The sequence below is a fragment of the Coprococcus sp. RTP21204st1_G4_RTP21204_210225 genome (assembly GCF_040915385.1).
GTDB lineage: Bacteria > Bacillota > Clostridia > Lachnospirales > Lachnospiraceae > Allocoprococcus > Allocoprococcus comes.
Genome location: NZ_JBCPDP010000006.1, coordinates 1 through 56,339, shown reverse-complemented (window position 1 = coordinate 56,339; position 56,339 = coordinate 1). Strand labels below are relative to the sequence as shown.

The window sequence follows — 56,339 nt, the reverse complement described above, 5'->3', positions numbered from 1 at the left end:
AAAAAAGAGGAATGCATCTGCTTCGGGGACCAACAGAATGATATCGAGATGCTGAAAGCTGCGGGAACAGCGTATGTCATGGCAACCGGCCACCCTCTCGCCAAGAAAGCGGCAGATTACGTTGTGGAATCACCTTTGCCGGTGATGCAGGGGTTGTTGTAGAGTGAAAATGGGGACGCTGCAGCTAAATAATTTTCTGAAACGAACAGCGCAGCTGAATGTTTCCGTCTTGACGGCATTTGAGACTTTTAGGGAATCTTAGGTTTTGAGAAGATGCGTTAGGGGAAGAAATCCACACTGTCTGAGCGACAGCGAGTTTGTGGATTTCTTCCCCTGCTTTTAGCATCTTTTCAAAATTTTAGAGTTCCTTAATGCCTCAAGCCTGTCCGGCAAGATGGAAACATTCAGCTGCGCGTCCCTTTTGAACCAGCAAGCCTATATAACTCCCCCTATGCGTTCTCCCATCTTCACAATGGTTTCTGCTCCCTGCAACGTGTTCCGGATCAGATCACTGTCTGGAAAGACTTTATCTGGTTCCAGGAGCAGCACAACCGTTGAACCTCCGAATTCAAATCTTCCTTTTTCTTCGCCGCGTTTTACCTGGCAGCGTTCTTTTTTATAATTCCAGATCTTTCCGACCATCAGTGCACCGACTTCCATCATCAGGACGGTGCCGAGTTTTTCATTTTTTACAAGACAGTATTCTCTGCTGTTCATTTTGTAGATCGGGCAGATATCATTTGCAATCGGATTTACAGTGTGAAAAATTCCCGGAATCCTTCTCTGATAGGTCTTTTCTCCATCTGCCACGTAACAGTATCTATGGTAATCGTCTACTGTAAGACGGATCACTACCGCCCAGCCTCCCATATAATGTCTGGCAAGCTTTGCATCGCGAATGAGGCTGTGTGTTGTATATGGAGTATGTTTAATGAAGAATTGTCCGTTTTCGTGAATTGGATAGACACTCACTTTCCCGTCACATGGACTGATCAGTACGGTACCTTCCCTGTTAACCGGGCGTTCCTCAGCTTTTATTTTTCTGGTAAAGAAATCATTATAGGAATCAAATTTCTGTTTTTCATATTTGTTCAGATCGATCCCGTGGGTTCTGGCAAATAATCCGGCAAAAACAGCGGACACTTTTGTATTCAACAGCTTCCCTCCCAGTCTGGATACTGCCGGTAAAAGAAGCGGGCGCATCAGTACTCTGGTTGCTGTATGGGTATACACAAATTTTAAAAACTTATCCTGACTGGTTGTCTTTTTTATCCGATGACCTTCTCTGTCCATGTAATACATTTTTCTATCTCCTGTCCGCCTTATCCATGCCTGATAATATAGCTGTCAGGCAGATCTCTGCCCTTCACTTTGCTGCCTGCTCATAACCTGGTTTCATTACATCATGCTCATATAACGCATATAGTGCCGAACCAGAATAGCGATCACTGCCATTGCCACAACAGCTACAATCGCACCCATGGTCACATTTTTCGGCTTTTTCAGTTTGAAATTGGTGATAAACAGAATGCCGACCACCAGCATGACCACATGAAGCGCAAGCATAAATTCACAACCTAAAAATGGTTTTAATACAACCACAAGCGGAAGTGCGATTGCCATGGATGTAATCGGGAGCCCCTGATAACATTCTCTTTTCTCTGCTGTTTCTTCCTGACGCTGTTCTTCCATCACATTGAACCACGCAAGACGGATCAGACCTGCAAGTACATAAAACATCAGGATTGCCACACCGATCACACCGCGCATTCCGAAACAGTAACAAAGAACAGCCGGCGCAACTCCGAAGCAAACAATATCGCTTAACGAATCAATCTGGATTCCGAAACGCTTTTCCACTTCTGTCCGGTTCTTTTTTGTTCTTGCAATCTTTCCATCAAACATATCACAAAGACCGGAGATTGCAAGACACATCACGCCCAGATGCAGATGCCCGTTTACTGCAAACATCATTCCTCCAATTGATACCATCAAACTGACATATGTAAGTACTACCGTATAATCATAAACCCCTAACATTCTATCTCCCTCTTTCTTCCAATTGTAAAATTTGCTACGATCGTAAGCAAGGCGCTCAGCCCCAGCTCTGTATAATATCCAATCCCACGGCTCAGGATCATTCCCGGCAAAAGAAGCCGTTTTCCGAATACCGGAATAAAAATCATGGCAAATAATTTTTCACTGATTCCCATACCTCCCGGCAGAGGAAGCATATCTACCGATACCGCAATGACCGCCTGCAGTGTAATGACTGCGACTGCTTTTGCACCTCCAAGCCCAAATGCCTTATATACAAACCATGTAGCTGTAAACAGCGCAAACCGCTGGAACATGGTGATCGCAAATACATTCACGATCACCTGCTTGTGTTCCTTCAGAAAAACTGCTGTATCCCGGTACTGATCCATGGATGCATTCAGCTTTTCAATACGCGCCTCCTTATGGTGTAGAAAGTGCAGCTTTTCAAGCAGTGCCATTCCTTTTACCAGAATTTCTCTTGCAAGCCGCGGATGGAACACCAGCACCAGCATCGCTGTCACGCAGAAAACATTCAGAGCTGTCCCCAGATAAAAGATATGCCGGATACTCCAGAGATATTTATGGATAAATCCTTGTCCGAACAGTACCAGCCACAATCCGACAACCACCAGTACCAGTTTATAAGTGATCGTAACGATCATCAGCACCAGCGTCGAAACCGGTATTGGTATCTTTTCTTTTTTCATATAATAAATCTGTGCCGGCTGTCCTCCAGATGCCGAAGGTGTGATACAGCTGAAGAAGAATCCAACCGATGAAAACAGAAAACATGTCCATTTTTTCAGCCGGATTTTCAGTGTCCGCATCATATAATAGATAATGATCGATTCTCCCCAGATAAAAACCACAACACAGATCACTCCCGGAATCAGCCATAATACATTGACCTGTTCCAGGATCTTCACAATCTCACCAATATCTTCCCCATGAAATACGCCATACATTGTACCGGTAAATACCACCAGCAAAAATATGACATTGAAGATCGTCTTCTTTTTATTTTCCATCTCTCCTCATTCCTATCCGGTTTCCAAGTTTATTTGCTATTTTTTCTGTCAGACGCCGATAAATCTGCCATCCATTTGTCCGTCTGCTGATCTGCCAGGTTACTTCTGCAAGAAGAATTCCTGCTGCTGCATCCTGCCATACATGCTGCCTAAGCGCCAGTGTCGATATCACGACCAGTACCGTCATCAGGACAGAAAAAGCTTTATACCAGTTGGAAATCTTCCGGTTCTTCCTGACCGCAATACAGCTGAACCAGCTTGCCATGCAGTGAATGGACGGAAACAGGTTGATTGGCTTATCAACTGTATACAAAAACCGTACTGCCTGCATCCAGATATCCGTCCCTGTCAGAATCGGCCTCGTATTCGTGGTCGGATAAAAAATAAAGCACAGCATACATACCAGCCGCGCATAAAAATCCGCAGTAAAAAATTGGTATTTCACCTTCTCCTCCCGCATCGATGCCATGAAATAGTTCACTACCCAGAAAAGATAACACCCAAAATAAATAATAATAAACTGTGGCATAAAAGGAATCACTTCATCCGCCGGACCAGAAAGATTATGAGTCTTGATTCCCGTCCGTAATAGCGGCACTCCCCAATATACCACAGCATTCATACAAAATGTAATAATAAGTGGAATTATAGTTTTTATTTTCTTCATACAATCTATACTATACATAAATAAAAAAATAGCAATAGTCTTTCGCAATTCTTAAAGAAAAAAGTTCTGTCTCTTAAGAAAACAGAACTTTTTTCTTTTATATTTCTTTATTTTTACAGAACCTTTGACAGGAATTCCTTTAAACGCTCATCCTTAGGATTTGCAAAGAACTCTTCCGGAGTTCCCTGCTCTTTTACTCTTCCTTCATCCACAAACATGACACGGTCAGCAACCTCTCTTGCAAATCCCATTTCATGTGTAACAACAACCATGGTCATGCCTTCCTGGGCAAGCTGTTTCATCAGCTCCAGAACCTCTCCAACCATCTCCGGGTCCAGTGCGGATGTCGGCTCATCAAAGAGCATTACATCCGGGTTCATGGCAAGGGAACGCACGATCGCGATCCGCTGCTTCTGTCCACCGGAAAGCTGTGACGGATAAGAATCTGCCTTCTCTTCCAGTCCAACCCTCTTAAGAAGTACTCTTGCTTCTTTTTCTGCCTCTGCTTTATCCTTTTTCAGGAGCTTGATCGGAGCCAGTGTGATATTTTCAAGAATCGTCTTATGTGGGAAAAGATTAAAGTGCTGGAACACCATTCCCATCTTCTGACGATGTTTGTCGATATCTACCTTTGCATCTGTAATATCCACACCTTCAAAATAAATATGACCTCCGGTCGGTACCTCCAGAAGGTTCAGGGAACGGAGGAATGTAGATTTTCCGGATCCTGACGGTCCGATGATTACCACAACTTCTCCTTTGTGGATCTCTTCTGTAATTCCATTCAGTGCATGAAAATCGCCAAATGCTTTCTGCAGATTTTCTACACGGATCAATACATCTCCATTAGTGGTCACTGTTCCTTAACCTCCTTTCCAGCATACTTACCAGTTTACTGAAGATCATAACCATAACCAGGTAAATGATCGCAACTGCCATCAGCGGCATAAGCGCATCGTAGGTTCTGCTTCGGATGATATCTCCGCCCTTTGTCAGATCCTGAAGGGCAATATATCCGGCAACAGAAGTCTCTTTTAAGAGAACGATAAATTCGTTTCCAAGTGCCGGAAGGACATTTTTAAACGCCTGCGGCATGATAATATAGATCATTGTCTGACGATAATTAAATCCAAGGCTTCGTCCTGCCTCAAACTGTCCGTTATCAACTGCCATAATACCGGAACGGAAAATCTCAGCAACATAAGCACTGGAGTTCATACCAAATGCCAGAATCGCTACGATCGTCTTACTGACATCCACACTTGCAAAAATTACAAAGTAAATGATAAGCAGCTGTACAACAACCGGTGTACCACGGATGACCGTGATGTAAATCTGGCAGATCAGATTCAGGAGCTTCAGCTTGCCGGTCTTATCATATGTGGAACGGACAATTGCCAGAAGGAATCCGAGAACTACACCGATCAGGACAGCACAAAAGGTTACAATTAATGTAACCTTAAGTCCGTCTGCAATGTAGTGCCATCTGTCATCTTTTATAAAATTCATTATAAATCTTGCTTTAAAATCACTCATAAGACACCACCAGTCTGTACCCGATTAGTCTGTAATATATTTTGCAACGATTTTATCAAATGTTCCATCTTCTTTTAACTCTTTGATCGCATCATTGACTTTCTTAACCAGATCATCATTACCTTTTTTGATTGCCAGTGCATAATCTTCTTCTACATAAGAAGTCTCCAGGATCTTCAGACCTTCATTTTCTTCTACGAATGTCTTAGCCGGCTGGTTATCAATGATCACTGCATCGATCTTGCCCTGCTGCAGAGCCTGTACAGCTTCCATACCTTTGTTGAAACGCTCTACATTATCATCACCGAAATCATCTGTAGAATAAATATCCCCTGTTGTTCCCTGCTGAACACCAATCTTCTTTCCTTTCAGATCATCCGGTTCTGTAATATCACTGTCATCTGTTACAATGATAACCTGAACTCCTGTATAATAGCTGTCAGAAAAATCAACCTGTGTAGCACGGTCTTCTGTTACAGTCATACCTGCTGCTCCGATATCTGCTTTTCCGCTCTGAACAGCCGGGATAATAGAGTCAAATGCCATATCTTCGATCTTCAGATCCATTCCAAGCTTGTCAGCGATTGCTGCTGCGAATTCTGCATCGATTCCGACAACTTCATCTCCGTCATAGTATTCAAATGGTGGGAATTCTGCGTTTGTAGCCATAACAAGCTTTTCTTTCTTGTCTGATTTTGCAGAGTCACTCTTTGATGAATCACTCTTTGATCCACATGCTGCAAAACTGAACACACATGCACATGCAAGTACAACACTGATTACTTTTTTCATTTTCATAATACCAACCTCCAAATTTTATCCATTTCCCCTATTCTATCATGTTATAAAGAAAAAACAAAGTGGGTTTTTATACATTTTTCTGCATAAATTCCCACCTTTTTTCGTGATTATTCTCTTTTAGCCGAAAATCAGGAAATAAAGAAGTACCAGAACTCCAAGTACAATACGGTAATAGCCGAATGCCTTAAAGTCATGCTTCTTGATATATCCCATCAAAAACTTGATCGCAAATACGGATACGAAGAACGCTACCAGGCATCCCACAAGCAAAATGACCACTTCGATCGCGGTATAATGGAATCCGAATTTGATAACCTTTAAGATACTTGCTCCGAACATAACCGGGATCGCAAGGTAGAAGGTAAATTCTGTTGCCACATAGCGGGAAGTTCCGATGAGCAGTGCTCCAAGGATGGTTGCTCCTGAACGTGAAGTACCCGGGATCAGTGCCAGGACCTGGAAGCCTCCGATGATCAGTGCCATCTGATAGGTAAGCTCTGTCAGCTTTGTAACCTGCGGTCTGGTGTGTTCATTCTTTTTCTCGATCAGAATGAAGAAGATACCATAAATGATCAGCATCAGTGCAACAACTACATAATTGTAAAGATACTTGTCAAGGATATCATCAAATAACAGCCCGATCACAGCTGCCGGCAGACAAGCCACAACGATTTTGCACCACAGGTTGATTGTATTTCTCTTCTGCTTCGCTGATTTTCTCTTTGAAAACGGATTCAGCTTATTGAAATACAGAACAACGACCGCCATAATTGCACCGAGCTGGATCACAACACGGAACATACTGTTGAATTCATGACTTGTACTCATATGTAAGAACTGCTCTACCAGAATCATATGCCCTGTACTACTGATTGGAAGCCATTCTGTGATACCTTCCACGATACCCAGAATGACAGCAATTAAAACATCTAACATTTTGACCTCTTTCTATCCCCTCTCGGGATTCAATACAAATTTTTCAATGGCAGCCGCCACGCCATCCTCCTCATTGGACAATGTGATATAATCTGCCACCTCTTTTACTTCATCTGCTCCGTTTGCCATCGCAACACCAAATCCGACTTCTTTTAACATCATCAGGTCATTGTTGCCATCCCCGCATGCCATGATCTCTTCTCGTTCAATTCCAAGAAGCCTGCCAAGCTGAATCAGTCCCATTCCTTTGTTGACTCCCGGTGCATTGATCTCCAGGTTCGTTCCCATCGAATCACTGATGCTTAAATCCCCAAGCTCCATGATCCGCTGCTTTGCTTCCAGCCGTTCGTCCTGGCTCTTAAAAAGTGCATGGATCTTATCCATCTCATGCCCATTCATCTCTTCCATCTTCTCCCAGAGACTCGTAATGCCTTTGCGGGTGGTTCGGATATAATCTGCCATCGCAGGATTCCGCAGATACTCTCCGACTTTCAAAAGTTCATCTGCCTGTACGAAACCTCTTCCATCAAAATAGATCTCCTTGAACGTATCATAATCTCCAAAAATCTTAAGGATCGCTGCTCCCATCTCATAAGAGAGCATATTGGCATAAAGTACTTTGTCTTCCTGTAAATCCAGGATCCTTCCGCCGTTCGATGTCAGTGCGTACCTCATCCCCGGGAAATTCCGGAGCACTTCCGGGATCCCTGTCACCGGACGCCCTGTTGCAACCAGCACTGTTACCCCCTGGTCGATCGCACGTGTAAGTATTTCTCTTGTATGACTGGTCAGTTCTTTCTTATCATTCAGTAAAGTACCATCCAGATCAAGCCCTATCATTTTTATCTTTTTCATGAATAATTCCCTCATTTATGGTAAAGCTAAAAATACATTTCAAATCTTAGTATAACACGATTCCCCGTGTATGTATAACAAAATTTGCGGATTCAGGCATTTTGTAGTATACTGATAAAGGCTCAATTTTGAAGAAAGGAAGAATTATGAAGAAAAGGTTAAAAGCATTTTCAAGGACAACCATCGCACTCCTTACCGCTGCCCTGGTCTGTTCCCCGTTTACAAAAGCTTACGCCGATGACACTGTAGACTCTCTTGAAAAGCAGACAAACGGTCTTCAGAACCAGCTCGACTCTCTGAATCAGGACCTTACTAGTCTCAGCGCTGAGATCACAGATCTTGCATCAAAAATTGAGGATACGGATGCTTCCGTACAGAAAGCAGAACTGGATCTTGCCGCCGCAAAACTGGACGAGCAGTTACAGTATGATGCTATGAAGAAAAGAATCAAATATATGTACGAAACAGGAAATACGTCACTCTTGCAGATCATCTTTTCTTCTGAAAGCATGGGAGATTTCTTAAACAAAGCAGAATTTGTCAAGAACATTACAGAATACGACAGAAATATGCTGGATGAATTACAGAAGGTTCACGAGCTTGTCGCTAAAAAGGACTCTGATCTGAAAGCAGAGCAGGCTTCTCTGGCAGAGATGAAAACAAATCTCGACCAACAGGAACAGGAACTGAATGATAAGATTTCCTCTACTTCCGGTGAACTTCAGGCTTCATCCGAAGCACTGGCAAAAGCAAAAGAAGCACAGGCAGCCGCTGCTGCCGCACTTAAGAAAAAACAGGAAGAAGAAGCTGCAGAACAACAACGACAGGCAGAAGCTGCACAGACTGCTGCCAATAATACTTCAAGCAGTTCCGGGAACACGGATTCCGGTAGTTCCGGCGGCAATACGACGATTACAGTTCCGGATACTCCTGCCGAGACCACAGATCTGGTTCTCTTTGCTGCAATTCTGCAGTGTGAAGCTGGCGGTTACAATTATGACGGTATTCTTGCCGTTGCTACAGTCATCATGAACCGTGTAGCGAGTCCGCTGTATCCGAATACAATCAGCGGTGTCGTCTACCAGAGCGGTCAGTTTGCTCCAACCTGGGACGGAAGCTTAAGCCGCGTCTTGCAAAGAGGACCTGTATCCTTATGCTATCAGGTCGCTCAGGAAGCACTCGGCGGAGCACGGCTTGCATCTGTAAGCGGATGTTACCAGTTCCGAAGCGCAAGTACCGGAATGTCCGGGATCAACGTTGGGGGAAATGTATTTTTCTAAATCCTGTCCCAGTGGATGTGCGTTCGATTCATTTACAGGACAGAATGCAAAAAAACGGTATTTACTCATCTTCACGAGTAAATACCGTTTTTTATTTTCTACGCATTATAGTTTGCAAGAAACTGTGCTATCAATTCCACACAACCTTCCACATCTTTTTCATCTGCTACCTCTGCAGGCATGTGCATATAACGAAGCGGGATTGATACCAATACCATCGGTACGCCCTGATTTGAAAAATGAATCTTATCTCCATCCGTATAACTAAGCCTGCTTGCAGCTTCTCTCTGAACTGGAATTCCTACTTTTTTTGCACATTCTTCCATTTTGGCATTTAAAGTTTTTACCACGATCGGACTGTTGCAAAGAACCGGTCCACCCCCCAGAAGAACCGTTCCCATCTCAGCCGGATTCATTCCACTGCAGTCGCTTGTGTAAGTCACATCCACAACAATCGCAAGTGTCGGATTAATCCGTGTACTTGTCCAGAAAGCTCCGGTTTTCGTTGTCTCCTCTCCAGTTGTAGAAGCTCCATAGACACCAACTTTACATCCAAGCTCTTTCGCTCTCTTGATTGCTTCCATAATGATATAAACACCAAGTCTGTCATCCAATGCTCTGGCTGTAAATTTACCATTTGTCATCTTACGAATATGTGTATCCGGAACAATCGGATCTCCCAGACTTACATTCTTTAAAGCATCTTCTCTATCTTTCGCCCCAATATCGATCAGAAAATGCTTTGTTCCCAGATTTTCTTCTTTGAACAAATCACGATATGCTTCGACAACACCGTAAACCTCTCCGTTTTTTGTCTTGATACGCACCTGACGTCCCGGATAAGTTGCCGGAACAATTCCGCCTCTGTCAATCACCTGCAGTCTTCCATCTTCCCGGATGTTCGAAATCATAAGTCCGATTTCATCTGCATGTGCCGAAAGCATGATACGTACATCGTTTTCCGGATTCAGAATACATGTTAGATTTTGCATCTCATCACGGCAAATCTCATCTGTATATTCTTTCATTTCTTCTGTTACAATATCCTGCACCTGCTCCTCATAACCCGATACCGAAATACTGTTAAGAAGGTTATTTAAAAATTTTTCATTCATTCTAGTCATCTTCTTTCTTACTTAGCCGTAACTTTCAGAAGATCTGCAAATGCAGACAGATTATAGGTTCCAAGTCCGCTTGCAACTGCATCCCCGATAGCAGCACAATCCATTCCCCCTGCGATTGCTGCCTGCAGTCCTGCTTTTGCGTCTTCTACAACCAAACACTTATCAACCTGTTCGTCTACATACTCTGCTGCTTTCACAAATACTTCCGGATCCGGCTTTGATTTTGAAATATTATTTCCGTCTGAAATTGCATCGAAATACTCTCCAAGTCCCAACTGCCCGAGAATAAATCTTGCGTTTTTACTGGATGATCCAATCGCCAGTTTATATCCATTCGCACGAAGATCATCCAATGTTTCCTTTACTTCTGCAGACAGATCTGCAGGACTCATATTTTTCAGAAGTTCTTTATAGATATCATTTTTCTTTGTTGTCCAGCATTCTTTCTCTTCTTCGCTCATTTCTCCTTCATAGCGTTCCAGAATAATTTCAAAACTTTCCATACGGCTCACCCCTCTGAGTCGATTATTGATTTCTTCATCAAAATAGATTCCCAGTTCATCTGCAACTGCTTTCCATGCTTGATAATGATATTTATCTGTATGACAGATTACCCCATCCAAATCAAAAATTACTGCATTGTATTTCTTCATCTTTTGCTTCTCCTTCTGTTTCAGACAAGTTAGAAATGATGACAGCGGCTAGGATGATCGCACATCCGATCACCATGCGAAGTGTAATCACTTCATGCAGAATGATGATAGAAAAAATCGTTCCAAATACAGATTCCATTGAAAGTACAATCGCTGCTTTTGTCTCATCTACATACTTCTGGCATGCGGTCTGGAGCAGATAACATACAGTCGTACTGATTACTCCCAGATACAAAACACTTAACCATCCCTGTGTTGTAACCTGAAAATCGTTCTCTCCAAAAATCACAAGACTGACTGCCGATAATACAAATGCTGTGATCATCTGCACCATGTTCAGTACAGATGCCGGATATTTTTTCACAAATTCTCCGGTAAAAAAGATTTGGAACGCAAATCCTACCGCACAGAGAAGTGTAAGACCATCTCCCAGACTCAGTGTAAGATTTCCATTCAAAGAAAGCAGTGCTACTCCAATAACGGACATGATTGCTCCAATGATTCCTTTCATGCCTACTTTCTTCTTCAAAATTATAAATGCAATGAACGGCACTATAACTACATTCAGTGCTGTAAGGAATGCATTTTTGGAAGGTGTTGTATATTGCAGACCGATAATCTGAAGTGCAAATCCTGCAAAAAGTGCAATTCCCATCAGAATACCTGCTTTTATTGCACCTGCACGCTTCTCAAGTTTCCCTTCTTTTTTATGCTGTCCCATGCTGATCATCCCCATCAGCACAGATGCCAACAAAAATCTTACCATCATAATCTGGAAAGGCTTCATGCTTCCCAGTGCCATATCACTTGCGACAAAGCCGCCTCCCCATATGACCGTAACCAGTATAAGTCCTCCGATTGCCAGCCATTTTTTCATCATATATCCTCCCGTCTCTTTTTTAGATTGTTGTTACTTTTCCATTTATTTCAGCTTCTACAGGTTCTCCTGCAAGACGAATGACCTTTGCCTGATTACTTCCATCTGCCGTAATTTCAAGCCATGCCCCTCTATAATGCAGACGGAATGTTAATCCCTGCCATTCCTTTGGCATATTCGGATGAACTTTCAACATACCATCTTCTCTTTGCGCTACACCTGCAAACCCAAATACAATTGTCTGCCATACTCCACCAGTATTTGCCGCATGGATTCCTTCTCTTGTATTTCCCTGCATATTCAACAGGTCAATAAAGGCTGCGCGGCGAAGATACCGATATGCTTTTGAATCATCCCCTACTTTAAGCCCCATAACAGAGAAAATACTCGGACTCAATGAAGAACCATGAAGTGTACGCTTTTCGTAATAAGCGTAGTTTTCTTTAATCGTTTCTTCATCAAATTCATTTCCCATAAGGTGTAACAGCATAACAACATCTGCCTGCTTATTGATCTGTGTCTCTCTTGCTCTTTTTGTCTTAAGTGCATCCGGACGTACTGGCCAGTCATTCTCATCATATTTTTCGATTGTTACATTATCAAGCTCGAAATATCCTTCAAACTGTTCCAGAAGTCTTGTGCCTTCTTTTCTTGGCAGATACATCTTTTCCTGCACTTCTTTCCAGTGTGCAGTTTCCGCCTCTGTAAGTCCTGTCTTTTCGATCAGGATATCATACGCTTCCTGATTCTCTTTCTTGATTGATGCAAGCAGTGAAAGAACATATCCGAGATTCCATCTCGCCAGATAATTGGTATAGAGGTTATTATTAACCGGTTCATGCCATTCATCCGGTCCCGTTACCTGATTGATTTCATAACGATCCTGCTCTTTGTTGTACTCACAACGGCTTGCCCAAAATCTTGCTGTCTCTGTCAGAATCTCCGCTCCTTTGCTGTAAAGGAAATCCATATCCTGCGTGATCTTAACATAATTATAGATTCCATAAGCAACTGCTGCTGTTACATGATGCTCATATACCGCAACATAACATCTATAACAGGTTCCATCCGGCTCAATGGTCCAGTCCGGACACTGCTCTGTACCATCATCTGCTGACTCCCACGGATACTGTGCTCCTTTATATCCATTCTTATGTGCATTTGCACGCGCTGCATCCAGAAGATGGTATCTGTAATTTTCCAGATTCTGTGCAGTCTTCGGAAATACCCATGAGAAAAACGGAAGCATAAAAAGTTCGGTATCCCAGAAAGCATGTCCACCATATTCTTCTCCTGTTAAAAGCTTTGCCCCAACATTCACATGGTCATCATGTTCGTTTCCCGTACTCATCAGATGGAAGATGTTAAAACGGACTGCACGGTTCAATTCATCATCCCCTGTAATCTGAATATCTGCATTTTCCCACATCTTCTTATAAACATCTTCATGCGCTTTCAGTTCCTGATCAAATCCCGTTTCAACAAATCCTTCAATTTCTTTTTCGATTGTTGTATGAAGAGCATAAGCCGGACATTCTCTTTCTGTATACATCGAAACATATTTTACGATTTCTACTTCTTTTCCTTCTTCTACATGGATATCACCAAATTCCACACTCTGCTCACCAAATCTGCTTATCATTCTGTTTCCAAGAATCTGTTTTCCATCTGCATAAGCTTCGATACGGCATCCACAACCTACATGCAGATGATTTTCTCTGGTTGCAACTTCCACATAACATCCATCTGCTGCCAGCTTTTCATTCGCTGTCATATAAGTATGTTTTACCTTAAAGCGTGGTGCATCATAAAAATTAATGATCGTACCATCAATAATACTTTCTACTTCAATAATTCCACTGTAGTTGAGCGGTGTCACATAAAGCCGGATTCCCATCCTGTGTACATTGTTTCTGCTCACAAACCGGATTCCTTCGATCAAAGTCTCTCTTCCTTTTGAGTCCTTCAGACGAACTCTCTTTCCAAGAAAAGCTCCTTTCATATCAAGCACTCTTGAAAATTCCAAAATTTCACAGTCTTCAATTCCAATCAATTCTTTTTCTACATAAAGTCTGATTCCAAGCCAGTTCGGAAGTGTGGAAAGTTCACGCATAAATGTCTCTGACTTGTCAAACACTCCATTGATATAAAGATATGGAAGTGTAATCTTTGTTCCTTCCTCATGACTTCCCCGGATTCCGAGGTAGCCATTGGAAAGTGCAAACAAACTCTCATATTTGAGATTCTCTTTTGCCTCATACTGATCCTGCCAGATGAGCCATTCATCGCTATGTAATCTGTTTCTCAGATTTCCTGAAAACATTTCTCTGCTCATATATGATTGTCTCCTTTATTCTTAATCGATATACTGTTTTCTTGCCTTCCGGATTTCGGTTCCGCATTCTGCTGCCTGCACAGTAAATGCCATTGCAAAATCCTGAAGTTTTACTTTATTTTCTTCCAACTGTTCTTCTCCACAGCTGTTGCTTCCAAGTCCTGACTGGCGATAATCCAGATGGATAATCACATCATCCGCTTTTTCAATTTCAAATGGATGCTGTGCTTTTTCCAGACTTTCATCGGTATAATTAGCAAGGTTCAGACCAAGCTTCTCCTCCATCTTGCATAACAGACCATCTTTTCCATCTCCAATACGGAACCATTTCACCTGTTCATGATGTCCGTTTTCCTGTGGGAATACATAATCTGTCATCATTCCGTCAACTGTATTTTCGTAAATTCCCATAATAGATGCAGCCTTACTGTCTACATAACTCTCACCAGGTCCCATACCATACCACATCGTCTTCTGAAAGTTTTTATTTCCTTTCATAATGACTCCGATACGTGGTAAGAACGCTGGTTCCAGTTTTCCTCTCTGAACAGCTTTTCCCTGAATTTCCACCTTCATCTGTCCACAAGAATAAACCGTATAAGTGTAATCACATTCAAATCCCCAGGACTGGTTATAGCAACTGAAGAATGTTCCGATCCGGACGATCACCTTATCGTCTTCTTTCAGACAGCTGACATATTCTGTCTCTTCTACCGGTTTCTGAATAAAATATTTATTCATCCAGTCCTCTTTCTTGTACATGTCGTTATCGATTGTTGCACGGTATACATTCATTCTCGGTCCTTCAGTCAGATACTCTTTTCCATCTTTTCCAAAAGAAATCAATTTTCCAAATACAGTACTGAATTTTGCTGTCACACGGCTGTTTTCTACAGTAAGCCCCCCCTGTTCTTCTGTTACCTGAAGCTTATCAGCTGTTTCTCTTACCGAAAATCCATCTTTTCGGATCTGCATCGGAATCTGGACTTTCTTGATTTCATACCCTGCTGGTGCATAGTTTCTTTCTTCTTTCTGACATACAGTCAGATTCAGATAATAGTCTGTATTTTCCTGTAATTCAAATGCTGTAATTGGTAGGGCAATGATCTTGCCTTCATGCGGAGCAACCGAAAGTCCTTCAACGATTCCGTCCTGTATCATCTGATCTTCCGCTTTTACTTCCCAATAAAGTGTTGTCGTATCCAGATTCAGGAAATCATAATAATTCCGGATCTGAATCTTGTTCATGCTTCCTTCAACAGCTGTAATTTCTACTGGTGCAATGATCTGTTTGTATTCTTCCATTCCCGGAGACGGTGTTCTGTCCGGCATCAGAATCCCATCGATGCAGAAGTTCCCGTTTGTTGGAAAATCTCCATAATTTCCACCATATTTATAATATTTCTTATCCTTTTCTTCAGTGTAAATTCCATGATCATACCACTCCCAGAGAAATCCACCCTGAAGACGTTTGTACTTGCGATACATATCCTGGTATGCTTTTAATCCTCCAGGACCATTTCCCATCGCATGTCCATATTCACACATTACGTGTGGCTTATCCCCTTTGATCTGATATTCTGCAATCTCTTTGAGACCTTTCAGTCTGGTATACATCGTAGAATATACGTCTGTCACTTCTGCCTCAAAATCTCCCTCGTAATGAACCAGTCTGGTATCATCCAACTCACGGATTGCTTCTGCTGCACTACGGAAATTGCATCCGAATGCGGATTCATTTCCCATAGACCACATAATAATCGATGGATGATTTCTATCTCTCTTTACCATACGGACACTACGATCTACGTAAGCATCTTTCCAGGTCTCATCATCTGTGATCCATGTGTAATTTTCTACCCATTCAAATCCATGGCATTCCAGGTCTGCTTCATCGATCACATAAAGTCCATATTCGTCACACAGATCATAAAAATATTCATTTGCCGGATAATGCGAGCAACGAACAGCATTGATATTGTACTGTTTCATCAGACGAATATCTGATTCCATCTGCTCTCTTGTCACTCTTCTTCCTTCTCTTGGATTATAATCATGATGATTGACTCCGTTCAGAAGGATTACCTGATTATTGACACGGAAGTTCTTATCTTTGATCTCGATTTTGCGGAATCCACATCTGACTGTTACTTCCTGGTTTTCTGTCATTACTGTAAATTCATATAACTCAGGTGTCTCGGCTGTCCATGTATGAACTTCCGGGATCTCAGCCTCAATACATATATCTTTTCCTTCCGAAACAAGCTCACCTTCAAGAACAGTCTTTCCTTTATAAGAAAGCTTCCAGCCAAGATTTGTACCAGCCTGTTTCATTGTAATTCCAGCTGTAAAAAAACCATTTTTGTAGCTGTCATCCAATGTCCCATTTACACGAAGATCCAGAACTGCATTCTTTTCCTCATTGATCAGTTCTACATCCCTGTAGATTCCTGATAACCACCACATATCCTGATCTTCCAGATAAGTACCGTCTGACCACTTGTATACACGAACGGTAATGTCATTTTCACCTGTTTTTACAAACCCGGTAATGTCAAATTCTGAAGGCAGTCTGCTGACTTTTCCAAATCCAACATGGTTTCCATTTACCCATACATCAAATGCACTGTCAACACCATGGAATTTCAGAACCGTGTCTTTTTCCATCCACTGTTCATCTAATACAACTGTCTTTTTATAAATTCCAGTTGGATTTTCATCTGGTACATGCGGTGGGTTTACCGGAAATGGATATAACACATCTGTGTAATGCATCTTGTCATACCCTCTAAGCTGCCATACGGACGGAACATCAATCTTATCCCATCCTTCACATGCCCCCGACTGTTCAAATCCTTCCGGCGATAATTCCGGTGCATCAACATATTTAAAAGCCCATTCTCCATTTAAACTGATTTTCTTTTGCGAATCTTTATAAAAAGCCGTTCGTGCTTCTCTTCTCCCAATTCCGGTAATCCGATGGTCTTCCCATCTTTTTACTTTTTTTCTTGCCATAATTTTCTCCTCTCAAGTGGTATCCCATATAAGACAGCAACAGCGGTCAGACAGATACAGTCTGCCTGACCGCTCCATACGCCTGTCTATTTGATAGAACCACTGGTTCCTTCAACAATATATTTCTGCGCGATAATGAAAATAATGATCGGCGGAATAATCATAATAATCGTAATACAAAGCATCGGAATAATCTGTGTACTGTGAACTCCTTTAAATGAAGCAAGTCCAAGTGCCAATGTATATTTGCTTCTGTCCTGTAAGAAAATGAGTGGTCCAAGATAGTCATTCCATACAGTCAGCATATTAAGTACACCGACAAGAATCAATGAAGGTTTCATGATCGGCATGAAAATCTTCCAGTAAATCTGGAACTGATTTGCGCCGTCAATTCGTGCTGCTTCCTCAAAATCCTTCGGGATTCCCATAAGGAACTGTCTCATCAGGAATACATAATAGGCAGATCCGAACCATGCCGGCACGATCAGCGGCTTCAGTGTATTGATCCATCCGAATAAGTTGAATTCCATGTACTGCGGAATCATGGTAACATCCCATGGAATCATCATTGTTGAAAGCAGGATCATAAAGAGGATATTTTTTCCTTTAAAGTTAAATCTTGCAAATCCATAAGCAACCAGTGAACATGAAAGAACCTGTCCGACTGTTGTCAGAACTGTTACAAGAATTGAATTCCAAAGATATGTTCCAAACGGCTGTGATTTCCATGCATTAATAAAGTTCTCAAAATGCCATTCTGCCGGCAGAAGTTTCGGCGGATATGCAATTGCTTCTCCTTCTGTCTTAAATGCAGAAAACAGCATGTAAATAAACGGTGCAAGAAAGTAAATGGCTACCAGTCCGAGTAATATGTAAATTACAATTTTTGATTTTTTAGACATCTTCATTACTTTCTACCCCCTTTTTTCTTTTTTGTTTTCTTTGCTCCGCTGTTTTTAGCTTCTGTCTCATAGAATACCCATGCGGATGATGACTTGAATACCACGGCAGTCAGCAGCAGAATGATGATAAACATTACCCATGCGTTTGCACTGGCATATCCAAGTTTGTGATGTTTGAATGCGTTATTGTATGTATACAGTCCATAGAAGTAGGTAGATTTAAGCGGTCCACCTCCGGTAAGAAGCATAACCAATGTTACCTGTTGGAAAGAACTGATAATTGACGTAATCAGGTTAAATAAAATTGTAGGTGTAATAATCGGAAGCGTAATACTGAAAAATTTTCTTGCAGGACCTGCTCCATCAATAGATGCAGCTTCGTATACATCAACCGGAATATTTTTGATATCTGTGTAGAAGATAAGCATCATCGTTCCAACACCAAACGCACTTGCAATTATAACTGCAAGGAGTGCCCATGCCGGATCAACCAGCCACTTCGGTCCTTTGATTCCCAGAAGAGATAACAGATAATTCAGTACGCCATAATCTCCGTTGAGGATCCATCCCCAGATGATAGAAACCGCTACACCTGAGATAACTGCCGGAATATAGAAAATTGTACGGAATACTTTTACTCCTTTAACCGGCTGTGTGATCAGCATTGCAAGGAACAATGCAATAATCATGTTAAGCGGTACGAAAATTGCCGCATATTTCAAACTGATTATAAGGGATTTCCAGAACTGTTTGTCCTTTGTAAACATATCAATATAGTTTCCAAGTCCCCTGAATGTTGGCGCTGTAGTAAGCGGCCACTCAAAAAAGCTCATGATCAAAGACAGAATCAGGGGACCGATTGTAAATACAAGGAACCCGATAATCCACGGCATAATAAACAAATACGGTGTGGCCGTCTTCAGGAATTTTCTCTGCTTCATTTTTCTTCTCTCCTATTTATCGGCGCCGGAATCATAAATTGTTCCGGCGCCGGTTTGTTTGTATGCTATTACTGTGCGTCTGCTGCTTCTTTTAAAACATCTTTTACATCCATGTATGAGCTTGGATTGAAAATCTGTTCAAATGATAAGCTGAGGTTTTCTGAAATTTCTGACCAGTCTTCAATCAGGAAGCTTGCCGGAGTATGTCCATCACTCTGCTCAAGCATCTCATAGAATGGTGCATATTCTGGTTCATCCATGATACCTTCAGATTCTACAACACTGTTAAGTACCGGAAGTTCCATACCGATTCTTGCTTTGTTGCATTCTTCGCCTGTCCAGTATTTTACAAATTCCCATGCAGCATCTTTATTCTTGCTGTCCTTTGAAATAGAAAGTCCTGAAGAGCTCAGAATACTTACAGAGGTCTTTCCGTCAAAAGAAGGAATTTTTGCCACACCATAATTCATTCCATCCTCATTAAGAGAAGCAATTGACCATGATCCATATACATACATTGCTACTGTACCGGCACGGAATTCATCAGTTCCGTTCTTTTCTGTTGCAATTGCATATCCGTCTTTTTCCATATCCTGGAACATTTTAAATACTTCCTGAGATTCTTTTGAATCAATCTGACCTGCCATCTGTCCGTCTTCGTCACAATAAGCAGTTCCATTGCTCCACAGATACATTTCAAAATCATACGGATCTGGTTTCATCTGGAATGCAAAACCTTTCTGACCTGTCTTTTCTTCAATTGTCTTGGCAGCTGCCTGAAGATCCGACCATGTCCAGTCATCTGTAGGTTCTTCTACACCAGCCTGTGCAAAAAGATCTTTGTTATAGAAAAGTGAATGTGTTGTAAATCCCACTGGAATACCATATGTTGTTCCGTCTAATGAGTTGTAATTCCACAGTGTGCTGTAGAAATCATTCTTATAGTCATCGCCTTCTTTGTCGATATACTCATCCAGAGGTTCAAGACCATCTGCATATGCCGGGTAGTTCCACATATACATAACATCCGGTGTATCTCCAGATCCCATACCTGCACTGATCTTTGTATCAAAATCACTTCCGTATGCTTCCAGTGTTACTTCAATGTCATCATGTTCCTCATTAAATTTATCTACAAGTTTCTGCTGAGCATCTACATCATCAGCTACATCCCATGTTGCAAAACGTATTGCTGTCTTTCCGTCACTTGTCTTTCCATTATTACTGTCTTTCTTGTTTCCACAAGCAGTCAGCATCATTGTTCCTGTAAGTGCAAGTACGCACATTACTGCAATTTTCCTCTTCATAAATCATTTCCTCCTTTGATTCACTTATTTTATTTGATAAAACCACTATACTATTTTACCGGTTAAATGTAAATACTTTTTACCCTATAAGTATTTTTTCTCTATTTTACCTATTATTTACACCATATTTTTATATACTTTTCACAATTTTTATCTTGGTAAAACTATATTTTTATTTTAAATAAAGTTGTCTGTTTTTACTTGATTGATTTTAACTCTTTATTTTTAGCTAAAAAATCATAACAAAACAATCTGTCATCACTCGATCTGTATACATAAAGAGACTATAGGACATTCTCCGTTCCATAGCCTCTTACTTTTTTACCTTATTAAAATTTTTTAACACTGTCACGTATATAAAGTTTAGTCGGGATTGAAACTTTTACACAAATCTCTCTTCCATGTATAATTCGCTCTTCCAGAAGTTTTACTGCATATTCTCCCATGAACTCCATGTACAATCTCACCGTAGTAAGTGGAGGAACCATGTATTTCGCAGTTGGGATATCATTAAAGCCAATAATACTGATATCATCCGGTATTTTAAGCCCAAGTTCATATGCAGCCCGATAACTTCCTGCTGCCATCGAATCATTCGCAACAAACAAGGCAGTCGGCAGATTCCCTTCCTCGTAAAACTCTTTCAGAAGTTTGTATCCATATTTTGCATAATAAGCACCAAACTTTGTATATTCCGGGTGATACAGTCCCCGTTTTTTCAAAGCGTTCTGAAAATGCTGTATTCTCGTATCCAGTACTTCATCCCCCTCCTTATCAACTTCTCGACAGCCGATCATCCCTATTTTCGTATGTCCACACCCTACCAGATAGGAAACAATCTCTTCTACTGCCCGTCTATAGTCTACCACAATTGAATCGAATCTCTTTGGGTTTGGATCTGCATCAATAAATATAACCGGGCATTCCCATATCTCTATTGCTTCTACCATTTTTTTTGTGAATGTACCGGTACAGATTACACCATCTAATCCGTTGATCATCTCCGGCGAATCATCCAGTTTCACAATCACCTTTGTATATCCTTCTTCTTCCAGTTTTTTTTCTATAGCAAGCCTGATACAAAGATAATAAGGATCCTGAAGTTCTTCTTCAGGAGAATAAGAATAAAATACACCTATCTTCAGTTTTCGCCTGCGTTTTTTCTGTGCGCGTACTTCGTATTCTAATTCCTCTGCAATTTCAAAAATTCTTTTTTTTGTCTCTTCCTGCGCATTCAAAGTTTCATCATGATTCAACACTCTGGATACTGTCGCTATGGAAACCCCCGCTTTTGCCGCAATGTCCTTAATCGTCGCCATGTCCTTCCCCCATTATTTCTCTTTCTTTTTATTTTCTTTCAATATTGCCTTAATGCATTTTCCCTTGATGACTTTCCTTTGCAATTTATTCAATTCATTATAGCACACATTTCGGAGAAATAAATAGCTTTAGTAAAATTTAACTTTTTTACTGCTCTGTTTTTCAACTTTTACTTTTACCTAGAACTTTATACGTTGCAAAAAACCAGGCAGTTCACTTTTAAATGTGATTCTGCCCGGTTGTTTATTTCTTAGAATTCATCTGCTACTATTTATTTTCTATACGCAGCTTCATTCCATCTTAATTCATTTTTGAAATCTCTGATCTTTGTATCTTTATCGATATAAACAGCTTCGATTCCCATTTCTTCTGCCCAGTCACCCATCTGTTCCGGTGTCAGGTCATAAGAGAATGCTGTATGGTGAGCTCCACCTGCCAAGATCCAAGCTTCTGCACCTGTTCTGAGGTCTGGCTGTGGTGTCCAGAATGCAGTTGCAACCGGAAGCTTCGGCATCGGTTTTTCTGTCTTCTTGCAGTCTACACTGTTGATGATCAGGCGGAATCTGTCGCCAAGATCAACAAGTGATGTTGCGACAGCCGGTCCTTCTTTGGCTGTAAATACAAGACGTGTAGGATCTTCTCTGTCACCCATGCTAAGCGGCTGGCACTTGATGCTGATCGGTCCATCTGCGATTGTCGGGCAAACTTCCAGCATATGAGCTTCCAGGATACCTTCTTTTCCAGGTACAAGGTTGTATGTGTAGTCTTCCATGAAGGAAGTTCCCTTTGCATCTTTCTTGCCCTGTGTCATGATCTTCATTACACGAACCATAGCTGCTGTCTTCCAGTCACCTTCCGCACCGAAACCATATCCTTTTTCCATCAGTCTCTGCATTGCAAGTCCCGGAAGCTGCTGAAGTGATCCAAGATCTCCGAAGTGTGTAACAATTGCCTGATAATTGTTTGCTTCAAGGAATCTTTCAAATCCAAGTTCGATCTGAGCCTGAACTGCCACATGTTTTCTGAATTCAGCTTCATCTCTTCCTTCCAGAAGGATCTGATATTTGTCATAGTATTCTTCAACAAGTGCATTTACATCACCCTGTCCAACCTGAGCTACTGCGTCAGCAACTTCATTTACCGGGTAAGCATCAACTTCCCATCCGAATTTGATCTGAGCCTCTACTTTGTCACCTTCTGTTACGGCAACGTTTCTCATGTTGTCAGCTACACGCATAACACGTACATGACTGCTTTCGATAACACCAACTGCTGTACGCATCCAGTCACCGATTCTTTCCTGTGTTTCTTTGTCTTCCCAGTAACCCATGATGACTTTACGGTTCTTATGAAGGCGTGTGAAAATATGTCCGAATTCACGGTCACCATGAGCTGCCTGATTCTCATTCATGAAGTCCATATCGATGGTGTCGTATGGGATTTCACGGTTGAACTGTGTATGAAGGTGAAGTAATGGTTTTCTCAGTTCTTTTAATCCGAGAATCCATGATTTTGCCGGTGAGAATGTATGGCACCATGTAATAACACCTGCACAGTTTTCATCTGTATTTGCTTCGTTGAAGGTTCTTCTGATTACTTCATTCGTGATCAGGGTTGGTTTCCAGACTACTTCGTATGGAAGAATTCCTGATTCATTGAGGGCTTTTACGATGATCTGTGAATGTTCTGCTACATGTGCGAGACATTCATCTCCGTATAAATCCTGTGATCCTGTGCAAAACCAAAATTTGTAATCTTTCTGTACTAACATGTTTTTATTCTCCTTTTTGTTTAATTGATTTACTCTATCTTCCCAATACAAGTTCGGTCTTACTAAGCTCGCAGTCGCATACGCTCCCGCTCGCTAAGTGCGCCGAACAGGCAACGCACTAAATTCATGTGTCGAATGATTTACTACACTATGTGGCCCATCTCACGAGCACAGCTCGTTCGATGCTCATTAGCATTCGCATGAAACCCGTAAGATAGCTAACTGTCAGCAAGCTGACTGTGTTGTCTGATTGATTTACTCTATCTTCCCAATACAAGTTCGGTCTTACTAAGCTCGCAGTCGCACATGCTCCCGCTCGCTAAGTGCGCCGAACAGGCAACGCACTAAATTCATGTGTCGCCTACGGCTCGCATTCATTAAGTGCTTTAGCCTTGTCCATAGTACGCGTCTTTACCGTGTTTTCTGTAGTAGTGTTTATCCTGTAATTCCTGTGGGGCAGGTTTTACGTCTGGATTGATCATTTCGCAACGAGCTGCCATTTTAGCTACTTCTTCGAGTACGACTGCATTATGTACTGCATTGTGTGGATCGGTTCCCCAGGTGAATGGTCCGTGGTTCTTGCAGAGTACTGCAGGCATTGCCATGTATTCTGTACCTTTGAAATGTTCCACAATGAGAACTCCTGTATTCTTCTCATATGCTTCGTCGATTTCTTCTTTTGTCAGATTGCGGACACATGGAATCTCACCGTACATATAGTCGGCATGTGTGGTTCCGTAGCAAGGGATTCCTCTTCCTGCCTGTGCCCAACTGGTTGCCCATGGGGAATGTGTATGGACGATACCACCCATATCCGGGAACGCTTTGTAGAGTTCCAGATGTGTTGCCGTATCAGAAGACGGATTTAAGTTGCCTTCCACGCGGTTTCCTTCCAGGTCTACAACAACCATGTCATCTGCTGTCATTTTGTCATAATCCACACCGCTCGGTTTGATCACAACAAGCCCGCTTTCACGGTCGATTCCGCTGACATTGCCCCAGGTAAATGTGACAAGTCCATACTTAGGCAGAAGCATATTGGCTTCATAAACCTCTTTTTTCAGTTCTTCTAACATTGCTTTAGCCTCCTACTGTGTTTATGTAAAATATTTCGGGTTCTATTTCATAGTCTCTGTTGCAGCTTTCATGATCGGAAGCGTCTTCTTGAAGCGTTCGATAAATGTATTGTATCCTTCTACATCCTTCGGATCCGGATCCATCTTTGTACCCTTCTGTCCTGCAAATACTTTTGCATCCAGATAATCATCCAGGGCTTCGTCTTCTGCCTTGTTGTTCATGTAAGATGCAAGAAGTGCGATTCCCCATGCTCCGCCTTCTCCGGCTGTCTCCATAACAGATACCGGTGTGTCAAGTGCTGCTGCCAGGATGCTCTGTCCAACGCCTTTTGTCTTAAAGAGTCCACCGTGTCCGAGAATCTCATCAACGGCTACCTTCTCTTCTTTCAGAAGAATGTCCATTCCGACTTTCAGGACTTCCAGAGATGCATATAAGTTTGCTCTCATGAAGTTTGCAAGATTGAATTTGCTGTCTGGCATACGAACAAATAACGGACGTCCTTCATCAAGTCCAACAACCGGTTCTCCTGCGAAGAAGTTATAAGACATCAGACCGCCACAGTCTACATCACCTTCCAGAGCTTTGTTGTAAAGAGTTCCGAACAGATCGTTCATTTCGACTTTCATACCGAATGCTTCTGCAAATTCTTTGAAAATATTTACCCATGCATTCAGATCTGAAGTACAGTTGTTGCAGTGAACCATTGCCACGGCATCTCCTGCAGGTGTTGTTACCATATCGATCTCTTCATGTACTTTCTCAAGTGCTTTTTCAAGAACAACCATTGCAAATACACTGGTTCCTGCTGATACATTACCGGTGCGGACTCTGACGCTATTCGTAGCTGCCATACCGGTTCCTGCATCACCTTCCGGAGGGCATACCGGAATGCCTGCCTGAAGCTTTCCTGTTGGGTCCAGAAGCTTTGCACCTTCTTCGGTAAGTGTTCCTGCCTTTTCACCTGCAACCAAAACTTTCGGAAGGATATCTTCTACTTTCCAAGGATATCCTTTCGGTGCAACCAGTTCATCGAACTTGGCAAGCATCTCTTTATTCCAGTTACGTGTTGTGCTGTCGATCGGGAACATTCCGGATGCGTCACCAACGCCAAGGACTTTCTCTCCTGTCAGTTTCCAGTGTACATAACCCGCAAGCGTTGTAATAAAATCAATATCCTTTACATGCTCTTCTTTGTTCAGGATTGCCTGATACAGATGTGCTCCGCTCCATCTCTGTGGCATATTGAAACGGAATAATTCTGTCAGTTCTTTTGCTGCCTGCTCTGTCATTGTATTTCTCCATGTACGGAACGGTACAAGCTGTTCTCCTGCTTTGTCAAATACCATATATCCATGCATCATGGCACTGAATCCAAGTGCTCCGACAGTAGTAAGCTCTACGTCATACTGCTTCTTCACATCTACGGCAAGATCTCTGTAGCAGTCCTGAAGGCCAGTCCAGATATCCTCTAACGTGTAAGTCCAGACACCGTTGTCAAGACGGTTCTCCCATTCATGGCTTCCCGAAGCAATCGGTGCATTATCTTCTCCTACCAGAACTGCTTTGATTCGTGTGGAACCAAACTCGATTCCAAGAGAAGTCTTTCCTGCTTCGATCATACTTTTTACATCACTCATTTTTTCTTTACCTTTCCTTTCATAAAATATATTTGATTTGATAAATATTTTTATTTAATGATTTTTACAGAACTCCGGTTGATAATCTCCGGTTTCAGTTCCACACTGTCCGGCACTTCTTTCTCCTGCATAAGATCAAGGATCTCTTCTGCTGCCTTCTTCGCTAGCTCCCGGATCGGATTCTTCACAGAAGCAAGCGGTACTTCGCAATAATTTGCCAGATCAGAATCATCGATTCCAATGATCGACATCTTGTCCGGCACTTTGATCTTCTGTTCCAGACATGTCGCCGCAAGGTTGCTCGCAACCTCATCGTTGTAGCATACACATGCCGTACATCCCTGAATCCTTCTTAAAATCCAGCTGCTTTCCTCACGCATATTGCGATTACGCACATCTTCGGTATCAATCCAGACAATCCGTTTATCTTCGATCCTGATATCTGCTTCCATTAAAGCTTCGATATAACCGGCATACCTTCTGTGTCCCTGCCCGTCATCTGCCTTGAAAATCGCTGCGATCTCACGGTGTCCGCACTGGATCAGATATTTCGTCGCCATCTTCCCTGCTATCTTGTCATCAAGACTTACATGCGGCGCTTTCAGTTCCGGATAATAGCTGTTGATAAAGATCACCGGGATTCCCTGCTCCATGATCTGCCTGTACAGATCGAGATTTGGATTAGGAAGGCCACTCTTTGTCGGTTCCGCTATAATTCCATCCACTCTTTTCTTATCCAGAATGCTTTTCAATATAAAACGTTCTTTGTCTACAGAATTGTTGGTGATGGAAATCTGGATTCCATATCCGGCGCGTGACATCTTGTTCTCGATTTCCTGAATAATACCAGAAAAAATATATTCCTGAACAAAAGTTGTCATCACTGCGATCTGCATCGTTTTTTTTCGTCTGACCCCGATGATGCCACTTTCCTTTATATAAGTCCCACTTCCACGGCGTTTCTCGATCATACCTTCTTTTTCCAGAACAGCGATCGCATGTCTGACAGTCTGACGGCTTACCCCAAACCGGTCACAAAGCTGGTATTCCGACTCTATCCGCTCTCCCGGCTGCAGTTCTTCCGCTTCAATCTGTTCTCGGATCCATCTTACAATTCCTTCATATTTTGCTGATGTTTCTTTCACTTTTTTCTTTTTTTCCCTCTGATTTACGTACAAATCCCCTGCTCTCCTTACCTCTAATATACCTTAAGAAACACCTGATTTTCAACCCGTAATATGTTACAAATTATCGTACAACTTTTGTATATTTTTGCTAAGTTGTATTTATTATATGTGTACAACTTGAATACATATTCGTTTTTCATCGAGGCCCTAACTTGTATTCTTCTTTTTGTACCTTTTGTGCACTTCTTATAAAACATCAAATAATATGGTATTGTTTTTTGATGCCACCAAAACAAGTATAACAAGCTTTTTTCGATTCACGTACTTCTGTAACCTCTTCCCCTCACCAAATGCAGAACCTTGTGCAGGCGCCAATCTGTACTTAGCTCACCGTATACACAACAAGAGCAGATAAAAGCTTTTTTCATTGCCTTTATCTGCTCTTGTTGTTTTTCATCCGCGCTATTGATTTTCTTCGATCGCCATAATCATATCTACACGATCCTGGTGACGTCCCCCAAGGAATTCTGCACCAAGAAATGTATCAAGGATCATCTTTGCCATCTCGATTCCAATTACTCTTGCACCGAACGCAATCACATTTGCATTATTATGTTCTCTTGCCATCTTTGCCGTATATGGTTCAGAACACACCGCTGCGCGGACACCGTGAACCTTATTGGCTGCCATGGAAATTCCAAGACCGGTTCCACAGATTGCAACTCCGAGATCCACTTCTCCGTCTGCAACTGCTTTTCCAATCTTTTCCCCATATTTCGGATAAGGACAGCTCTCATAAGAATCAGTTCCGTAATTGACAACTTCATATCCTTTTTCCACAAGATACTCTACCACCTGCTTTTTCATATCCACTGCAGAATGGTCATTCGCAATCCCTATTTTCATATCTCATCTTCCTCCTTCCCATTTATACTCAATACTTACAAAAAGAACACCGGATGTACGATATGAACATCCGGTGTTTAAATCCTACTTTTTTATTATAGGCAATTAAAAAGTTTCCGTCAATACCCGTCGTTTTCTCTTTTCGCCTGTAATATTTCAAGTACTGTTCTTTCTTTAGTTTTTCTTCTTCAGGCTTGCAAATACAGACTGCAGAACGATGAAGAAGCAGAGGAGTGCGGAAAGTACGATTCGTACCCACCAGCTTGAAAGTGTTCCCTGTGTAGTGATCAGACTGGAAATCGTTCCTTTGATCAGTACACCGAACAGGGTTCCGAATGGAGTTCCGACACCACCACTAAGTAGTGTACCCCCGATAACGGCTGCTGAAATCGCATCCATCTCAAGACCTTTTGCCTGTTCTACGAATCCGGCACAGCTGTTCATACAGAAAAGGAATCCGCCGAGTCCTGCAAGAAAGCCGTCCAGAAGGTATGCAGCCATTTTTGTTCTCTTAACATTCAGTCCCATCATAAGTGCACTCTGTTCATTTCCACCGATCGCATATACAGAACGTCCGAATTTTGTATACTTCATAACGATTATGATTACGATCAGAACGATGATTGCAATGATAACTGTCGGATAAATATATGCCGGGAGGAATTTTCCCCTCTTACTGTAAGAACCAAACGGCATGTAAATTTTGTATTTAGCCCATGCCATGAAAGTTGCATTTTTGATAGAAATCATATCTGTACTGATGATTGATGTCATACCACGTCCAAAGAACATACCTGCCAGTGTTACAATGAATGGCTGGATCTCCAGATAAGATACCAGGAATCCCTGAACCAGACCAAAGAGAAGTCCGATCACCAGTGCCATAAGAAGTGCGGTATAAGCGCTTGCGCCGTGATTTTCCATCTGGTTTGCAGCAACCATACATACAAGTGCTGTAACAGAACCAACTGAGATATCGATTCCAGCTGTGATCATAACGATCGTTTCGCCCATCGCGATAACCAGAAGACCTGCATTGGAAATGAACAGATTCAGGAACATCTGCGGTTTTGCAAAACCTTTGTCGTTAAATACGATCATACCTGCTGCGTACATTACAACAAACAGTAAAATTGTAATCATAAGGAGGAATGTCGTTCCGTTAATTTTCTTTTTTGTTCCGGATACTTTTGCTTTCATTAGTTAGCTCCTCCTTTCACTGCAGCCTTTGATGTTCTTTTTTCTTTCTGCACTGCAATAAATTTCTTGAATACCGGGCTCTGAAGGACAACGATGACTACAACAACGATTGCCTTGTAGACCGGAAGCTGATCGGCTGATACATTCAATCCGTAAAGAACGGTTGTAAGTGCCTGGATTGTATAAGCTCCGATCACAGATCCCATCAGGCTGAACTTACCACCACCAAGGGCATTTCCACCAAGGGCAACTGCAAGGATGGCATCCATTTCAAGGTTCAGACCAATGTTGTTGGCATCTGCTGAGTAGATACGGCTGGAAGCCACAAATCCTGCAACACCTGCAAGTACACCACAGATCAGGTAAGTAAGGAACTTGATCATGGTTGAATTAAGTCCGACCAGTCTGGATGCGGTTCCATTAATACCAACGCTCTCGATATAAAGTCCAAGAGCTGTCTTTTTCAAAATAACATATGCAATGATAACTACGATAATTGCAATTACAACTGGCATCGGAATCGGGAATTTTCCGACATAGCTTCCGAATACCTGATAAGATTTCACACGGATATATGTAATCTGTCCGTCTGTGATCAGCTGGGCGATACCACGTCCTGCTGTATAAAGGATCAATGTCGCAACCATCGGCTGAATATTCAGCTTTGCAACCAGAAATCCGTTAAATGCACCACAGATTCCTGAAGCAACCAGTGCTGCAAGGAATGCAACGATAATCGGTGCTGACAGAGAGTTTACAGATACTTCCCCACCGGAAAGGATCTGGCAGCATACGGCTGCTGCGACTGCCATAACAGCTCCGACACTGATGTCCTGTCCTCCGGAAGCTGCTGTAACAAGTGTCATACCAACTGACAAAATAACCAGCTCGGATGCACGGTTGATCACATCGACCGGATATCCGTATGGAACTCCATTCTTAAGAGACATGCTTAAGAAGCCCGGAATTGTAATTGTAGCTACGATAATGATTGCAAGCAGACACACCAGTGGCATGAAAAGCCTCATAGAGGTAAGCTTTTTCCATGTTGATTTATTTGTGCTCATTACTCTTCACCTCCTGCGATTGCTTTCATGATACCTTCCTGTGATAATTCATCACCGGAAATTTCTCCAACCTTCTTACCGTCTCGCATAACTGCCATACGTGAACAGGTACGGAGCATTTCTTCTACTTCTGAAGAAATAAATGCAACCGACATTCCCTGATCTGCAAGATCAAGTACCAGTTTCTGGATCTCTGTCTTGGTTCCGATATCAATACCTCTTGTAGGTTCATCCAGGATCAGGAAATCCGGATTGGTAAGAAGCCATCTACCAATGATAACCTTCTGCTGGTTACCACCTGACAGACTCTTGATCGGAGTTTCACGGCTTGCTGTCTTAATCTGAAGCATCTTAATATATTTATCTGCTGCTTCATCCATTTCTTTTCTGCTCATTGGATGGAACATACCTTTTTTCGCCTGAAGTGCGATAATAATATTTTCACGGACAGACAGATCTGCGATGATACCATCTTTCTTTCTGTCTTCCGGAAGATATGCCATACCAAGCTTCATTGCATCGATCGGAGCATGAATCTTCACTTCTTTTCCGTTAACTTTCAGTTTACCGGAATCCGCTTTATCAGCTCCATAAATTGCACGGACAAGTTCCGAACGTCCGGATCCAAGAAGTCCTGTAAATCCGACAACCTCACCTTTGTTGATCGTCATATCAAACGGTTTGATCGTTCCTTTATGGCCAAGTCCTTCTGCCTCGATAACCGGGATGAATTCTTTGAGTTCTGCATGATCTCCCTTGATATCTGCAAGATCATCAAAGTCTTTACCCATCATCTTGGCAACAAGCATAACTCTTGGCAAATCTTTGACTTCGTATTCGCCAACCAGTTCCCCATTTCGTAAAACTGTGATTCTGTCACAGACCTCATATACCTGTTCCAGGAAGTGTGTTACGAAAATAATACCTACACCTTCATCTTTCAGTCTGTTCATCAGTTTGAACAGCTTTGCAACCTCATCATCGTCCAGAGATGAAGTTGGCTCATCAAGGATCAGAACCTTACATTTCATATCAACTGCACGTGCGATTGCGATCATCTGCTGTCTTGCCAGAGAAACCTCTTCCAGCTTCTGGGTAGCTGAAGCATCAATTTCAAGACTCTTAAGCAATTCTGTTGCACGTTTATTCATTGTACGCCAGTCAATAAATCCTGCTTTTCTTGGTTCGCGTCCAATAAACAGATTTTCTGCCACCGTCAGGTTCGGACAAAGGTTAACTTCCTGATATACAGTACTGATACCATTGTTCTGTGCGTCCTGAGGTGATTTATTAATAATCGGACCGTCTTTTCCATCCAGACGGATCTCGCCATTTTCAAATTCATGTACACCGGTAAGAACCTTGATCAGTGTAGATTTACCTGCACCGTTCTCACCCATCAGAGCGTGAATTTCGCCCTTGCGAAGTGTAAAATCAACATGCTGCAATGCTTTTACACCGGGAAATGTCTTGGAAATATCCCGCATTGTAAGTACAACATTACCCTCCATACTCTTCCACCTGCTTTCCTTTTTTTCAATAAAGAGGGCGTAGTATAAATATCCGGCACATTCCGATTATTATCTACCACGCCTCTCTATTCAACCACCCTTATGTGTCTGTCAAATTATATATCCGACTTTCCTAATGCATTTTAGTATGCACGTTTGTCAAGAATATCCTGTGTAAGTGGTGTTACATCAAAATCTTTTTCTTCGTCTAAGCTGTTTGTAGCTTTTACAGATTTAACTGTGTCATCATGAGCAAAGATTTCTTCATCTACATAGTTCTGTTTATCAACGTCTTCGCCAGCTTCAAGTTTTTTGATAAGTTCTTCAGCACGTGGTCCGTGAAGTGGGTTACACTCTACATCGCATTCGATCTTTCCATCAAGAACATCCTGAAGTCCTGCATGTGTTGTATCGAAAGAAATTACCATGATTTCGCCGTTAGCGATATCAGATCCAACTGTCTTACCTGCTGCTTCGATTGCATCGATTGCTCCGAATGCTTCGTTATCGTTCTCGCAGTATACTACGTTGATGTTGTCATACTGTTTCAGCATAGACTCCATAACTTCCTGACCTTTAGCCTGTGTAAATTCACCTGTCTGCTGAGCCACAAGATCCCATCCGTATTTATCAACGCCTTCTTCAAGACCTTTTGTACGTCCGATCTGAGCTGTAGATCCGATTGTTCCCTGGATATCAGCGATATGGATATCAGATGCTGCGATTCCTTTTGCTTCTGCAAATCCGTTCAGCCATTCAGCTGCTTTACGACCTTCACAAAGAGCATCGGTTCCGATCCATGTTGTGTAAAGGCTGTCATCAGATACATCAACCATACGGTCAACGATGATTACCGGGATGTCTGCATCTTTTGCTTCCTGAAGAACTGTATCCCATCCTGTCTCTGTAACAGGTGCAAGAAGAATGTAATCAACCTCCTGCTGGATGAAGTTACGGATTGCTGTGATCTGGTTTTCCTGTTTCTGCTGAGCATCATCAAAGATCAGGTCATATCCGTTTTCTTTGCTGAATGTGTCTTTCATTGACTGAGAGTTTGCTGTACGCCAGTCAGATTCTGCACCTACCTGTGAGAAACCTACTGTGATCACATCATCGGATGAGCTTGATGAATCACTGCTCTTGTCGCTGCTGTCAGATCCTTTGCTTCCACCGCATCCAACTGCTAAAGCTGCTGTCATCGCTGCACATAACAATACTGCTAACACTTTTCTTTTTTTCATTTTACATGTTCCTCCTTCATTGGGTTTTCTTAACCTCTTGATGTACTTATAATAATAAAATTTTCATACTTTTAAAACAGAAAATCTTCCTCTTTTGGTAGAATATTTTCTGCTTTTCCATGAAAAAGTTAGTTTTTTTATGATAGAAGTTGAATATTTTTAGCCGCTATGATGATCGTCGCATTTGTGCCTTCATTTTCCTTGCTTTCAAAGAACACTCCGTATTCTCCCCCGTAATAATACTTGATTCTCTGGTTCACATTCGATACACCAAAGCCCTTCGCTTCATCTCCTGTATCCGTCCCTGCCATCTTTTTCCGGAGACTGTTCAGTTCTTCCTCTGTCATACCTTTTCCATTGTCAATGACCTGGAAAATGATTTTATCTCCCTGCTTTTTACCGGTAATCAGGATTTTACCTTTCCCCCGCTTATTCTTAATTCCATGATAAAGCGCATTTTCGACAAGAGGCTGCAGTGTAAGCTTCGGTATAATGTAGCCGTAGATCTTCTCATCCATCTGGATCTCATAGTCCAGGATATCCTGATAGCGGAACTGCTGGATCTCCAGATAGCTCTCAATATGCGTCCGCTCTTCTTTTACTGTAATATAATCATGTCCTTTGCTTAAGGTTGTGCGGAAAAAATCAGAGAGCGAGGTTACCATTTTCACAACCTCTGCACTTTTCTTTTCCTCAGCAAGCCAGACAATGGCATCAAGAGTATTGTAAAGGAAATGTGGATTGATCTGTTCCTGCAGAAGTCGGTTCTCAATAATTCTAAGATTTTCCTGTTTTTTCCGGATATCATCTACCAGAATCCCGATTTCCTCTGTCATATCGTTAAAGCTCCGCGTGAGCACCGCAATCTCGTCCCCCGCTTCGACCTGTGTTTTTACAGAGAAATCACCGCCGGCAACCTTCTCTGTCAGATCACACAGATCGCGGATCGGTCTTGTCACACTTCTTGCTGCTCGTCCACTGAGCAGCAGGGAAATACTCATCGCAACAATTGCTACTCCGACCGCCAAAATGGTCGAATTACGGTTATTCCGGTTCAGTTCCGTCTGTACAGTCACAAAATTGGAAGTTTCCAGATAGACATAGTCCTGGATTCCGGTCTCTACCAGTGTCGTCAGATCTTTGACATTACTGTTAAAATATTCCATTCTCTCATCATAAGAAGTCCGTTCTTTAATCTGTTTATCCAGATCCTGTACACAAAAACGGAGTGAAGACAGTGAATTTTTAATACGTCCCGCCTGTGACTGGGTGAGCGGAACCGTCGCATTTTGCGTCATTTTATCACACGCCTCTTCCATCTCCGTAATATAGTCGTATGGATTCACCGTCACTACTCCATTTACCGTTGTAACTCCATCTCCGACCTCCTTAAGCTGCTTATTACTTACCACAGCAAGATACACACTATAGTCCAGCCGACTTTTAAAGTCTTTCACATAACGGTTGGCATAGGCAATACTTTTTGTAATCTCAGAATAAGCTGATGCCGCATTATTTAAAGACACGATCAAATAGGCGGCCAGAATTACCATTGGCAGAAATGCTGACAGCGAAATGGAAAGCAGTTTCTTATTGATCGACCAGTTCTTATATTTCACCTTCATATTTTATCCCCTTCCTCTTGAACGGAATTCCTTCGGCGAACATCCCTGTGTCTTTTTGAATATATAGCTGAAATAATGGGAATCTTTGTATCCCACCTCATATCCGATGTCCGATGTCCTCTTATCCGAACACATCAGAAGCTCTTTTGCTTTTTCCATACGAACACCCGTCAGATATTCTACAAAGGTTGAGCCAACCTCCTGACTAAACAAAGAGCTGAAATAGCTCGGACTGATGTTGACGCTCGAAGCCACCAGGTTCAGTGAAATATTCTCTGACATATAATTTTGTCCGATATAATCTCTCGCTTTTTCAATAATTTCTGAATAGCGTCTGCCCGATGCCTGCTCTCTTAACCGGATCATTCGTCTGACTATATTTTCCAGGTACTTCCTCGTTGCCTCCAGTTCCTGCACATACTGCGATACCTCCTGCACATCGCCAAGCTCTCTTTCAATATCTTCTTTTTCAATGTTCAAACTATCTCCCAGACTTTGGGCGCTGATAAAAGTATCCATTACAATATACTGTCTCAACATCATCGACTGCAGGTTCTGCTCACCAATTGCATCAAAATATGCATCCATAAAGCTTTTTACTTCATTTTCCGTTCCTGTCTTCAGGAAACGCTCCAGCATTTTCCGGTTCTCCGCCATGGTTCCGAGTCTGTGCATCTCAACGTCATTCTGAACCCCCATTTGATGAACCTCTGAATAACTCACAAACTGTCTCAAACTTCTTGAAAAACGCTCTGCAAAGGCTCTGTTTGCATCATTGTAGGATCTTTTAATCTCACTGAACCTCCCCACCTGACTTCCAATTCCTCCAAAATATTCCAGATTTTTATATTTTTCCAGAACTTTTTCCAGATCTTCCCTAAATGTCTGAGTTCTCGCAGTCAGTTCTTCACCAACAGCTCCCTGTGCAATAAATCCCCATCCTTCTACACCTCTCCGGAACCACAGGAGCTTTTCTGTCTACTCACTCAGATTTTCTATATTTTCAGTTGCACTTACAATATCCTCGTTATAATCCATCGGATGATCGATCATAATGATCTTAAAGAGGATCACACAATATCCCTCTGCACTGATTTCAATTCCCAGCTGCTTTCCCTGCTCCAGACATTCTCCAAATGGCATACTTCCTGCAAACACCTGATTGAAAAACTGAAACTTTTCACTTTCTTTGTTTTCCTGCATTTCACGGGCATATTGATTCATCTGCTCTTTTTCACTTTGCTCTTTCCGGATTTCTTCTGCTACTTTGTTAACTGCATCCAACAATTTTTCTGAAGAAATTGGCTTCAGAAGGTAATCGGTTACACCGATCTTAATCGCCATCTTTGCATAATCAAACTCATTATATCCACTCAGAATCATGATTTTCGTAGCCGGAAGTACTTTTTTAACCTGCTCACTGAGTTCCAGTCCATCCATAAAAGGCATCTTAATATCCGTGATCAGGATGTCTGGTTTCTTTTCAAGAATCATCGGTAACGCAAGTTCTCCATCACTTGCCTCTCCGACAAAGTCATATCCATGCATTTCCCAATTAATACTGTTCTTGATCCCATTTCTGATAATAATTTCATCTTCAACCAAAAATACTTTTATCATTCTTCTTCCTGCCTTTAATATGTTCTGTTTTCTATAATTTCATCCAAATCCATAGTTCCGTCAAAATATGTTTCTTCCACGTATTGTTCCTTATCAATGGAAATATCCGATTCCAGTCTCTGGATCAGTTCTGCCGCTTTCGGTCCCTGGCCAGGATTGCATTCAAAGGTTACATTCAATTTACCTTCTTTTACAGCTTCGATCCCCGCTTTGCTTCCACCAAATGAAATCACAATAATATCTCCGTCCTCTCCACAGGTCTTTCCTGATTTCTCGATCGCATCGATGGCTCCCAGTGCCATCTCGTCACTCTCAGCAAACACTACCCGTAAATCCGGTTCCTGCTCAAGAAATAGTTTCATGACTTTCTCTGCCTCTTCTCTGGAATTGTCACCGGTCTGTTGTGCCACCATCTCCCAGTCCGAATACCTTTCCAGCATAGTCTGATATCCCTGCGCTCTCATCAGCTGCTCCTCCGAGCCGATGGATTCCTGAATCGCGGCGATCTTGATGGTAATGTCTTCTTCTGTCTGCTCCTCCTCTGTCGAATCCGTCTCATCCTTCGCCGTTGAACTGCTTTTCATAATTTTATCAAAAATGGATGCACTGCTATCTGTCGCTTTTGAACTGTCTGTATTTACTTCCGTATCTTCACTGTCCGTCTGTTCCGATTCTTCCTGAGTCGGTGCCTCAGAAGCCGCCTTTTCTTTCTCTGCCTTTTTCTCGTCCTCTTCTTTCAGATATTCATCCAACCATTTTCCTGCCTTTTTCATCTGTTTTCCGTAATCACTTCCAAGCATGCACGAATACAGACTGCTGTCATCCGTATCTACACCGTTATTCACAAGGATTATAGGAATATGTGCCTTTTTTGCATCTTCCAGCACATCATCCCAGCCAATTTCAGAAATCGGATTAAGAATGATATAGTCCACACCCTGTTTTATAAATCCTTTCACATCTTCAATCTGTTTTTCCTGATCGCTACCTGCATCTGCATACACCGCTTCATAACCGTTTGATTTGACAAATGTATCCATAAAAGACGCTGTATTTGCATCCTTCCATGAGCTTTCTTCTCCACTCTGTGAAATTCCCACTGTGATCAGATAATCGAACTCGCTTTGCAGATTATCCGCATTTCTTGTCTCTCCTGTAAATAAAGAAAGTGCAAATGTACCCGCCGATACAATCAATATCAATACTGCCGCAACCTTTAAAATAAATCGCCCTACACGTCCCATGTCGTTCCTCCTTCACGTCTGTTAAAGGACATTCTTTTCAGATGTTTTCTATTATACACTGACTTTTATCAGAAAGAAAGGTAGAAATCGAGCAGACCAACTCACTATATACACAAAAAAACCACAGGCATAAATGCCTGTGGCTTTCGATCTCATTTGATTATACAAGCTCAAGAATAACTTCCATTGCAGCGTCACCTTTACGCTGTCCAATTTTGATGATTCTTGTATATCCGCCGTTGCGGTCTGCATACTTCGGAGCGATCTCTGTAAACAGTTTGTCTACCAGATCAACTTCTTTTGTATTTTTCTTCTTTCCAGCTGCAGCAGTCGGAACTTCTGTTACAGGGTAAAGTACTTTCAGCATCTGACGTCTTGCATGAAGTCTTGACGGATTGTCTTTTTTGATTGTCTTTTCAACTTCTTCGTATACAGTAACTTTCTTACCATCTACTACTTCTTTAACTCTCTTGCCTTCTGCATCTTTCTTAGCAACTTTAGCTTTGATTGTAACTTCTTCGAAGTTATCTTTTTCTTTTACAGCTGAAGCGATAAGACCTTCTGCGATCTTACGGATTTCTTTAGCTTTAGCTTCTGTTGTTCTGATTTTTCCGTGCTGAAGAAGCATTGTTACCTGATTTCTCAGTAATGCTTTTCTCTGACTTGCTGTTCTTCCAAGTTTTCTATACTTTGCCATTTTTTTATCCTCCATTATTCGGGACATACCGGCATGCACCTTCGGTCTTACTGCGGATATGCCATCTGGTTATGCTTTCATCGGGCTTACTAGCCAGATCGTGTGTCAGTGTTTCTGCCTGTATTCACATGCGAAACAGGAACTCCTTATTCGTCTCCCTGGCTGAGTTCAAGACCAAGTTCTTTTAATTTAGCAAGAACTTCTTCAAGAGATTTACGTCCAAGGTTACGAACTTTCATCATATCTTCTGATGTTCTGTTTGTAAGTTCTTCTACAGTATTGATTCCTGCTCTCTTCAGACAGTTATATGAACGAACAGAAAGTTCAAGTTCATCAATACTCATTTCAAGAACTTTTTCTTTTTCATCGTCTTCCTTTTCAATCATAACTTCCGCTGACTGAGCAACTTCAGAAAGATCAATAAAGAGCTTGAGATGTTCATTTAATACTTTTGCAGCAAGGCTGACTGCTTCATCCGGTGCAAGAGTACCATTTGTATAAACATCAAGTGTGAGTTTATCATAATCGGTAATCTGTCCGACACGAGTATTCTGAACTGTAAGATTTACACGCTCAACCGGTGTATAGATAGAGTCGATCGGAATCACACCAATCGGCATATCTTCTGTCTTATTCTTATCAGAACCTACATATCCTCTTCCCTTTGTGATAGTCAGTTCCATATAAAGCTTGCTGTCTGCACCGCCGTTAAGTGTAGCGATTACAGTTTCCGGATTCATGATTTCAATATCAGAATCTGCCTGAATATCAGCAGCTGTAACTACGCCCTCTCCCTCAAATTCGATGTAAGCTGTTTTCGGCTCATCTGTCTCGGAAGAATTCTTAATTGCGAGTGTTTTTAAGTTCATGATAATTTCAGTTACGTCTTCCTTTACGCCCGGAATAGAACTGAACTCATGCAATACTCCGTCGATTTTAATCTGGCTGATTGCAGCTCCCGGCAGAGAAGAAAGCATAATTCTTCTCAGAGAGTTTCCAAGTGTTGTACCATATCCTCTTTCAAGTGGTTCTACAACAAATCTGCCATACTTCTTATCATCTGAAATTTCTGCAATTTCAATATTAGGTTTATTAAAATCAAACACTATTTTGGTCCCTCCTTATGGGTTTTTGTATGTTGAGGGTGTCAGTTTTTGTCCTGTTTTCGATAAAAAACAGGATATTTCCTAACAGAACCTTAACGAACCCAGGAATCAGGTTCGTTAAGTATTGCATTTTATATGAATGCGTTCTATTTAGAATATAACTCGACGATCATCATTTCGTCAACTGGAACATCGATTGCTTCACGAGTAGGAAGTTCTTTAACTGTTCCTTTCAGGTTTTCGATATCTGATTCAAGCCATTCTGGAACAAGACGTCCACCTGTAACTTCTACGATATCTTTGTATCTCTGTGAAGATTTTTTACCTTCTTTAATCTCGATCACATCACCTGCTTTAATGAGGTAAGAAGGGATGTTAACCTGTTTTCCGTTAACAAGAACCTGTTTGTGATCAACGATCTGTCTTGCTTCACGTCTTGTTCTTGCAAATCCAAGACGGAATACTACGTTATCCAGTCTTGATTCAAGAAGAACCATCAGGTTTTCACCTGTCATTCCGCTCATCTGATCTGCTTTCTTGAAGTAGTTCAGGAACGGTTTTTCTAATACACCATAGATGAATTTAGCTTTCTGCTTTTCACGCAACTGAAGACCATACTCGCTCATTTTTCTATTGGATCTCTTTAACTGTCTGTTAGACTTTTTATCAATTCCAAGATATACCGGATCCATTCCAAGGGAACGGCATCTTTTAAGAACCGGGACTCTATTTACTGCCATGTTCGTATCCTCCTATAATAATTCGACTAGACTCTTCTTCTCTTCGGCGGGCGGCATCCATTGTGTGGTACCGGTGTTACGTCTCTGATGCTTGTTACATCAATTCCGCATGCCTGAAGAGCACGGATTGCTGCTTCTCTTCCTGAACCTGGTCCTTTTACGAATACGTCTACTGATTTAAGACCATGCGGCAGAGCTGCTTTAGCTGCTGTTTCAGCTGCCATCTGAGCTGCGTATGGAGTAGATTTTCTTGAACCTCTAAAACCAAGACCACCAGCACTTGCCCATGATAAAGCATTTCCCTGTGCATCTGTCAAAGTAACGATTGTATTATTGAAAGATGACTGGATATGTGCCTGTCCGCGTTCAACGTTTTTCTTGACACGTTTTTTTGTCACTTTTTTTGTAACTTTCTTAGCCATTTAAACTAACCTACACTTTCCTTTTTATTATTTGTCGAAATTATTTCTTCTTGTTTGCTACTGTTCTCTTAGGACCTTTTCTTGTTCTTGCATTGGTCTTTGTCTTCTGACCACGAACCGGAAGTCCTTTTCTGTGACGGATTCCTCTATAGCATCCGATTTCCTGAAGTCTCTTGATGTTAAGAGCGATCTCTCTTCTAAGATCACCTTCAACTGTCTGAGTTTCATCGATCACTGCACTGATCTTTTTAACTTCGTCATCTGTAAGATCTCTACAGCGAGTATCAGGATTAACTCCTGCTTCTGCGAGAATACGGGTTGCACTTGTTCTTCCGATTCCATAGATATAAGTCAATCCGATTTCTACACGTTTGTCTCTTGGTAAATCTACACCTGCAATACGAGCCATTTGTGATTTCCTCCATTTTCTTTCTTTTTTTGGTTTCACATTGTCCTATAATGAGGCTGCGGGCATCCCGTTATCAAAAAGAGCCCTACCGGACTTTTCAAAATGTATCCAATGCCTCAGACACGTCCGATATCCCAGCCCAGATGCGGTTCGGTATCCGCATCCTTTCCGGCAACCGATCTCTCGGCTAATGACCGCCGGTTTTTAAGCAATATACTAGAAACCACTTGCCCGTGGTGTTCATGTATATTAAATAGTGGATAACGCTCTACACACACCCTGGCGTATCCTCTATCAGCCGCCTAATTAAGTTTACATAAATCTGTCCATTCATATGCTCCGTGCGCCTAAGTTCCTCTGTCGCTCTTACGAGCTCATCGTCATTAAGGCTTGGGAGCGGTCTTCTCACTAAATTCAAGCTGCGCCTGTGGCTTGCTTTCATTAAGTGTTCAGAACCTATCCCTGACGCTGTTTATGTTTCGGATTCTCGCAGATAATTCTGACGCTTCCTTTTCTCTTGATAACTTTGCATTTTTCGCAAATCGGTTTTACTGATGATCTAACCTTCACGTCAAATCCTCCTTTCATACCTTGCCTGGTCTGCATTTTCCCCCTGTGCGCAGAAAAAGTCCTTCGCACAGTTCGCATAAAATTATATCACCTGGTTTTTGGTTTTGTCAAGTAATATTTTATTTATCTCTCCAGATAATTCTTCCTTTAGATAAATCGTATGGTGACAGTTCCAGAGTAACTTTGTCACCCGGTAAAATTTTGATAAAGTTCATACGCAGCTTTCCGCTGATATGTGCAAGTACCTGATGTCCATTTTCCAGTTCTACCTGAAACATGGCATTCGGAAGTTTTTCTACTACTGTTCCTTCGATTTCAATTACATCTGCTTTAGACATTTATTTGTCCTCCTTCTTTTCTGACATCTTATATTCTTTTAATATCCGTTTCAGCTTTACATCATCCGCTTCGGAAATCTCATGCTGTTCTCTAATGAGCTGTACATGTTTCTTTTTCTTTTTCTTTGGACTCTGAAGCGTTTTCCTCTCCCCGTCTGCAAGATATGTAAACTGTTCATCCAGTCCGACGATCACATATACCTTATCTTTATCATGACCGGCCAGAGATTTCGCAAGCATTCCTGTTTCCCATCTATCCATTTTCTGTTCCTCTGTTCTGTTATACATTTCCATCTGCAATCGACAGGATCTTCGGTTCGTCTTTTGTGATCAGAATTGTATTTTCATAATGTGCTGATTCTTTTCTGTCTGCCGTCACCACCGTCCAGTTATCACTCATCCAGCGAATCCGCTCTGTTCCGAGATTGACCATCGGCTCAATTGCCAGTGTCATTCCGGCTTTCAGCTTCGGTCCTCTTCTTCGCATCTGGAAATTCGGAATCTCCGGTGATTCATGAAGACTGGTCCCGATTCCATGTCCGCACAGTTCCCTGACAACACCGTATCCAAAGCTTTCCGCATAATCACCGATTGCTCGGGATATATCATATAGATGATTGCCTTCTTTTGCGAACTTTATTCCTTCGAAGAAGCTTTCCCTCGTTACATCGATCAGTTTCTGAAGATCCAGTCTGATCTCACCGACAGCATGTGTCCTTGCAGCATCGGAATGATAACCTTTGTAGATCACTCCTGCGTCCAGGCTCACAATATCACCTTCTTTTATGAGGTGCTTTGCTGATGGAATCCCATGAACGATTTCATCATTTACAGAAACACAGATAGACGCCGGATATCCATTGTAATTCAGAAAAGAAGGTTCGCAGCCATAGCTGCGAATAACTTCTTCACCTAATGCATCGATATCCAGTGTACTCATTCCTGGTTTTAATGCCTTCTCCAGTTCCTTATGTACGATCCCCAGAATCCTTCCGGCTTCTGTCATCAGTTCAATTTCTCTTTCTGATTTAATCGTAATCGGCATCTGTTACTCTCCTAATATAGAAACAATGGCTCCGAATACATCTTCCATATCCACTGTTCCATCAACGCTTTTCAGAATTCCCGCTTTTGTATAATAATCGATCAGCGGCTGTGTCTGATCATGATATACATGCAGCCTCTTTTCAACTGTCTCCGGTTTGTCATCATCACGAAGGATCAGTTCTCCTCCGCAGACATCACAGATTCCGTCTTTCTTCGGTGCAGCATATACAAGATGGTAAGTTGCGCCACATCCTACGCATGCGCGTCTTCCACCCATACGCTTTACAATATTCTCGTCCGGAACATCTACATCGATTGCATAGTCCATCTTCTGTCCCTTCGCTTCCAGTGCCTTATCAAGCGCCTCAGCCTGTGGAATTGTACGTGGGAAACCGTCCAGTACATATCCCTTCGTACAGTCATCCTGACTCACACGGTCTACTACAAGATCTACGACCAGTTCATCCGGAACAAGAAGTCCCTGATCCATATAAGTCTTCGCTTTCTTTCCAAGTTCAGTTCCGTTCTTAATATTTGCGCGGAAAATATCTCCTGTTGAAATATGAGGAATTCCGTACTTAGCGGCAATTTTTTTTGCCTGTGTACCTTTTCCTGCACCAGGAGCACCTAACATAATGATTTTCATTTTACTATTCCTCCTTCAAATGTCATAATGGCAAAAGAGCCCGTTGTCTTTGATTATACTCTAAAAGACAACGGGCTACAATTGTTTTAATATCCAAGAAAACTATTTTTCATAGATTTTCCTTTGACATTCAAAAATCCTGTGTAATTACGAACGAGCATCTGAGACTCAATCTGTTTGAGTGTCTCAAGAACAACACCGATGATAATGATCAGAGAAGTTCCCCCGAATGATACATTCGCTCCAAACACACCATTGAACACAAACGGAATTACCTGTACAATTACAAGTCCGCATGCACCAATAAAGATAATATAATTTAATATCTTATTTAAGTAGTCCACAGTAGGTTTTCCAGGTCTGATACCTGGGATAAATCCACCGCTTTTTTTCATATTATTTGCAATTTCCAACGGGTTAAAAGTAATGCTCGTATAGAAATATGCAAAGAAAATCGTAAGTACGATATATACTATAAGTCCCCAGGAATAGTAAATCTTATTCGGATTACACCAGTTTCCTGAACTTAAGCCTCTGAGGATTTCACTTCCGATGCCTTTTCCGTTGCCCTTGCCCATAAATGAAGCAATTACAACCGGGAACTGCATAATAGATGAAGCGAAAATAACCGGAATTACTCCGGCGGTATTAACCTTCAGCGGAATGTTCGTTGACTGTCCACCTACTGATTTTCTCCCCTGTACTTTCTGCGAATACTGAACCGGAATTCGTCTCTCCGCATCCTGAAGTATTACCGTAAATACTACAAGTACGAGAATGATTGCAATGATGATGATTGCTGCAAGTCCTCCACTGGCAAGACCTTTGCCGCTGATGAACTTCTCATACAGTGAGGTCATATCACTTGGAATGCGTGATAAAATGTTAATGAGCAGGACAATAGAAATACCATTTCCCACTCCTTTTTCTGTAATTCGTTCCCCGATCCACATAAGGAATGCAGATCCTGCAGTTAATGTAAGAACTACAATTGCAGCATTTACAAAATTGAACTTTTCCAAAAGTCCCTGACGTCCAAATCCAACAGCCATAGCTGTAGATTCAATCAGAGCAAGCACAACTGTCACATAACGAGTTAATGCGGTAAGCTTCTTTCTTCCATCTTCCCCTTCTTTCTGCATTTCCTCAAGCTTTGGAATTGCAATTGTAAGAAGCTGGATGATAATGGAAGATGTGATATACGGGGTAATACTCAATGCAAAGATGGACATCGTCTCAAACGAACCGCCGGTGAAAGCGTTAAAAAAGTTAAACGAATCACCGGTCTGGTTCGCAAAGAAATTCTGAATATAGGTCGGATCAACTCCCGGCGTCGGAAGCTGAGATCCGAGTCTTACTACAAACAGCATTGCAAGGGTATACAATATTTTTCTCCGTATGTCTTCAATCTGAAATGCTTTACGGAATGTTTGTAGCATTAGATCACCTCTGCTTTTCCACCAACAGCTTCAATCTTTTCTACAGCACCTGCGCTGAATGCATTTGCCTGAACAGTAAGCTTTTTGGTTAACTCTCCATTTCCAAGAATTTTAACACCATCTCTGGCATGTTTTACGATTCCTGCTTCAATCAGAGTTTCAACAGAAACTACTGCATCGTTGTCAAATACTTCAAGAGCACTGACATTGATTCCAACGATTTCCTTAGAGTTTCTGCAAGTGAAACCTCTCTTAGGAATACGTCTGTATAATGGCATCTGTCCACCTTCGAAACCTGGTCTCGGAGCTCCAGAACGAGCTTTCTGACCTTTGTGTCCCTTACCAGCAGTCTTACCATTTCCTGAGCCGTGTCCACGACCTCTTCTGAAATTATCGCTATGTTTTGATCCGTCAGCCGGTCTTAAATTAGATAAGTCCATTGTGACACCTCCTATCTAAGATTTATGCTTCTTCTTCTACTTTTACCAGATGTCTTACCTGCTGAACCATTCCTCTGGTTGCAGCGTTATCCGGAAGGACAACTGTCTTATTAACCTTCTTAAGGCCTAATGCTTCTACTGTTCTTCTGTGTTTCGGAACAGCACCGATTGTTGATTTTACTAATGTGATTTTTAAATTTGCCATTGTAATCTCCTCCCTAGCCTAAGATCTCTTCTACAGTTTTACCGCGAAGTTTAGCTACGTCTTCTGGAGCTTTCAGCTGACTTAAACCTTCGATAGTAGCAAGTACTACGTTCTGTTTGTTGTTAGATCCGAGAGATTTTGTACGGATGTTCTTGATACCTGCAAGTTCGATTACGGCACGAGCCGGTCCACCTGCGATAACACCAGTACCTTCCGGAGCTTTTTTCAGAAGTACAGAAGCACTTCCGAATTTTCCAATATAATCATGTGTAATACTGTCGTTTTCATCTAAAGTAACTTTGATAAGTTTCTTCATAGCATCTTCTTTTCCTTTGCGGATTGCTTCCGGAATTTCAGCTGCTTTTCCTAAACCTGCACCAACATGGCCGTTTCCGTCGCCAACAACTACTAAAGCTGTGAATCTCATGTTACGACCACCCTTAACAACTTTGGTAACACGTTTGATTGATACTACTTTTTCGGTAAGTTCTAACTGATTAGCATCAATACGTTCCTGTTTCATGTGTCCGTCCTCCTTCTAGAAATTCAAACCAGCTTCTCTTGCTGCGTCTGCTAATGCTTTGATTTTTCCGTGATAGATAAATCCTCCTCTGTCAAATACAACAGAAGTGATACCTTTCTCGATTGCTTTTTTTGCAATTACTGTTCCAAGGTATGCTGCTGCTTCAACGTTGTTGGTTTTTTCCAGTTCTGCTTTCACATCTTTCTGAAGAGTGGAAGCGGAAACCAGAGTGTTTCCAACTGTATCGTCAATAATCTGAGCATACATATGATTATTACTTCTAAACACAGCGAGACGCGGTCTTTCAGCTGTACCACTGAAACGGTTACGCAGTTTTCTATGTTTATTTACACGAACTTCGCTTCTTGATTTCTTACTAACCATTTGTTCACACTCTCCTTACTTATTTTTTACCAGTTTTACCAACTTTACGTCTGATAACTTCATCAGCATATTTGATTCCCTTGCCCTTATAAGGTTCCGGTCTTCTCTTATCTCTGATTTCAGCTGCGTACTGGCCAACTTTTTCTTTACTGATTCCCTTAACGATGATTTTGTTCTGTCCGTCAAGAACAGTTTCGATTCCTTCCGGATCTTCCATCTCAACCGGGTGAGAGTATCCCAAATTCAATGTTAATTTGTTTCCTGATTTGGAAGCTCTGTAACCTACACCGTTTACTTCAAGAACTTTTTCATATCCTTCAGTAACACCGATTACCATGTTGTTGATCAGTGTTCTTGTAAGACCATGAAGAGATTTCATCTTCTTGAGATCGTTCGGTCTTGTTACGATAACTTCTTCGCCTTCTTTTTTGATTTCCATTTCAACTGGAAGTTCTCTTACGAGAGTTCCCTTAGGACCTTTAACAGTCACTACATTCTTCTCTGCGATTTCAACAGTTACGCCTGCCGGGATCGCTACTGGATGTCTTCCGATACGTGACATACCTTTTACCTCCTACACTTACATTTTCGGAACAGCACCTTATGTCTGCTCTGTTTTCAGTTGCAATTTATTGAGTATCGAATGAAATCACAGGAAATATGATTTCATTCGTTTTCTCCATTTTATCTGGTTATTACCATACGAAGCAAAGAACTTCTCCGCCTACGCCAAGCTTTCTGGCTTCTTTGTCTGTAATCACGCCCTGGTTTGTAGAGATGATTGCAGTTCCAAGTCCTCCAAGTACTCTCGGAAGTTCGTCTTTACCAGCGTAAACACGAAGACCTGGTTTAGAAATCTTTTTGATTCCAGAAATAACTTTTTCGTTCTTATCTGCACCATATTTTAATGTGATGCGGATTGTGTTGAAGTTTCCTTCTTCTACGATGTCATATTTTGTGATGTATCCTTCGTTAACGAGAATGTCAGCGATAGCGATCTTCATCTTTGAAGCCGGAACATCTACTGTATCATGTTTTGCAGTGTTTGCGTTACGGATTCTTGTAAGCATATCTGCAATTGGATCACTCATAGTCATTGTGGATTATCCTCCTTTTCTACCAACTTGCTTTCTTTACGCCCGGAATTTCACCTTTGTATGCCAGTTCACGGAAGCATACACGGCAGATTCCATATTTTCTTAAATATGCATGTGGACGTCCACAGATTCTGCAACGATTATATTCTCTTGTAGAGAATTTCTGTTTGCGCTGCTGTTTCAGTTTCATTGCTGTCTTTGCCATGAAAATTTCCTCCTTATTTTGTGAATGGCATGTTGAACTGTGTTAACAATTCACGTGCTTCTTCGTCTGTATTAGCAGTTGTTACGAAGATAACATCCATACCTCTAACCTTATCTACTTTATCATATTCGATTTCTGGGAAGATAAGCTGCTCCTTGATACCAAGAGCGTAGTTACCTCTTCCGTCGAATGCGTTCGGATTAACTCCTCTAAAGTCACGTACACGAGGCAGTGCAAGGTTGATGAGACGATCAACGAACTCATACATCTTTTCTCCTCTTAAAGTAACTTTGCATCCGATAGCCATTCCTTCACGGATTTTGAAGTTAGCTACTGAATTTTTAGCTCTGGTCAGAACTGCTTTCTGTCCAGTGATCTTTTCCATATCAGCTACAGCTGAGTCTAATGCTTTTGCATTGTCTTTTGCTTCGCCAACGCCCATGTTGATAACAACCTTGTCGAGCTTCGGCACTTCCATAATATTCTTATAACCAAATTTTTTGATCATTGCGTCAATGATCTCGTTCTGGTACTGTTCTTTAAGTCTACTCAAAGCCTTTGACCTCCTTCCTAGAACTAATCAATTACTTCGCCTGTTGATTTTGCAACACGTACTTTTTTGTCTCCATCAAGTTTGAAGCCTACTCTTGTAGCTTTTCCCTTGTGAACATACATTACGTTAGATGCATCGATCGGTCCTTCCTGATGAAGGATTCCGCCTTCCGGATTAGAAGCGCTTGGTTTAGCATGTTTTGTTCTCATGTTAACGCCTTCTACCAGGACTGTACCGTTTTTCTGATCTACTGCGATTACTTTGCCTTCTTTGTCTTTATCTTTTCCAGCGATAACTTTAACGGTATCGCCTTTTTTGATCTTCATTGTTGACATACTCGAACCTCCTTACAGTACTTCCGGAGCCAGTGAAACAATTTTCATAAACTGTTTCTCACGAAGTTCTCTGGCTACAGGTCCAAAAATACGAGTTCCTTTTGGGTTTTTGTCATCTTTAATAATAACAGCAGCATTTTCATCGAATCTGATGTATGATCCATCTTTACGACGAGTGCTGTTTACAGTACGAACAACTACAGCTTTAACGACATCACCTTTTTTAACAACGCCGCCTGGTGTTGCATCTTTAACCGAAGCAACGATTACATCACCGATAGCTGCATATCTTCTTGTAGAACCGCCTAATACACGGATACAGAGTAATTCTTTAGCACCTGTATTATCTGCTACTTTTAATCTGCTTTCTTGCTGTATCATGCAGGTAAACCTCCTTATACTTTTATCAAAGTCAAACTATTTAACTTTTTCTACGATTTCAACAAGTCTCCATCTCTTATCTTTAGATAACGGTCTTGTCTCCATAACTTTTACTCTATCACCAATATTGCATTCATTATTTTCATCATGCGCTTTCAGTTTGTAAGTTCTTTTTACGATCTTATTGTAAAGCGGATGTTTTACATGGTCTTCTACTGCAACGACGATTGTCTTGTCCATCTTGTTGCTTACAACCTTACCAACTCTCGTTTTTCTCAGGTTTCTTTCCACGGTTATACTCCTTTCTGAATATCACCTAATTAAGCATTCTGGCTTTTTTCTGTGATCACTGTCTGGATTCTTGCGATATTCTTTCTTACTTCTTTGATTCTGCTTGTATTATCTAACTGATTTGTTGCGTTCTGGAATCTCAGATTGAAGAGTTCCTTTTTAGCAGCTACTAATTCTTCATTTAATTCTGCAACAGATTTTGCTTTTAAATCTTCTACAAATGTCTTAATTTTCACTGTTATCACCGCCTTCTAAGTCTGCACGAGAAACGATTTTACATTTACATGGTAATTTGTGCATAGCAAGACGTAATGCTTCTTTCGCAACTTCTTCAGGTACTCCTGCAAGTTCGAACATTACACGTCCTGGCTTAACTACAGCTACCCAGTATTCAAGAGTTCCTTTTCCAGAACCCATACGTGTCTCAGCCGGTTTCGTTGTTACTGGTTTATCAGGGAAGATCTTGATCCAAACCTTACCACCACGTTTGATGTAACGTGTCATAGCGATACGGGCAGCTTCAATCTGGTTAGATCTGATCCAACATGGTTCCATTGCTACAAGACCATATTCACCGTTCGTGATCTTGTTTCCTCTTAATGCTTTACCTTTCATGGAGCCACGGAACTGTTTTCTACGTTTTACTCTTTTTGGCATTAACATTATTTATCGCTCCCTTCCTTACCTGCCTTTGTTGGAAGTACTTCGCCTTTGTAAATCCATACCTTAACACCAACTTTTCCGTAAGTTGTGTCTGCTTCAGCGAAGCCATAGTCAATGTCTGCTCTCAGTGTCTGAAGCGGAATAGTTCCTTCGCTGTAGAACTCTGTACGAGCCATATCAGCTCCGCCGAGACGTCCGGATACGGATGTCTTAACACCAAGTGCTCCTGATTTCATAGTTCTTGACATGCAAGATTTCATTGCACGACGGAAGGAAATACGATTTTCCAGCTGCTGTGCGATGTTTTCAGCAACGAGCTGAGCATCTTTGTCAGGTCTTTTTACTTCTTTGATGTCAACGATAACTTTCTTATCTGTCATTTTCTGAAGTTCAGCTTTTACTTTTTCGATCTCAGAACCGCCTTTACCAATTACAACACCCGGTTTAGCAGTATAAACGATGATCTTAACACGATCAGAAGCTCTTTCGATTTCAATCTTAGAAACTCCTGCGCTGTATAATTTATTCTTCAGAAATTTTCTGATTTTATGATCTTCTACTAAATAGTCAGCAAAATCTTTTTCTGCATACCATTTAGAGTCCCAGTCTTTGATAACACCGACTCTTAAGCCATGAGGATTAACTTTCTGTCCCATTATTGCCCTCCTTATCTTTCATTAAGCACAAGTGTAATATGACTCATTCTCTTTTCGATTCTGTAAGCTCTGCCCTGTGCTCTCGGTCTGATTCTCTTCATTGTTGGTCCTTTATTTGCGTAGCATTCCTCAATATAAAGGTTTTCAACACTCATACCGTTGTTATTCTCAGCATTTGCGATAGCTGATTCCAATAATTTCTTTATAATGCTTGAAGCGTATCTTGGATTGTATGTTAAAATACCAAGCGCTGTTGTTACATCCTTACCTCTGATGGCATCTAATACGAAGCATGCTTTCTGAACAGAAACTCTGGCGTAAGATAACTTAGCTGAAGGTCTGGTGTCCTTGTTTGCATTTCTTTCTCTCTTAATTTGACTTCTATGTCCTTTTGCCATGGGATGAAACCTCCTTTCAATACGTTAAATATTATCTAACTTTCGATTTCTTTTCGTCTTTTCCATGTCCTCTGTATGTTCTGGTTGCTACGAACTCTCCGAGTTTATGTCCAACCATATCTTCTGTTACATATACCGGAACATGTTTTCTTCCATCATGAACTGCGATTGTATGTCCAACCATAATCGGGAAGATTGTAGAACGACGAGACCATGTTTTGATAACACCCTTGTCTCCTGATGCGTTCATTGCTTCCACTTTCTTAAGCAGGCTTGCGTCTGCGAATGGTCCTTTTTTAAGTGAACGAGCCATAGGTTCTAACCTCCTTGAAAATTAACTATTTGATTCCTCTACCGTCTTTTCTTCTGATGATCAGCTTGTTAGACTGTTTGTTTTTCTTACGAGTCTTAAGACCAAGTGCCGGTTTACCCCAAGGAGTGCACGGACCCGGACGACCGATTCCAGTCTTACCTTCACCACCACCATGCGGATGATCATTCGGGTTCATAACGGAACCACGAACTGTAGGTCTGATACCCATGTGACGTTTACGTCCTGCTTTACCAATGTTTACAAGGTTGTGATCGCCATTACCAACAACACCAACTGATGCGCGGCATTCGATCGGAACCATTCTCATTTCTCCTGAAGGAAGACGAAGTGTTGCGTACTTTCCTTCTTTAGCCATGAGCTGTGCGCTGTTTCCTGCTGAACGAACCATCTGTCCGCCCTTTCCAGGATGAAGCTCAATGTTATGAACCTGTGTACCAACCGGGATAGCTGAAAGCGGCAGGCAGTTTCCTACTCTTACTTCTGCTTCTGGTCCGTTCATAACTTTCATTCCGTCTGTAAGTCCTTCTGGTGCGATGATGTAAGCTTTTTCTCCATCAGCGTAGCAGATAAGTGCGATGTTAGCACTTCTGTTCGGATCGTATTCGATTCCGATTACAGTTGCCGGAATTCCGTCTTTTTTACGTTTGAAGTCGATTACTCTATATTTTCTCTTAACTCCGCCTCCGCGGTGTCTAACAGTGATTTTACCCTGATTGTTACGTCCGGCAGTCTTGCTCAGAGAAACTACTAAAGATTTCTCCGGTGTTGCTTTTGTGATTTCTGAGAAATCAGAGCCGGTCATATGTCTTCTGGAAGGTGTATATGGGCGGTATGTTTTAATTCCCATTACTCTATCTCCTTTCGCATTTTGCTAGTTATTTTTGTCACGGATTTGCACCGTTTAGGTTCCAGTTTCTTACAGTCCCTGGAAGATTTCGATCTCTGCTGATTCTTCTGTCAGCTGAACGATTGCTTTCTTTGTCTTAGCTGTTTTTCCGAATGTCATGGTTCCGCGAACTCGTTTGTTCTTTCCGTCCATGTTGATTGTGTTAACGCCAGCAACTTTTGTTCCTGGGAACATTTTTTCTACAGCTTCTTTGATCTGAGTCTTATTAGCTTCTGTGTGTACAAGGAATGTGTATTTCTTGTCAGCCATAAGAGCCATTGTCTTTTCGGTTACTACCGGTTTAAGGATTACATCATAATACTGAATGTTTGCCATTATGCGTACACCTCCTCGATTGCCTGTACAGCAGCCTTAGTTGCGATTACTGTATTGTATTTCAGGATGTCATACACATTGATTGTGTTTGTCTTAGCAGTTTTAACATCAGCAATGTTTCTAGCTGAAAGTTCTGCGTTCTTGTTTCCGTCTTCCAGAACTACGAGAGCTTTGGATACTGACAGGTTATTAAGAACATCCTGGAATTTCTTTGTCTTGATTTCATCAAAGTTGATTTCATCAACAACGATGAATTTCTTTTCTTCTACTCTTGATGTCAGAGCGGATTTGAGAGCTGCTCTTCTTTCTTTCTTGTTAAGTTTGAAAGAGTAATCTCTCGGTGTCGGAGCGAATACTACTCCACCGCCTGTCCACTGCGGAGCTCTTGTAGATCCCTGTCTTGCATGACCGGTACCTTTCTGTCTCCATGGTTTTCTTCCGCCGCCGGAAACTTCTGAACGAGTTTTCGCTTTCTGTGTTCCCTGACGTTTATTTGCAAGCTGGCTTACAACTGCCATGTGTACAAGGTGTTCGTTTACTTCTACACCGAATACAGCATCATTTAAGTCGATTGTTCCAACTTCTTTACCTTCGATATTGTAAACAGATACGTTTGCCATCTGTATGTTCCTCCTTTCCTAGTGCCAATCTTAGATAGATTTTACAGATTCTTTAATCGTTACAAGAGATTTCTTTGGTCCCGGAACTGCGCCCTTAACCAGAAGAAGGTTGTTTTCAACGTCTACTCTTACGATTTCAAGGTTCTGAATTGTAATCTTCTTTGCTCCCATGTGTCCTGGCATCTTTTTGCCCTTAAATACTTTACTCGGGTCAGATGCAGCACCGTTGGAACCAGCATGACGATGGAACTTAGAACCGTGAGCCATAGGTCCTCTGTGCTGGTTGTGTCTCTTGATAGCACCCTGGAATCCTTTACCTTTGGAAATTGCTGTTGCGTCTACTTTGTCACCAGCTTCAAAGATATCTGCTTTAATTTCCTGAGCTAACTGATATTCATCAGCGTTCTCGAATTTGAATTCTCTTACAAATCTTTTTCCTGTTACTCCGGCTTTGTCAAAGTGTCCTTTTTCAGCCTTTGTAACTCCGTGTCTGTGCACGATTTCTTTCTTTCCGTTCTTGTCAACGTTAACAATTTTGTCTTTCTTGTCAACGAATCCAACCTGAACTGCGCTGTATCCGTCATTTTCAACGGTTTTGATCTGTGTTACAACACATGGTCCAGCCTGAAGAACAGTTACCGGAGTAAGTACTCCATCTTCGTTGAAGATTTGAGTCATTCCGACTTTGGTAGCTAAGATAGCTTTCTTCATTTTATTTTACCTCCTGTGATTTACAGCGGAACGCCCTTATGGGTGTTCATCCTAAATATTAGGAACTACTGTGTTTTAATTTATTAGAACTTATTTGTTCTTCATTTTGATATCGATGTATACACCAGCTGGCATTTCCAGTCTTGACAGAGCATCTACAGTCTTCTGTGTCGGTGCAATGATATCGATCAGTCTCTTATGAGTTCTCTGTTCGAACTGTTCTCTGGAATCTTTGTATTTGTGAACCGCTCTTAAGATTGTTACAACTTCCTTCTTTGTCGGAAGCGGTACCGGTCCGCTAACCTTTGCTCCATTTTTCTTTACAGTTTCGATAATTTTCTTGGCAGATGCATCTACAAGCTGATGATCATATGCCTTCAATGTGATTCTCATTACTTGACTTGCCATAAAAAAAGTCGCCTCCTTTTCGTACTTAAACCTCAGTACGACAAGCGGTGACTGTACACTTCCCCGTGTGTGTCGTGAGAAACTCACACGTTGTTACTGCATCTCAGCAGCTGTTATGATTTCGTACAGTGACTTGTCGCCAGTTTCCTAACTTGACATTCGCTCCACGGAAAACCTGCCATTCTTCTCGGCAGCAACCTCGCGCTTCTTTGCTATCATGTCACAGCTTTTTTAGTATACCCGATGTTTCTGCATTTTGCAAGCATTTTATTTTATTTTTTGTACTTTTTTTCATACAAAATTTTCTTGAAAAATCTTCTCCTTTTGTGCTATTTTTCTTATTCCCTTTTTGCGGTATAATATTCTCATATTCAGCAGGGTACCAGATCCATAGGCTTCTTCGCTAAATGCAGCCTGTCTTTCGATCTTTCCCCACATCATCTTATATAGAATAGAAGGAGGACGCATATTATGCAGACATTAGATGCAATCAAAACAAGAAGAACGATCCGCAAATTTACAGAGGAGCCTGTCTCACATGAAGTGATCGAGAAAATCGTAGAAGCAAGTGCCTACGCTCCATCCTGGAAGAATACGCAGACAGCAAGATATATTATAATAGAAGAAACAGCTCTCAAAGACAGGATTGCCAGAGAAGCTGTTATGGGATTTGAATGGAATACAGGCATCATTCTTGGTGCACCGGTACTGGTTGTTCTCGCTTCCGTTCCGGGGAAAAGCGGTTACGAAAAGGACGGAGCTTATTCCACCTCAAAAAAGGATAAATGGGAAATGTTTGATGCCGGTATCGCTGCGCAAACCTTCCAGCTCGCTGCTCATGAATGCGGAATCGGTTCGGTTGTCATGGGTATTTTCGATGAGGTAAAGGTAAAAGAACTACTTGGTCTTGACGATACTCTGAATGTATCTGCCCTGATTGCGATCGGTCATCCAGCCATCCAACCGACCGCACCAGCACGTAAACCTGTCCAGGAACTGATCCAGTACCGCTAATCTACAGTAGACTTACGCTTGACCGCTTTGTACAGATTTTAGTGCATAATTTATTCATAAATTTACCATTTTCTTGTTGACACTACCGTGATAAAGTGATATAGTGTAACCAACTTAATCAGAGAGCTAAACCAAGGGCGGTTTCCAACACAAGGATACCGCTTTTTAATAAAGACTTGATTAAGCTACAACATTGGTTGTTATTGCAGTTATATTATTGCCGGTCGTTTCCCCCAAGAATGATCTTGCAATGATAAAACTCCAATTTATATATACATCCTCTTTGTAGGAGCATTCCCCAGCTTTGTATATAAGGCAAACTGCAATGCAACGAGGAAAAACCTCTCAATGACATACCAAAAAGAAAAGACATGACCTCGAGGGGTCATGTTTTTTCTTTCCAAAAGTAAAGGAGACGTGAAAATATGAGTAGTTCAAGACCGATAGATAACCCGAAAGATCCCCGTACAGACGAGAAACCCGTATTTTCAAAAGAGCTGGTGCAGGAAGATCTAAAAGACGAATTCAAAGCAGACTCCAACTCCGAATGGGCCACTGATTCCCAGGATGAACTCGAAGACTGGATTGAGGAGCAGGGGATACAGTTGCGGTACTAGATTTTGTAAAAAGAATACATCTATTTGATGCCGGAAAATCTTTTTGATTTTCCGGCGTTTTTAATTTATATATTCTTCTGCGCATATTATATTTTCAAGCGGCAATTGCTGAACATGCATAAAAACCGGGAAATAATTCAGCCTTGTATAAACTGGACCCCATGTCAAGGACACAGTAAATTTTTTAGGTCAATTGGTTAAACAACCAATGCTGATGGTTTCTCT

At 41.6% G+C, this 56,339-nt stretch carries 68 protein-coding genes (1 of these 68 running past the window's edge); 4 read left to right on the top strand and 64 right to left on the bottom strand.

What is annotated here, in order from left to right; translation table 11 throughout:
• On the top strand, window positions 1-162 hold the 3' end of the coding sequence (locus AB5213_RS07335; protein ID WP_008372640.1) for an HAD family hydrolase. 621 nt of this gene lie to the left of the window's left edge; only the last 162 of its 783 coding nucleotides appear in the window; its start codon lies off the left edge, out of view; the stop codon is at window positions 160-162.
• Between the two features lie 273 nt (window positions 163-435).
• On the opposite strand, the gene AB5213_RS07330 is transcribed toward AB5213_RS07335, so the two are convergent.
• From AB5213_RS07330 to AB5213_RS07290, 9 genes are all read right to left on the bottom strand, one after another.
• Entirely contained in the window at window positions 436-1,302 is an 867-nt protein-coding gene (locus AB5213_RS07330) for a phosphatidylserine decarboxylase (protein ID WP_347006672.1), read from the bottom strand.
• 96 nt (window positions 1,303-1,398) lie between these two features.
• Window positions 1,399-2,040 carry a phosphatidylcholine/phosphatidylserine synthase gene (locus tag AB5213_RS07325; RefSeq protein WP_055157765.1) on the bottom strand — a complete coding sequence of 214 codons (642 nt, stop codon included), beginning with the start codon at window positions 2,038-2,040 and terminating at the stop codon, window positions 1,399-1,401.
• Window positions 2,034-3,068 (bottom strand): lysylphosphatidylglycerol synthase transmembrane domain-containing protein, encoded by a 1,035-nt coding sequence (locus tag AB5213_RS07320; protein ID WP_195367888.1) that lies wholly within the window; start codon window positions 3,066-3,068, stop codon window positions 2,034-2,036. Before AB5213_RS07320 ends, AB5213_RS07325 begins: the two co-directional genes overlap by 7 nt.
• Window positions 3,058-3,690, bottom strand: a complete 633-nt coding sequence (locus tag AB5213_RS07315) for a phosphatase PAP2 family protein (RefSeq protein ID WP_368276561.1) — start codon at window positions 3,688-3,690, stop codon at window positions 3,058-3,060. The genes AB5213_RS07320 and AB5213_RS07315 overlap by 11 nt, the downstream gene beginning before the upstream one ends.
• 158 nt (window positions 3,691-3,848) lie before the next feature.
• Complete coding sequence (locus tag AB5213_RS07310) at window positions 3,849-4,592, bottom strand: amino acid ABC transporter ATP-binding protein (protein WP_008372631.1); 744 nt, start codon at window positions 4,590-4,592, stop codon at window positions 3,849-3,851.
• On the bottom strand, window positions 4,582-5,271 hold the full coding sequence (locus tag AB5213_RS07305; RefSeq protein WP_008372629.1) for an amino acid ABC transporter permease: 690 nt from the start codon (window positions 5,269-5,271) through the stop codon (window positions 4,582-4,584). Before AB5213_RS07305 ends, AB5213_RS07310 begins: the two co-directional genes overlap by 11 nt.
• 24 nt (window positions 5,272-5,295) lie before the next feature.
• Complete coding sequence (locus AB5213_RS07300) at window positions 5,296-6,069, bottom strand: basic amino acid ABC transporter substrate-binding protein (RefSeq protein ID WP_008372628.1); 774 nt, start codon at window positions 6,067-6,069, stop codon at window positions 5,296-5,298.
• Between the two features lie 120 nt (window positions 6,070-6,189).
• Window positions 6,190-7,008: an undecaprenyl-diphosphate phosphatase gene (locus AB5213_RS07295; RefSeq protein WP_022220164.1), complete on the bottom strand. Its 819-nt coding sequence runs from the start codon at window positions 7,006-7,008 to the stop codon at window positions 6,190-6,192.
• A 12-nt stretch (window positions 7,009-7,020) separates the two neighbouring features.
• Window positions 7,021-7,863: a Cof-type HAD-IIB family hydrolase gene (locus tag AB5213_RS07290; RefSeq protein ID WP_055157773.1), complete on the bottom strand. Its 843-nt coding sequence runs from the start codon at window positions 7,861-7,863 to the stop codon at window positions 7,021-7,023.
• A 146-nt stretch (window positions 7,864-8,009) separates the two neighbouring features.
• On the opposite strand from AB5213_RS07290, the gene AB5213_RS07285 reads away from it, so the two are divergent.
• Window positions 8,010-9,143 carry a cell wall hydrolase gene (locus AB5213_RS07285; RefSeq protein ID WP_070097338.1) on the top strand — a complete coding sequence of 378 codons (1,134 nt, stop codon included), beginning with the start codon at window positions 8,010-8,012 and terminating at the stop codon, window positions 9,141-9,143.
• Between the two features lie 98 nt (window positions 9,144-9,241).
• Here AB5213_RS07285 and AB5213_RS07280 read toward each other — a convergent pair whose 3' ends face one another.
• The 55 genes from AB5213_RS07280 to AB5213_RS07010 all read right to left on the bottom strand — a co-directional run bounded on the left by AB5213_RS07280 (window position 9,242) and on the right by AB5213_RS07010 (window position 54,924).
• Complete coding sequence (locus AB5213_RS07280) at window positions 9,242-10,258, bottom strand: M20/M25/M40 family metallo-hydrolase (RefSeq protein WP_195367884.1); 1,017 nt, start codon at window positions 10,256-10,258, stop codon at window positions 9,242-9,244.
• 17 nt (window positions 10,259-10,275) lie between these two features.
• The gene (gene pgmB / locus AB5213_RS07275; protein WP_008372621.1) at window positions 10,276-10,920 is read right to left on the bottom strand and encodes a beta-phosphoglucomutase; all 645 of its coding nucleotides are present in this window, start codon (window positions 10,918-10,920) and stop codon (window positions 10,276-10,278) included.
• Window positions 10,892-11,797: a DMT family transporter gene (locus AB5213_RS07270; RefSeq protein ID WP_055157774.1), complete on the bottom strand. Its 906-nt coding sequence runs from the start codon at window positions 11,795-11,797 to the stop codon at window positions 10,892-10,894. Before AB5213_RS07270 ends, pgmB begins: the two co-directional genes overlap by 29 nt.
• Window positions 11,798-11,819: 22 nt before the next feature.
• On the bottom strand, window positions 11,820-14,132 hold the full coding sequence (locus AB5213_RS07265) for a glycoside hydrolase family 65 protein (protein WP_055157776.1): 2,313 nt from the start codon (window positions 14,130-14,132) through the stop codon (window positions 11,820-11,822).
• Window positions 14,133-14,153: 21 nt separating this feature from the next.
• Window positions 14,154-17,147 carry a glycoside hydrolase family 2 TIM barrel-domain containing protein gene (locus tag AB5213_RS07260; protein WP_347006670.1) on the bottom strand — a complete coding sequence of 998 codons (2,994 nt, stop codon included), beginning with the start codon at window positions 17,145-17,147 and terminating at the stop codon, window positions 14,154-14,156.
• Window positions 17,148-17,233: 86 nt separating this feature from the next.
• Window positions 17,234-18,055, bottom strand: a complete 822-nt coding sequence (locus tag AB5213_RS07255) for a carbohydrate ABC transporter permease (protein ID WP_022220172.1) — start codon at window positions 18,053-18,055, stop codon at window positions 17,234-17,236.
• Entirely contained in the window at window positions 18,055-18,990 is a 936-nt protein-coding gene (locus AB5213_RS07250; RefSeq protein WP_022220173.1) for a carbohydrate ABC transporter permease, read from the bottom strand. Before AB5213_RS07250 ends, AB5213_RS07255 begins: the two co-directional genes overlap by 1 nt.
• Window positions 18,991-19,058: 68 nt before the next feature.
• Window positions 19,059-20,297 carry a sugar ABC transporter substrate-binding protein gene (locus AB5213_RS07245; protein WP_055157781.1) on the bottom strand — a complete coding sequence of 413 codons (1,239 nt, stop codon included), beginning with the start codon at window positions 20,295-20,297 and terminating at the stop codon, window positions 19,059-19,061.
• 329 nt (window positions 20,298-20,626) lie between these two features.
• The gene (locus AB5213_RS07240) at window positions 20,627-21,616 is read right to left on the bottom strand and encodes a LacI family DNA-binding transcriptional regulator (protein WP_008372602.1); all 990 of its coding nucleotides are present in this window, start codon (window positions 21,614-21,616) and stop codon (window positions 20,627-20,629) included.
• 272 nt (window positions 21,617-21,888) lie between these two features.
• Window positions 21,889-23,388 carry an L-arabinose isomerase gene (araA, locus tag AB5213_RS07235; RefSeq protein WP_022220176.1) on the bottom strand — a complete coding sequence of 500 codons (1,500 nt, stop codon included), beginning with the start codon at window positions 23,386-23,388 and terminating at the stop codon, window positions 21,889-21,891.
• Between the two features lie 386 nt (window positions 23,389-23,774).
• Window positions 23,775-24,464, bottom strand: a complete 690-nt coding sequence (araD, locus tag AB5213_RS07230; RefSeq protein ID WP_022220177.1) for an L-ribulose-5-phosphate 4-epimerase — start codon at window positions 24,462-24,464, stop codon at window positions 23,775-23,777.
• 42 nt (window positions 24,465-24,506) lie between these two features.
• Window positions 24,507-26,102: a xylulokinase gene (locus AB5213_RS07225; RefSeq protein WP_195255936.1), complete on the bottom strand. Its 1,596-nt coding sequence runs from the start codon at window positions 26,100-26,102 to the stop codon at window positions 24,507-24,509.
• Window positions 26,103-26,152: 50 nt separating this feature from the next.
• Window positions 26,153-27,247 (bottom strand): GntR family transcriptional regulator, encoded by a 1,095-nt coding sequence (locus AB5213_RS07220; RefSeq protein ID WP_055157810.1) that lies wholly within the window; start codon window positions 27,245-27,247, stop codon window positions 26,153-26,155.
• A 444-nt stretch (window positions 27,248-27,691) separates the two neighbouring features.
• Window positions 27,692-28,135, bottom strand: coding sequence for a ribose 5-phosphate isomerase B (rpiB, locus tag AB5213_RS07215; RefSeq protein ID WP_022220180.1), 444 nt, complete (start codon window positions 28,133-28,135; stop codon window positions 27,692-27,694).
• A gap of 174 nt (window positions 28,136-28,309) precedes the next feature.
• Window positions 28,310-29,335, bottom strand: coding sequence for an ABC transporter permease (locus AB5213_RS07210; RefSeq protein WP_008372592.1), 1,026 nt, complete (start codon window positions 29,333-29,335; stop codon window positions 28,310-28,312).
• Window positions 29,335-30,402 carry an ABC transporter permease gene (locus AB5213_RS07205; protein WP_055248952.1) on the bottom strand — a complete coding sequence of 356 codons (1,068 nt, stop codon included), beginning with the start codon at window positions 30,400-30,402 and terminating at the stop codon, window positions 29,335-29,337. The genes AB5213_RS07210 and AB5213_RS07205 overlap by 1 nt, the downstream gene beginning before the upstream one ends.
• Window positions 30,402-31,913 (bottom strand): sugar ABC transporter ATP-binding protein, encoded by a 1,512-nt coding sequence (locus tag AB5213_RS07200; RefSeq protein ID WP_055248950.1) that lies wholly within the window; start codon window positions 31,911-31,913, stop codon window positions 30,402-30,404. The genes AB5213_RS07205 and AB5213_RS07200 overlap by 1 nt, the downstream gene beginning before the upstream one ends.
• Before the next feature lie 143 nt (window positions 31,914-32,056).
• On the bottom strand, window positions 32,057-33,154 hold the full coding sequence (locus AB5213_RS07195) for an ABC transporter substrate-binding protein (protein ID WP_156330663.1): 1,098 nt from the start codon (window positions 33,152-33,154) through the stop codon (window positions 32,057-32,059).
• A gap of 137 nt (window positions 33,155-33,291) precedes the next feature.
• Window positions 33,292-34,779, bottom strand: coding sequence for a sensor histidine kinase (locus AB5213_RS07190; RefSeq protein ID WP_070101619.1), 1,488 nt, complete (start codon window positions 34,777-34,779; stop codon window positions 33,292-33,294).
• Between the two features lie 3 nt (window positions 34,780-34,782).
• Window positions 34,783-35,478 carry a helix-turn-helix transcriptional regulator gene (locus AB5213_RS07185; protein ID WP_368276560.1) on the bottom strand — a complete coding sequence of 232 codons (696 nt, stop codon included), beginning with the start codon at window positions 35,476-35,478 and terminating at the stop codon, window positions 34,783-34,785.
• 279 nt (window positions 35,479-35,757) lie between these two features.
• Window positions 35,758-36,399: a response regulator gene (locus tag AB5213_RS07180; RefSeq protein WP_368276559.1), complete on the bottom strand. Its 642-nt coding sequence runs from the start codon at window positions 36,397-36,399 to the stop codon at window positions 35,758-35,760.
• Window positions 36,400-36,413: 14 nt separating this feature from the next.
• Window positions 36,414-37,643 carry a substrate-binding domain-containing protein gene (locus AB5213_RS07175; protein ID WP_368276558.1) on the bottom strand — a complete coding sequence of 410 codons (1,230 nt, stop codon included), beginning with the start codon at window positions 37,641-37,643 and terminating at the stop codon, window positions 36,414-36,416.
• A gap of 160 nt (window positions 37,644-37,803) precedes the next feature.
• Window positions 37,804-38,340 carry a bL17 family ribosomal protein gene (locus AB5213_RS07170; protein WP_022220184.1) on the bottom strand — a complete coding sequence of 179 codons (537 nt, stop codon included), beginning with the start codon at window positions 38,338-38,340 and terminating at the stop codon, window positions 37,804-37,806.
• Between the two features lie 146 nt (window positions 38,341-38,486).
• On the bottom strand, window positions 38,487-39,446 hold the full coding sequence (locus tag AB5213_RS07165; RefSeq protein ID WP_008372575.1) for a DNA-directed RNA polymerase subunit alpha: 960 nt from the start codon (window positions 39,444-39,446) through the stop codon (window positions 38,487-38,489).
• 146 nt (window positions 39,447-39,592) lie between these two features.
• Window positions 39,593-40,186 (bottom strand): 30S ribosomal protein S4, encoded by a 594-nt coding sequence (gene rpsD, locus AB5213_RS07160; protein WP_022220185.1) that lies wholly within the window; start codon window positions 40,184-40,186, stop codon window positions 39,593-39,595.
• Between the two features lie 26 nt (window positions 40,187-40,212).
• The gene (gene rpsK, locus AB5213_RS07155) at window positions 40,213-40,608 is read right to left on the bottom strand and encodes a 30S ribosomal protein S11 (RefSeq protein WP_008372572.1); all 396 of its coding nucleotides are present in this window, start codon (window positions 40,606-40,608) and stop codon (window positions 40,213-40,215) included.
• 40 nt (window positions 40,609-40,648) lie between these two features.
• On the bottom strand, window positions 40,649-41,017 hold the full coding sequence (gene rpsM, locus AB5213_RS07150; RefSeq protein ID WP_022220186.1) for a 30S ribosomal protein S13: 369 nt from the start codon (window positions 41,015-41,017) through the stop codon (window positions 40,649-40,651).
• A 456-nt stretch (window positions 41,018-41,473) separates the two neighbouring features.
• Window positions 41,474-41,587 (bottom strand): 50S ribosomal protein L36, encoded by a 114-nt coding sequence (gene rpmJ, locus AB5213_RS07145; protein WP_005339020.1) that lies wholly within the window; start codon window positions 41,585-41,587, stop codon window positions 41,474-41,476.
• Between the two features lie 119 nt (window positions 41,588-41,706).
• A complete protein-coding gene (gene infA / locus AB5213_RS07140; protein WP_004607275.1) occupies window positions 41,707-41,925 on the bottom strand; it encodes a translation initiation factor IF-1 in 219 nt (72 codons plus the stop codon).
• Window positions 41,926-42,213, bottom strand: coding sequence for a KOW domain-containing RNA-binding protein (locus AB5213_RS07135; protein ID WP_330673005.1), 288 nt, complete (start codon window positions 42,211-42,213; stop codon window positions 41,926-41,928).
• A complete protein-coding gene (gene map, locus AB5213_RS07130) occupies window positions 42,206-42,970 on the bottom strand; it encodes a type I methionyl aminopeptidase (protein ID WP_368276557.1) in 765 nt (254 codons plus the stop codon). Before map ends, AB5213_RS07135 begins: the two co-directional genes overlap by 8 nt.
• 3 nt (window positions 42,971-42,973) lie before the next feature.
• On the bottom strand, window positions 42,974-43,618 hold the full coding sequence (locus AB5213_RS07125) for an adenylate kinase (protein WP_022220188.1): 645 nt from the start codon (window positions 43,616-43,618) through the stop codon (window positions 42,974-42,976).
• Window positions 43,619-43,704: 86 nt separating this feature from the next.
• Entirely contained in the window at window positions 43,705-45,057 is a 1,353-nt protein-coding gene (gene secY / locus AB5213_RS07120) for a preprotein translocase subunit SecY (RefSeq protein WP_055157798.1), read from the bottom strand.
• A complete protein-coding gene (gene rplO / locus AB5213_RS07115; RefSeq protein WP_008372558.1) occupies window positions 45,057-45,497 on the bottom strand; it encodes a 50S ribosomal protein L15 in 441 nt (146 codons plus the stop codon). Before rplO ends, secY begins: the two co-directional genes overlap by 1 nt.
• A 22-nt stretch (window positions 45,498-45,519) precedes the next feature.
• Window positions 45,520-45,702 carry a 50S ribosomal protein L30 gene (gene rpmD, locus AB5213_RS07110; protein ID WP_008372557.1) on the bottom strand — a complete coding sequence of 61 codons (183 nt, stop codon included), beginning with the start codon at window positions 45,700-45,702 and terminating at the stop codon, window positions 45,520-45,522.
• A gap of 13 nt (window positions 45,703-45,715) precedes the next feature.
• Entirely contained in the window at window positions 45,716-46,225 is a 510-nt protein-coding gene (gene rpsE / locus AB5213_RS07105) for a 30S ribosomal protein S5 (protein WP_008372554.1), read from the bottom strand.
• Window positions 46,226-46,240: 15 nt separating this feature from the next.
• Window positions 46,241-46,609 (bottom strand): 50S ribosomal protein L18, encoded by a 369-nt coding sequence (rplR, locus tag AB5213_RS07100; RefSeq protein ID WP_008372552.1) that lies wholly within the window; start codon window positions 46,607-46,609, stop codon window positions 46,241-46,243.
• Window positions 46,610-46,628: 19 nt separating this feature from the next.
• Entirely contained in the window at window positions 46,629-47,171 is a 543-nt protein-coding gene (rplF, locus tag AB5213_RS07095) for a 50S ribosomal protein L6 (RefSeq protein ID WP_008372550.1), read from the bottom strand.
• A 133-nt stretch (window positions 47,172-47,304) separates the two neighbouring features.
• Complete coding sequence (gene rpsH / locus AB5213_RS07090) at window positions 47,305-47,706, bottom strand: 30S ribosomal protein S8 (RefSeq protein ID WP_008372548.1); 402 nt, start codon at window positions 47,704-47,706, stop codon at window positions 47,305-47,307.
• 19 nt (window positions 47,707-47,725) lie between these two features.
• The gene (locus tag AB5213_RS07085) at window positions 47,726-47,911 is read right to left on the bottom strand and encodes a type Z 30S ribosomal protein S14 (RefSeq protein WP_008372546.1); all 186 of its coding nucleotides are present in this window, start codon (window positions 47,909-47,911) and stop codon (window positions 47,726-47,728) included.
• A 13-nt stretch (window positions 47,912-47,924) separates the two neighbouring features.
• A complete protein-coding gene (gene rplE, locus AB5213_RS07080; RefSeq protein ID WP_008372545.1) occupies window positions 47,925-48,464 on the bottom strand; it encodes a 50S ribosomal protein L5 in 540 nt (179 codons plus the stop codon).
• A 23-nt stretch (window positions 48,465-48,487) separates the two neighbouring features.
• Entirely contained in the window at window positions 48,488-48,799 is a 312-nt protein-coding gene (gene rplX, locus AB5213_RS07075; RefSeq protein WP_022220190.1) for a 50S ribosomal protein L24, read from the bottom strand.
• Window positions 48,800-48,811: 12 nt separating this feature from the next.
• Window positions 48,812-49,180, bottom strand: coding sequence for a 50S ribosomal protein L14 (rplN, locus tag AB5213_RS07070; RefSeq protein ID WP_008372541.1), 369 nt, complete (start codon window positions 49,178-49,180; stop codon window positions 48,812-48,814).
• 36 nt (window positions 49,181-49,216) lie between these two features.
• Window positions 49,217-49,471: a 30S ribosomal protein S17 gene (gene rpsQ / locus AB5213_RS07065; protein WP_022220191.1), complete on the bottom strand. Its 255-nt coding sequence runs from the start codon at window positions 49,469-49,471 to the stop codon at window positions 49,217-49,219.
• A 29-nt stretch (window positions 49,472-49,500) separates the two neighbouring features.
• The gene (gene rpmC / locus AB5213_RS07060; protein ID WP_008372537.1) at window positions 49,501-49,707 is read right to left on the bottom strand and encodes a 50S ribosomal protein L29; all 207 of its coding nucleotides are present in this window, start codon (window positions 49,705-49,707) and stop codon (window positions 49,501-49,503) included.
• Window positions 49,697-50,134: a 50S ribosomal protein L16 gene (rplP, locus tag AB5213_RS07055; protein WP_008372535.1), complete on the bottom strand. Its 438-nt coding sequence runs from the start codon at window positions 50,132-50,134 to the stop codon at window positions 49,697-49,699. Before rplP ends, rpmC begins: the two co-directional genes overlap by 11 nt.
• Window positions 50,134-50,790: a 30S ribosomal protein S3 gene (gene rpsC, locus AB5213_RS07050; protein WP_008372532.1), complete on the bottom strand. Its 657-nt coding sequence runs from the start codon at window positions 50,788-50,790 to the stop codon at window positions 50,134-50,136. Before rpsC ends, rplP begins: the two co-directional genes overlap by 1 nt.
• Window positions 50,791-50,801: 11 nt before the next feature.
• Entirely contained in the window at window positions 50,802-51,188 is a 387-nt protein-coding gene (gene rplV / locus AB5213_RS07045; RefSeq protein WP_008372530.1) for a 50S ribosomal protein L22, read from the bottom strand.
• Between the two features lie 31 nt (window positions 51,189-51,219).
• A complete protein-coding gene (rpsS, locus tag AB5213_RS07040; protein WP_008372528.1) occupies window positions 51,220-51,501 on the bottom strand; it encodes a 30S ribosomal protein S19 in 282 nt (93 codons plus the stop codon).
• A 25-nt stretch (window positions 51,502-51,526) separates the two neighbouring features.
• Window positions 51,527-52,369 (bottom strand): 50S ribosomal protein L2, encoded by an 843-nt coding sequence (gene rplB / locus AB5213_RS07035; RefSeq protein WP_022220192.1) that lies wholly within the window; start codon window positions 52,367-52,369, stop codon window positions 51,527-51,529.
• A 69-nt stretch (window positions 52,370-52,438) separates the two neighbouring features.
• Window positions 52,439-52,744 (bottom strand): 50S ribosomal protein L23, encoded by a 306-nt coding sequence (gene rplW / locus AB5213_RS07030; protein WP_008372525.1) that lies wholly within the window; start codon window positions 52,742-52,744, stop codon window positions 52,439-52,441.
• Window positions 52,744-53,364, bottom strand: a complete 621-nt coding sequence (rplD, locus tag AB5213_RS07025) for a 50S ribosomal protein L4 (protein ID WP_008372524.1) — start codon at window positions 53,362-53,364, stop codon at window positions 52,744-52,746. The genes rplW and rplD overlap by 1 nt, the downstream gene beginning before the upstream one ends.
• Before the next feature lie 30 nt (window positions 53,365-53,394).
• Window positions 53,395-54,075: a 50S ribosomal protein L3 gene (gene rplC, locus AB5213_RS07020; protein WP_055297549.1), complete on the bottom strand. Its 681-nt coding sequence runs from the start codon at window positions 54,073-54,075 to the stop codon at window positions 53,395-53,397.
• 90 nt (window positions 54,076-54,165) lie between these two features.
• Window positions 54,166-54,483, bottom strand: coding sequence for a 30S ribosomal protein S10 (gene rpsJ, locus AB5213_RS07015; protein ID WP_008372521.1), 318 nt, complete (start codon window positions 54,481-54,483; stop codon window positions 54,166-54,168).
• 291 nt (window positions 54,484-54,774) lie between these two features.
• Window positions 54,775-54,924, bottom strand: a complete 150-nt coding sequence (locus AB5213_RS07010; protein WP_368276556.1) for a hypothetical protein — start codon at window positions 54,922-54,924, stop codon at window positions 54,775-54,777.
• Window positions 54,925-54,954: 30 nt separating this feature from the next.
• Here AB5213_RS07010 and AB5213_RS07005 point away from each other — a divergent pair, with 30 nt between their 5' ends.
• Complete coding sequence (locus tag AB5213_RS07005) at window positions 54,955-55,497, top strand: nitroreductase family protein (protein ID WP_173692408.1); 543 nt, start codon at window positions 54,955-54,957, stop codon at window positions 55,495-55,497.
• A 425-nt stretch (window positions 55,498-55,922) separates the two neighbouring features.
• Window positions 55,923-56,114 (top strand): hypothetical protein, encoded by a 192-nt coding sequence (locus AB5213_RS07000; RefSeq protein WP_215633755.1) that lies wholly within the window; start codon window positions 55,923-55,925, stop codon window positions 56,112-56,114.
• The last annotated feature ends 225 nt before the right edge of the window (window positions 56,115-56,339 follow it).

What these genes read in the sequence shown, in the direction of transcription:
- AB5213_RS07330 (WP_347006672.1), bottom strand. Translation starts at nt 1,302, where the DNA reads ATGTATTACATGGACAGAGAAGGTCATCGGATAAAAAAGACAACCAGT.
- AB5213_RS07325 (WP_055157765.1), bottom strand. Translation starts at nt 2,040, where the DNA reads ATGTTAGGGGTTTATGATTATACGGTAGTACTTACATATGTCAGTTTG.
- AB5213_RS07320 (WP_195367888.1), bottom strand. Translation starts at nt 3,068, where the DNA reads ATGGAAAATAAAAAGAAGACGATCTTCAATGTCATATTTTTGCTGGTG.
- AB5213_RS07315 (WP_368276561.1), bottom strand. Translation starts at nt 3,690, where the DNA reads ATGAATGCTGTGGTATATTGGGGAGTGCCGCTATTACGGACGGGAATC.
- AB5213_RS07305 (WP_008372629.1), bottom strand. Translation starts at nt 5,271, where the DNA reads ATGAGTGATTTTAAAGCAAGATTTATAATGAATTTTATAAAAGATGAC.
- AB5213_RS07300 (WP_008372628.1), bottom strand. Translation starts at nt 6,069, where the DNA reads ATGAAAATGAAAAAAGTAATCAGTGTTGTACTTGCATGTGCATGTGTG.
- AB5213_RS07295 (WP_022220164.1), bottom strand. Translation starts at nt 7,008, where the DNA reads ATGTTAGATGTTTTAATTGCTGTCATTCTGGGTATCGTGGAAGGTATC.
- AB5213_RS07290 (WP_055157773.1), bottom strand. Translation starts at nt 7,863, where the DNA reads ATGAAAAAGATAAAAATGATAGGGCTTGATCTGGATGGTACTTTACTG.
- AB5213_RS07285 (WP_070097338.1), top strand. Translation starts at nt 8,010, where the DNA reads ATGAAGAAAAGGTTAAAAGCATTTTCAAGGACAACCATCGCACTCCTT.
- AB5213_RS07280 (WP_195367884.1), bottom strand. Translation starts at nt 10,258, where the DNA reads ATGAATGAAAAATTTTTAAATAACCTTCTTAACAGTATTTCGGTATCG.
- pgmB (WP_008372621.1), bottom strand. Translation starts at nt 10,920, where the DNA reads ATGAAGAAATACAATGCAGTAATTTTTGATTTGGATGGGGTAATCTGT.
- AB5213_RS07270 (WP_055157774.1), bottom strand. Translation starts at nt 11,797, where the DNA reads ATGAAAAAATGGCTGGCAATCGGAGGACTTATACTGGTTACGGTCATA.
- AB5213_RS07265 (WP_055157776.1), bottom strand. Translation starts at nt 14,132, where the DNA reads ATGAGCAGAGAAATGTTTTCAGGAAATCTGAGAAACAGATTACATAGC.
- AB5213_RS07260 (WP_347006670.1), bottom strand. Translation starts at nt 17,147, where the DNA reads ATGGCAAGAAAAAAAGTAAAAAGATGGGAAGACCATCGGATTACCGGA.
- AB5213_RS07255 (WP_022220172.1), bottom strand. Translation starts at nt 18,055, where the DNA reads ATGAAGATGTCTAAAAAATCAAAAATTGTAATTTACATATTACTCGGA.
- AB5213_RS07250 (WP_022220173.1), bottom strand. Translation starts at nt 18,990, where the DNA reads ATGAAGCAGAGAAAATTCCTGAAGACGGCCACACCGTATTTGTTTATT.
- AB5213_RS07245 (WP_055157781.1), bottom strand. Translation starts at nt 20,297, where the DNA reads ATGAAGAGGAAAATTGCAGTAATGTGCGTACTTGCACTTACAGGAACA.
- AB5213_RS07240 (WP_008372602.1), bottom strand. Translation starts at nt 21,616, where the DNA reads ATGGCGACGATTAAGGACATTGCGGCAAAAGCGGGGGTTTCCATAGCG.
- araA (WP_022220176.1), bottom strand. Translation starts at nt 23,388, where the DNA reads ATGTTAGTACAGAAAGATTACAAATTTTGGTTTTGCACAGGATCACAG.
- araD (WP_022220177.1), bottom strand. Translation starts at nt 24,464, where the DNA reads ATGTTAGAAGAACTGAAAAAAGAGGTTTATGAAGCCAATATGCTTCTG.
- AB5213_RS07225 (WP_195255936.1), bottom strand. Translation starts at nt 26,102, where the DNA reads ATGAGTGATGTAAAAAGTATGATCGAAGCAGGAAAGACTTCTCTTGGA.
- rpiB (WP_022220180.1), bottom strand. Translation starts at nt 28,135, where the DNA reads ATGAAAATAGGGATTGCGAATGACCATTCTGCAGTGGATATGAAAAAG.
- AB5213_RS07210 (WP_008372592.1), bottom strand. Translation starts at nt 29,335, where the DNA reads ATGAAAGCAAAAGTATCCGGAACAAAAAAGAAAATTAACGGAACGACA.
- AB5213_RS07205 (WP_055248952.1), bottom strand. Translation starts at nt 30,402, where the DNA reads ATGAGCACAAATAAATCAACATGGAAAAAGCTTACCTCTATGAGGCTT.
- AB5213_RS07200 (WP_055248950.1), bottom strand. Translation starts at nt 31,913, where the DNA reads ATGGAGGGTAATGTTGTACTTACAATGCGGGATATTTCCAAGACATTT.
- AB5213_RS07195 (WP_156330663.1), bottom strand. Translation starts at nt 33,154, where the DNA reads ATGAAAAAAAGAAAAGTGTTAGCAGTATTGTTATGTGCAGCGATGACA.
- AB5213_RS07190 (WP_070101619.1), bottom strand. Translation starts at nt 34,779, where the DNA reads ATGAAGGTGAAATATAAGAACTGGTCGATCAATAAGAAACTGCTTTCC.
- AB5213_RS07185 (WP_368276560.1), bottom strand. Translation starts at nt 35,478, where the DNA reads ATGGGGGTTCAGAATGACGTTGAGATGCACAGACTCGGAACCATGGCG.
- AB5213_RS07180 (WP_368276559.1), bottom strand. Translation starts at nt 36,399, where the DNA reads ATGATAAAAGTATTTTTGGTTGAAGATGAAATTATTATCAGAAATGGG.
- AB5213_RS07175 (WP_368276558.1), bottom strand. Translation starts at nt 37,643, where the DNA reads ATGGGACGTGTAGGGCGATTTATTTTAAAGGTTGCGGCAGTATTGATA.
- AB5213_RS07170 (WP_022220184.1), bottom strand. Translation starts at nt 38,340, where the DNA reads ATGGCAAAGTATAGAAAACTTGGAAGAACAGCAAGTCAGAGAAAAGCA.
- rpsD (WP_022220185.1), bottom strand. Translation starts at nt 40,186, where the DNA reads ATGGCAGTAAATAGAGTCCCGGTTCTTAAAAGATGCCGTTCCCTTGGA.
- rpsK (WP_008372572.1), bottom strand. Translation starts at nt 40,608, where the DNA reads ATGGCTAAGAAAGTTACAAAAAAAGTGACAAAAAAACGTGTCAAGAAA.
- rpsM (WP_022220186.1), bottom strand. Translation starts at nt 41,017, where the DNA reads ATGGCTCGTATTGCAGGTGTAGATTTACCAAGAGACAAACGTGTAGAA.
- infA (WP_004607275.1), bottom strand. Translation starts at nt 41,925, where the DNA reads ATGTCTAAAGCAGATGTAATTGAAATCGAAGGAACAGTAGTAGAAAAA.
- AB5213_RS07135 (WP_330673005.1), bottom strand. Translation starts at nt 42,213, where the DNA reads ATGTATAACAGAACAGAGGAACAGAAAATGGATAGATGGGAAACAGGA.
- map (WP_368276557.1), bottom strand. Translation starts at nt 42,970, where the DNA reads ATGCCGATTACGATTAAATCAGAAAGAGAAATTGAACTGATGACAGAA.
- AB5213_RS07125 (WP_022220188.1), bottom strand. Translation starts at nt 43,618, where the DNA reads ATGAAAATCATTATGTTAGGTGCTCCTGGTGCAGGAAAAGGTACACAG.
- secY (WP_055157798.1), bottom strand. Translation starts at nt 45,057, where the DNA reads ATGCTACAAACATTCCGTAAAGCATTTCAGATTGAAGACATACGGAGA.
- rplO (WP_008372558.1), bottom strand. Translation starts at nt 45,497, where the DNA reads ATGGACTTATCTAATTTAAGACCGGCTGACGGATCAAAACATAGCGAT.
- rpmD (WP_008372557.1), bottom strand. Translation starts at nt 45,702, where the DNA reads ATGGCAAATTTAAAAATCACATTAGTAAAATCAACAATCGGTGCTGTT.
- rpsE (WP_008372554.1), bottom strand. Translation starts at nt 46,225, where the DNA reads ATGAAACAGGAACGTATTGATGCTAATCAGTTAGAACTTACCGAAAAA.
- rplR (WP_008372552.1), bottom strand. Translation starts at nt 46,609, where the DNA reads ATGGTTAGTAAGAAATCAAGAAGCGAAGTTCGTGTAAATAAACATAGA.
- rplF (WP_008372550.1), bottom strand. Translation starts at nt 47,171, where the DNA reads ATGTCACGTATCGGAAGACATCCAGTAGCGATCCCGGCAGGCGTAACT.
- rpsH (WP_008372548.1), bottom strand. Translation starts at nt 47,706, where the DNA reads ATGACTATGAGTGATCCAATTGCAGATATGCTTACAAGAATCCGTAAC.
- AB5213_RS07085 (WP_008372546.1), bottom strand. Translation starts at nt 47,911, where the DNA reads ATGGCAAAGACAGCAATGAAACTGAAACAGCAGCGCAAACAGAAATTC.
- rplX (WP_022220190.1), bottom strand. Translation starts at nt 48,799, where the DNA reads ATGTCAACAATGAAGATCAAAAAAGGCGATACCGTTAAAGTTATCGCT.
- rplN (WP_008372541.1), bottom strand. Translation starts at nt 49,180, where the DNA reads ATGATACAGCAAGAAAGCAGATTAAAAGTAGCAGATAATACAGGTGCT.
- rplP (WP_008372535.1), bottom strand. Translation starts at nt 50,134, where the DNA reads ATGTTAATGCCAAAAAGAGTAAAACGTAGAAAACAGTTCCGTGGCTCC.
- rpsC (WP_008372532.1), bottom strand. Translation starts at nt 50,790, where the DNA reads ATGGGACAGAAAGTTAATCCTCATGGCTTAAGAGTCGGTGTTATCAAA.
- rplV (WP_008372530.1), bottom strand. Translation starts at nt 51,188, where the DNA reads ATGGCAAAAGGACATAGAAGTCAAATTAAGAGAGAAAGAAATGCAAAC.
- rpsS (WP_008372528.1), bottom strand. Translation starts at nt 51,501, where the DNA reads ATGGCTCGTTCACTTAAAAAAGGACCATTCGCAGACGCAAGCCTGCTT.
- rplB (WP_022220192.1), bottom strand. Translation starts at nt 52,369, where the DNA reads ATGGGAATTAAAACATACCGCCCATATACACCTTCCAGAAGACATATG.
- rplW (WP_008372525.1), bottom strand. Translation starts at nt 52,744, where the DNA reads ATGGCAAACATTCAGTATTATGATGTAATCCTTAAACCGGTAGTAACC.
- rplD (WP_008372524.1), bottom strand. Translation starts at nt 53,364, where the DNA reads ATGGCAAACGTATCTGTTTACAATATCGAAGGTAAAGAAGTTGGAACA.
- rplC (WP_055297549.1), bottom strand. Translation starts at nt 54,075, where the DNA reads ATGAAGAAAGCTATCTTAGCTACCAAAGTCGGAATGACTCAAATCTTC.
- rpsJ (WP_008372521.1), bottom strand. Translation starts at nt 54,483, where the DNA reads ATGGCAAGTCAAGTAATGAGAATCACATTGAAGGCATATGATCATCAG.
- AB5213_RS07010 (WP_368276556.1), bottom strand. Translation starts at nt 54,924, where the DNA reads ATGATGTGGGGAAAGATCGAAAGACAGGCTGCATTTAGCGAAGAAGCC.
- AB5213_RS07005 (WP_173692408.1), top strand. Translation starts at nt 54,955, where the DNA reads ATGCAGACATTAGATGCAATCAAAACAAGAAGAACGATCCGCAAATTT.
- AB5213_RS07000 (WP_215633755.1), top strand. Translation starts at nt 55,923, where the DNA reads ATGAGTAGTTCAAGACCGATAGATAACCCGAAAGATCCCCGTACAGAC.